Annotated in this window: 31 protein-coding genes and 1 other RNA gene (1 of these 32 cut by a window edge); 14 read left to right on the top strand and 18 right to left on the bottom strand. The window is 69.8% G+C overall.

Annotation, left to right across the window (positions count from 1 at the left end; genetic code table 11):
• From KIP79_RS26670 to KIP79_RS26645, 6 genes are all read left to right on the top strand, one after another.
• Nucleotides 1–895, top strand: an 895-nt coding sequence (locus tag KIP79_RS26670) for a TolB family protein (protein WP_214107661.1), incomplete at its 5' end; no start/stop codon positions are given.
• Nucleotides 896–901: 6 nt separating this feature from the next.
• Nucleotides 902–2,779, top strand: coding sequence for a serine/threonine-protein kinase (locus KIP79_RS26665; RefSeq protein WP_214107660.1), 1,878 nt, complete (start codon nt 902–904; stop codon nt 2,777–2,779).
• Nucleotides 2,776–4,563 (top strand): WD40 repeat domain-containing serine/threonine protein kinase, encoded by a 1,788-nt coding sequence (locus KIP79_RS26660; RefSeq protein WP_214107659.1) that lies wholly within the window; start codon nt 2,776–2,778, stop codon nt 4,561–4,563. The genes KIP79_RS26665 and KIP79_RS26660 overlap by 4 nt, the downstream gene beginning before the upstream one ends.
• 118 nt (nt 4,564–4,681) lie before the next feature.
• Entirely contained in the window at nt 4,682–6,160 is a 1,479-nt protein-coding gene (locus KIP79_RS26655) for a ricin-type beta-trefoil lectin domain protein (RefSeq protein WP_214107658.1), read from the top strand.
• Between the two features lie 144 nt (nt 6,161–6,304).
• Nucleotides 6,305–6,874: an RNA polymerase sigma factor gene (locus KIP79_RS26650; protein WP_214107657.1), complete on the top strand. Its 570-nt coding sequence runs from the start codon at nt 6,305–6,307 to the stop codon at nt 6,872–6,874.
• The gene (locus KIP79_RS26645; protein WP_214107656.1) at nt 6,867–8,012 is read left to right on the top strand and encodes a hypothetical protein; all 1,146 of its coding nucleotides are present in this window, start codon (nt 6,867–6,869) and stop codon (nt 8,010–8,012) included. Before KIP79_RS26650 ends, KIP79_RS26645 begins: the two co-directional genes overlap by 8 nt.
• Nucleotides 8,013–8,019: 7 nt before the next feature.
• On the opposite strand, the gene KIP79_RS26640 is transcribed toward KIP79_RS26645, so the two are convergent.
• From KIP79_RS26640 to KIP79_RS26595, 10 genes are all read right to left on the bottom strand, one after another.
• Nucleotides 8,020–9,138 (bottom strand): endonuclease/exonuclease/phosphatase family protein, encoded by a 1,119-nt coding sequence (locus KIP79_RS26640; RefSeq protein ID WP_214107655.1) that lies wholly within the window; start codon nt 9,136–9,138, stop codon nt 8,020–8,022.
• 4 nt (nt 9,139–9,142) lie between these two features.
• A complete protein-coding gene (locus tag KIP79_RS26635; RefSeq protein WP_214107654.1) occupies nt 9,143–10,153 on the bottom strand; it encodes a glycosyltransferase family 2 protein in 1,011 nt (336 codons plus the stop codon).
• A 6-nt stretch (nt 10,154–10,159) separates the two neighbouring features.
• Nucleotides 10,160–11,398 (bottom strand): exonuclease/endonuclease/phosphatase family protein, encoded by a 1,239-nt coding sequence (locus KIP79_RS26630; RefSeq protein WP_214107653.1) that lies wholly within the window; start codon nt 11,396–11,398, stop codon nt 10,160–10,162.
• The gene (locus KIP79_RS26625; RefSeq protein ID WP_214107652.1) at nt 11,395–12,372 is read right to left on the bottom strand and encodes a class I SAM-dependent methyltransferase; all 978 of its coding nucleotides are present in this window, start codon (nt 12,370–12,372) and stop codon (nt 11,395–11,397) included. The genes KIP79_RS26630 and KIP79_RS26625 overlap by 4 nt, the downstream gene beginning before the upstream one ends.
• Nucleotides 12,369–13,313 carry a lysylphosphatidylglycerol synthase domain-containing protein gene (locus KIP79_RS26620; RefSeq protein WP_214107651.1) on the bottom strand — a complete coding sequence of 315 codons (945 nt, stop codon included), beginning with the start codon at nt 13,311–13,313 and terminating at the stop codon, nt 12,369–12,371. The genes KIP79_RS26625 and KIP79_RS26620 overlap by 4 nt, the downstream gene beginning before the upstream one ends.
• A 125-nt stretch (nt 13,314–13,438) precedes the next feature.
• Nucleotides 13,439–14,443 (bottom strand): glycosyltransferase family 2 protein, encoded by a 1,005-nt coding sequence (locus KIP79_RS26615; protein ID WP_214107650.1) that lies wholly within the window; start codon nt 14,441–14,443, stop codon nt 13,439–13,441.
• Complete coding sequence (locus tag KIP79_RS26610; protein WP_250213872.1) at nt 14,440–15,438, bottom strand: glycosyltransferase family 2 protein; 999 nt, start codon at nt 15,436–15,438, stop codon at nt 14,440–14,442. The genes KIP79_RS26615 and KIP79_RS26610 overlap by 4 nt, the downstream gene beginning before the upstream one ends.
• Nucleotides 15,435–16,391: a UbiA prenyltransferase family protein gene (locus KIP79_RS26605; RefSeq protein ID WP_214107649.1), complete on the bottom strand. Its 957-nt coding sequence runs from the start codon at nt 16,389–16,391 to the stop codon at nt 15,435–15,437. The genes KIP79_RS26610 and KIP79_RS26605 overlap by 4 nt, the downstream gene beginning before the upstream one ends.
• Nucleotides 16,392–16,408: 17 nt before the next feature.
• Nucleotides 16,409–17,428 (bottom strand): NAD-dependent epimerase/dehydratase family protein, encoded by a 1,020-nt coding sequence (locus KIP79_RS26600; RefSeq protein ID WP_214107648.1) that lies wholly within the window; start codon nt 17,426–17,428, stop codon nt 16,409–16,411.
• Entirely contained in the window at nt 17,410–18,849 is a 1,440-nt protein-coding gene (locus KIP79_RS26595) for an aspartate aminotransferase family protein (RefSeq protein ID WP_214107647.1), read from the bottom strand. Before KIP79_RS26595 ends, KIP79_RS26600 begins: the two co-directional genes overlap by 19 nt.
• Before the next feature lie 321 nt (nt 18,850–19,170).
• Here KIP79_RS26595 and KIP79_RS48585 point away from each other — a divergent pair, with 321 nt between their 5' ends.
• From KIP79_RS48585 to KIP79_RS26575, 4 genes are all read left to right on the top strand, one after another.
• Nucleotides 19,171–21,342 (top strand): AfsR/SARP family transcriptional regulator, encoded by a 2,172-nt coding sequence (locus KIP79_RS48585; protein ID WP_214107646.1) that lies wholly within the window; start codon nt 19,171–19,173, stop codon nt 21,340–21,342.
• Between the two features lie 396 nt (nt 21,343–21,738).
• Nucleotides 21,739–24,117, top strand: coding sequence for a M14 family zinc carboxypeptidase (locus tag KIP79_RS26585; protein ID WP_214107645.1), 2,379 nt, complete (start codon nt 21,739–21,741; stop codon nt 24,115–24,117).
• Between the two features lie 216 nt (nt 24,118–24,333).
• Nucleotides 24,334–25,902, top strand: a complete 1,569-nt coding sequence (locus KIP79_RS26580; RefSeq protein WP_214107644.1) for a P-loop ATPase, Sll1717 family — start codon at nt 24,334–24,336, stop codon at nt 25,900–25,902.
• A complete protein-coding gene (locus KIP79_RS26575) occupies nt 25,899–27,836 on the top strand; it encodes a hypothetical protein (protein WP_214107643.1) in 1,938 nt (645 codons plus the stop codon). Before KIP79_RS26580 ends, KIP79_RS26575 begins: the two co-directional genes overlap by 4 nt.
• Nucleotide 27,837: 1 nt before the next feature.
• Here the strand turns inward: KIP79_RS26575 and KIP79_RS26570 are convergent, their stop codons facing one another.
• Nucleotides 27,838–28,413: a GNAT family N-acetyltransferase gene (locus KIP79_RS26570; protein ID WP_214107642.1), complete on the bottom strand. Its 576-nt coding sequence runs from the start codon at nt 28,411–28,413 to the stop codon at nt 27,838–27,840.
• 131 nt (nt 28,414–28,544) lie between these two features.
• Between KIP79_RS26570 and KIP79_RS26565 the strand changes: the two genes are divergently transcribed.
• Nucleotides 28,545–29,354 carry a hypothetical protein gene (locus KIP79_RS26565; protein WP_214107641.1) on the top strand — a complete coding sequence of 270 codons (810 nt, stop codon included), beginning with the start codon at nt 28,545–28,547 and terminating at the stop codon, nt 29,352–29,354.
• Nucleotides 29,355–30,759: 1,405 nt separating this feature from the next.
• Entirely contained in the window at nt 30,760–33,267 is a 2,508-nt protein-coding gene (locus KIP79_RS49660; protein ID WP_308169904.1) for an RICIN domain-containing protein, read from the top strand.
• Between the two features lie 434 nt (nt 33,268–33,701).
• Here the strand turns inward: KIP79_RS49660 and ssrA are convergent.
• The 5 genes from ssrA to ftsE form a co-directional block, all read right to left on the bottom strand.
• Nucleotides 33,702–34,091, bottom strand: a transfer-messenger RNA (tmRNA) gene (ssrA, locus tag KIP79_RS26555).
• 296 nt (nt 34,092–34,387) lie between these two features.
• The gene (locus tag KIP79_RS26550; RefSeq protein ID WP_308169903.1) at nt 34,388–36,238 is read right to left on the bottom strand and encodes a penicillin-binding transpeptidase domain-containing protein; all 1,851 of its coding nucleotides are present in this window, start codon (nt 36,236–36,238) and stop codon (nt 34,388–34,390) included.
• 87 nt (nt 36,239–36,325) lie between these two features.
• Nucleotides 36,326–36,808: an SsrA-binding protein SmpB gene (gene smpB / locus KIP79_RS26545; protein ID WP_214107640.1), complete on the bottom strand. Its 483-nt coding sequence runs from the start codon at nt 36,806–36,808 to the stop codon at nt 36,326–36,328.
• Between the two features lie 23 nt (nt 36,809–36,831).
• The gene (ftsX, locus tag KIP79_RS26540) at nt 36,832–37,731 is read right to left on the bottom strand and encodes a permease-like cell division protein FtsX (RefSeq protein ID WP_214107639.1); all 900 of its coding nucleotides are present in this window, start codon (nt 37,729–37,731) and stop codon (nt 36,832–36,834) included.
• Nucleotides 37,732–37,743: 12 nt separating this feature from the next.
• Nucleotides 37,744–38,433, bottom strand: coding sequence for a cell division ATP-binding protein FtsE (ftsE, locus tag KIP79_RS26535; RefSeq protein ID WP_214107638.1), 690 nt, complete (start codon nt 38,431–38,433; stop codon nt 37,744–37,746).
• A gap of 155 nt (nt 38,434–38,588) precedes the next feature.
• Here ftsE and KIP79_RS26530 point away from each other — a divergent pair, with 155 nt between their 5' ends.
• Complete coding sequence (locus KIP79_RS26530) at nt 38,589–38,789, top strand: hypothetical protein (RefSeq protein WP_308169902.1); 201 nt, start codon at nt 38,589–38,591, stop codon at nt 38,787–38,789.
• On the opposite strand, the gene prfB is transcribed toward KIP79_RS26530, so the two are convergent.
• The gene (prfB, locus tag KIP79_RS26525; RefSeq protein ID WP_214107637.1) at nt 38,777–39,895 is read right to left on the bottom strand and encodes a peptide chain release factor 2; all 1,119 of its coding nucleotides are present in this window, start codon (nt 39,893–39,895) and stop codon (nt 38,777–38,779) included. The genes KIP79_RS26530 and prfB overlap by 13 nt on opposite strands.
• Nucleotides 39,896–39,984: 89 nt before the next feature.
• Here prfB and KIP79_RS26520 point away from each other — a divergent pair, with 89 nt between their 5' ends.
• A complete protein-coding gene (locus tag KIP79_RS26520; protein WP_214107636.1) occupies nt 39,985–40,992 on the top strand; it encodes a DUF8094 domain-containing protein in 1,008 nt (335 codons plus the stop codon).
• Here KIP79_RS26520 and KIP79_RS26515 read toward each other — a convergent pair.
• Nucleotides 40,989–41,676 carry the 3' end of an NAD-glutamate dehydrogenase gene (locus KIP79_RS26515; protein WP_214107635.1) on the bottom strand. The gene runs 4,178 nt beyond the window's last position, so the window shows 688 of its 4,866 coding nt (coding positions 4,179–4,866); its start codon lies off the right edge, out of view — the gene reads right to left on this strand; its stop codon occupies nt 40,989–40,991. The two genes, KIP79_RS26520 and KIP79_RS26515, sit on opposite strands and share 4 nt — an antisense overlap.

The raw sequence follows: 41,676 nt of genomic DNA, 5'->3' as shown, positions 1-41,676 counted from the left end.
GGCGAGCACGGCCACGGCGGCGGGGGTGAGCACGGTCGCCGCCTCGGCGGAGCCGCCGCCCCCCGCGCCGCCGACCTCCCGGGTCGAGGTGCCCGGGCTGGACATGACGCTGCTGGAGAACCCCGCCGACCCGACCAGGCTCACCGCCTACCGGGTCGGCGCGGACACCTACGTCCGGGACGGCGCCGAGTTCACCAAGTTATCGATCAAGAACGCCGAACCCGCGCTCTCCCCCGACGGCCGGACCCTGGCGCTGTTCACCCCGGCGGCGCTGGTGGTCGGCGATTACGCGGTGGACCTGACCCCCTACGGCGGCGTCCTGCGCCCGACCTGGTCCCGGGACGGGAAACAGCTGCTGCTGACCGCGGTGACCAAGGACGAGACGCCGAGCGGCTTCCTGCTGGTGGATCCGGTCGCCAGGAAGACCACCCATGTGGACACCGACGACGAGACCACCGAGGGCGAGGGCCACTACGCCTGGCTGCCCGACGGGTCCGGCGTGGTGATCGGCTACCGCGCCGGGAAGCGCCACGGGCTGCGCGTACGCGGCCTGGACGGGTCCGGGCAGAAACTGCTGCACTGGGTCGGCGAGACCTACGGCCGCCGCATGTACTCCCCGTCCGGACAGCGGTTCGTGACGTTCTGCCCCAGCGGCGGAAGTTTCTGCGCGTGGGACACCGCCACCGGGGTCCGCCAAGCCTCCGTCGCCGTCTTCTACCAGAACGCCCTGCTCTACGGCTGGTACGACGACGCGCACCTGATCGTCGCCGACCCGCGCGAGAAGACCCACAAGATCGTGGCCATGGACCTCCGCGGCCGCCCCCAGCGCGTCCTGGCCGAGATCGCGGCCAAGGACGACACCGACGATCTGCTGCTGTACTACACCAGGAGCTGACCCGCGATGCCCCCCGTCCTCCCTCTGGAACCCCAGGATCCGGAGCGCCTCGGGCCGTACCCGCTACTCGGCCGGCTGCCCGGGGTCTACCTGGCCGAGTCGCCCACCGGCGAGCGGGTCACGCTGCGGCGGCTGGCCAAGCCGCTGGACAGCCGCGCCCGGGACGCGGTGGCCCGGATCTGGGAGACCGCCGCCGTCGGCACCGCGCACATCCTGGACGTCGGCCGCGACTACGTGGTCAGCGAGTACGTGGCGGGCCCGACCCTGGCGGAGGAGGTGGCCGAGCGCGGCCCGCTCGCCGGGACCGCGCTGCACCGGCTGGCCATCGCCACCGCCACCGCGCTCGCCGCGCTGCACCGCGCCAACCTGCACCACGGCCGGGTACGGCCCGCCAAGGTGGTGCTCGGCCCGGACGGCCCCCGGCTGCTCAACCCCGACCGGACCCGGCCGGTCACCGCGTTCGACGAGGACGTCTGGCGGCGGCCGGAGGAGGAAGAGGGCCCCGCCGCGGACGTGTTCGCCTGGGCCGCCATGATGGTCTTCGCCGCCACCGGGACGGCGCCCTTCGACGCCGAGCACGATCGGCGGCTCTCCTACGGCGCCGCCGACCTCGGCTCGCTGACCGGGCCGCTCCGCGACCTGGTGGCCGACTGCCTGGCCCCCGACCCGGCCGAGCGGCCGACCGCGGAGGAGGCCCTGCTCCGGCTGCTGGGCCACTCCGGCACGCTGGACACCGCGCTGCCCGAGCCCACCGCCCCGACGCCGTCACCGCCGCCGAAACGCCGCTCCCGCGTGGGCCTGCTGGTGGCGGCCGGAATAGGGCTGGCCCTGGTGGCGGGGGCGGGCGGCTACCTGCTCACGCCGCCGCCGACCGCACCCGCGGCGGCCACCGCCGCGCCGAGCAGCCCCGCCGCCGCCCCGGTGGCCACCTCCTCGGTGGTGCCGACCACGGGGCTGACGGAGGTCGCGCTCCCGGACTCCGGCGGCACCCTGTACCAGCATCCGGACGATCCCCTCCGGCTCAGCTCCTACCGGCTGACCCAGGCCGACGGTCAGACCATCCCGTACGTCCTGAACGGCGCCACGTACACGCGGGCGGGCAAGGACCACGACGTGGCGGTCGCCTCCCCGGACGGGCGGTGGCTGGCCACCCTCAACGAGTTCTACCTGGCCGAACGGGACCGCCTGGACGTGGTCTTCACCGACAGGACCAGCGGCGCCACCTTCAGCGTGCCGACCGTGAACTCCCCGGTCACCGCGCACTACCCGCTCTGGTCCCCCGACGGCCGCACCCTGCTGCTCACCCTCTGGCACAGCGAGACCGCGCAGCGGACGTACCCGCTCGGCTTCATGACCGTCGACCCGGTCGCCCGCAAGGCCACCGTGGTGGAGACCGCCAACCCCGAGGACATCGCCCAGTTCCTGGCGCTGCCGGAGGAGATGCGCCTGGCGTCCATGCCGGCCGTCGGCTGGACACCCGACGGCAAGGGCGTGGCCTCGTTGTACATCACCCCCGAGGAGCGGTACGGCCTCAGCCTCCGCGACCTGTCCGGCCGGCTCACCTGGTCGATGCACTGGGTGGGCAAGGTGACCGGCTGGGACTGGTACTCCCCCTCCGGCCGCACCCTGATGACCAGCGGCTGCGAGGAGACCTTGGCCGCCTGCCTCTGGGACGCGGCCACCGGTGAACGGCGCGGCACGGTGCCCGGCAGGAAGGGCGGGCTGATCGGCTGGTACGACGAGACCCACCTGATCATCGGCCACCAGGACGGGGGCGTCTACACGGTGGAGGTCATCGACCTGACCGGCAAGCCCGTCCGCGTGCTGGCCGAACTGAACAACTCCCCGGACGGGTTCACCCAGCTGTTCTTCACCAGGAAATGAGGATCGGGTCGTACACCGTCATCCGCCGGCTGGGCGCCGGCGGGCAGGGCGTCGTGTACCTGGCCGAGAGCGAGTCCGGCCGCCAGGTGGCGGTCAAGGTGCTGCACGCGGTGGCCGACGAGGGCTCGGTCACCCGCTTCCTGCGCGAAGCCGAGGTGCTGCCGGACGTGGCGTCCTTCTGCACCGCGCAGGTCCTGGAGTCGGGTACGGCCGACGGGGTGCCGTACATCGTCAGCGAGTACGTGGCGGGGCCGACCCTGCTGGAGGCGGTCCGGGAGCGAGGCCCCCTGCGCGGGGCCGAGTTGCGGCGGCTGGCGGCCGGGACGGTGACCGCGCTGGCCGCCATCCACCAGGCGGGGGTGGTGCACCGGGACTTCAAACCGGCCAACGTGCTGCTCAGCCGGGACGGGCCGCGGGTGATCGACTTCGGGATCGCCCGGGTGGTGAACGCGGAGGCGACCTCCGAGGGGCCGCTGGGGACACCCGCCTACATGGCGCCGGAGCAACTGCGCGAGACGCCGCCCGGGCCCGCGGCGGACATGTTCGCCTGGGGGTCGACGATGGTGTTCGCGGCGTCGGGGTATCCGGCGTTCGGGGCGGATGCCGTACCGGCCGTGTTGAACCGCATTCTTCGCGGGGAACCCGATCTGGGGGATCTGGACGGGGATCTCCGGGAGCTGGTGGCCGCGTGCCTGAACAAGGATCCGGCGGCGCGGCCCCGGGCCGGTGACGTGCTGCTCCGGCTGCTCGGGTCGGAGGCCGCCCAACCGGCCGAGCCGCCACGACGGCGGCGCCGGCGGGCGGCGGTGGCCGTGGCCCTCGGGGCTGTGGCGATCACCGCCACCACCGTCGTGTTGCTGACCCGGCCGCCTCCGCCGGTCGAGTTGCGGTTGTCCGGCCCGCCCGCCCAGGACACCCGGGCAGTCGAGGTCCCGGCGTTGCGGGCCGTCTTCCACGAGCATGCGAGCGACCCCGTCAAGCTGACGACGTTCCTGGTGCGGGAGACGCAGTTGCGGGTGCCCACGTACATCCGGGTGCCGGGGACCGACACCTTCGAGCGGCAGGCGGACTTCCGCGATCCGGTGGTCTCCCCGGACGGTACGACGATCGCCGCCGTCTACCGCAATCCGGGCTCGGTCGGGGACGGCAACGTACTCCAGATCACCGACCGGGCAAGCGGCGCGAAGCACACCATCCCGACCGTGGACCTCCCGCTGCTGGTCCGCACGCCGGCCTGGTCCCGCGACGGCGAGCGGGTGCTGCTCACCCTCTACGAGAGCGAGAACAACCAGGTCAGAGGCTTCGCGGTGGTCGAGGTGGACACCCGCGCGACGACCGTCACCACCCTCGACGACACCAAGGACCTCGGCGACTTCCAGTGGACCCCCGACGGGTCGGTCCTGTCGGCCGCCCCGGACGGCCTGCGCGTGTACGCCCCGGACGGCACCGTCCGGCGTACCTTGACCGACCTGCGCCACGCCGACGCCTCCGACGTCGACTTCTCCCCTTCCGGCCGCCTGCTGGCGGCACTCTGCGCCCGCCCCGCCACCTCCGTCTGCGTGGTGGACGCCGCCACCGGCGCGACCAGGGCCACGTTCCCGCTGCCCACCGGAGCGCACACGTGGGGCTGGTTCAACGAGGACCACCTGCTCGTCTACAACACCACCCCGCAGCCCTGGACGGTCACGATCGTCGACCTCCGCGGCCGATCCGTCCGCCCGTTCGCCGAAATATCCGGCGACAAGGACACCTGGTGGCTGCTGCACTGGGGACGGCACGGCTGAACCAATCTGTCACATTCCCTGACAGGGCGTATTGACTTCGCTCGCGCTAAATGAAAAGTTTCTTTACTGAGAGCGCTCTCACGCACCGTCCACCCCCCGAGCGATCAAGGACCCTGCCGTGAGATTAACCGTCCTGACCAGCGCGGCGTTACTCGCCGTGGCGTTCGCCCTGCCCGCCTTACCCGCCGCCGCCGCACCCAGCCCCAGCCCCGACCAGGCACTCCAGCGCGACCTCGGCCTGACCCCGACCGAGGCCCGGATCCGCCAAGCCCACGAGGCTGCGGCCGCCGTCGTGGAAGGCCAGATCCGCACCCGCCTCGGCGACCGGTTCGCCGGCGCCTGGTACACCCCCGCCGAGGGACGCCTGACCGTGGGCGTCCTCAACGACGCCGACGCGGCCCTGGTCCGCGCCGCCGGGGCCACCCCGGCCCTCGTCACCCGCAGCGAGAAGCAGCTGACCGCCCTCAAGTCCACCCTCGACCGCACCGCCCCCGGCACGGACGTCCACCACTGGTACGTGGACGCGGCCACCAACACCGTCGTGGTCGGCGCCACCGACCGCGCCGCCGCCGACCGATTCATCCAGTCCGGCGCCGTCGACCCCGCCGCCGTCCGCGTCATCACCGCCCAGCCCGCCAAGATCCTGTACGACATCCGCGGCGGCGACCAGTACGTCATCAACGGCAACACGCTCTGCTCGGTCGGCTTCGCCGTCAACAACGGCGGCTTCGTCACCGCCGGGCACTGCGGCCGTGCCGGCAACCCCACCCTCGGCTACAACAACGTGGCCCAGGGCACCTTCGCCGGTTCCTCCTTCCCAGGCAACGACTACGCCTGGGTGCGCACCAACAGCAACTGGACCCCGCGCCCGTGGGTGAACAACTACAGCGGCGGCAACGTCTCGGTGACCGGTTCCACCGAGGCCGCCACCGGCTCCTCCATCTGCCGATCCGGCCGTACCACCGGCTGGCGCTGCGGCGTCATCCAGGCCAAGAACGTCACCGTCAACTACTCCGGCTCCCTGGTGTACGGCCTCACCCAGACCACCGCCTGCGCCGAGGGCGGCGACTCCGGCGGCGCCTGGATCAGCGGCAACCAGGCCCAGGGCGTCACCTCCGGCGGCTCAGGCAACTGCTCCACCGGCGGCACCACGTTCTACCAGCCGGTAAATGAGATCCTCGGCGCGTACGGCCTGAGCCTGACCACCACCGGCGGCGGCAACGTCAGCCGCATCATCGGCTGGCAGGACAAGTGCATCGACGTCCCCAACTCCAACGGCGCCGACGGCCAGCGCCTCCAGATCTGGAACTGCAACAACACCAACGCCCAGAACTGGACCTTCCCCGGCGACGGCACCATCCGCGCCTTCGGCCTCTGCATGGACGTAGCCTGGGGCTCCACCGCCAACGGCGCAGCCATCCAACTCGCCCACTGCAGCGGCAACCCCGCCCAGCAGTTCGTCCTGTCCGGCGCAGGCGACCTGGTCAACCCCCAGGCCAACAAGTGCGTGGACGTCACCGGCTTCGGCGGCACCGGCACCCCCCTCCAACTCTGGCAGTGCAACGGCGGCGCCAACCAGAAGTGGCGCCGCGGCTGACCGGCCTTTGAAGGTTTCCACTGTCGTCCCCAACGCTCCCGGCCCGGCAACATCGCTCGGCCGGGAGCGCCATCAGTCAATCCCGTGAAGACGAATCTGCCCTTCGACGGAGTACAGGGTGTAACCCAACAGATGGGACACCGCATGACAGCACTCTCCGACGTGGGCGATCCACTAACGAAGCTGGATCCGGACGGATTCGCGGCGCTCTACGACCGGCACTTCGCCGAGATCTACGGGTACGTGGCCGCCCGGCTGGGCCGCCAGGTCGCCGACGAGGTCGCCGCTGACACCTTTCTGACCGCCTATCGCAAGCGTCACTCCTTCGACCCCGCCCGAGGCGAGGTCCGCCCCTGGCTGTACGGCATCGCCACCCGGCTGGTGTCGGACCACCGGCGGAGTGAGACGCGGCGGCTGCGGGCCCTGCTCCGGCTTCCGGCGGACGGTGAGGCCGAGAACGGCCACGAGGATCGGGTGGCGACGCGGGTGGACGCGGCGGGCGTGCAGGGCCGGCTCGCGGCGGCACTCGCCGAGCTTTCCGATGGGGACCGGGACGCTCTGCTGCTGGTCGCGCTGGCCGGTCTCACCCATGAGGAGACCGCTCGCGCGCTGGACATCCCCGCCGGGACCGTGGGGTCCCGGCTCAACCGCGCCCGCAGGAAAGTCCGTGCCGCGCTCGGCGGCAGCAACCCCTTGGAGGAGTCCAATGGATGACCTGACCGCCGTACGCGACCTGCTCGGCGCCCCCCGTCCGTCCGCCGAGGTGACCGCCGCCGGCCGGGACCGGCTGCTCGCCCTGGTGGCGGAACCCCCGGTGCGGCCTCTGCCGAAGGCCCGGCGCGCCGCCCGCCCCGCGCTGCGCGCGGCCCTGTGGTCGACGACCGCCCTGGTGCTCGCGGGGGCCGCCGCCACCACGGTCGTGATCGCTTCCGGCGGGGCGCCACGCGCGCCCGGCTTGGTGCCCGGGGTCACCGCACCGACCGAGGAGCCGTCGGCCCAGCGCATTCTGCTGGCCGCCGCCGCCTCGGCCGCCAAGTCGCCGTCCTCGGGAACGTACTGGGCGCGCCGCGTCACCACCGGCACGCAGCTGCTCGACCCGACCAACCAGTACGTCATCGAGCAGCGTTTCGCCAGTGAGGAGTGGCTCAGCCAGGTGCCCGGCAAGCAGAGCTGGTCGATCAGCCAGTACCTGGGCGCGGTCCCGGCCACCCCCGCCGACGAGGCGGCCTGGCGCGCCGCCGGGTCGCCCCGGCCGTGGGTGTGGCCGGGCCACGAGGACAACGGCCAGGTCTTCCCCGGCATGCGCGTCGAGGACCAACCCGGTCCGCGGGAGGTCAACCGGCGCACCGGCCGCGGCACGCGCCCGTTCCTGGTGAAGATGCCGCTCACCCAGGCCGAGCTGGACTCCCTGCCGACCGCCGCCGAACCGCTCCGCGCCTACCTGGAAGAGCGGATCACCGGGTTCGCCAAGAAGTGGCCGACCATCGACCTGAACGCGGAGATGGACGCCCGGGTGACCGCCGCCTGCTTCGAGATCATCGGCCACGTGCCCACCAGCCCGCAGGTCCGCTCCGCCACCTACCAGCTGCTGTCCACGCTGCCGGGCATCACGGCCACCGGAACGGTCACCACCCCGTCCGGCCAATCCGGCCAAGGGCTGGTCTACCGCAGGGCCGAGGCCGCCGAAATCGGCCTCGAAATCCACCTCACGATCGACCCGGAGACCGGCCTGCCGCTCGCCGAGCAGTCGACCAGCACCGAGCAGACCGCCTCCGGCGCGCCGGTGAAGCTCGTGTCCACCACCACGTACGACCAGATCGGCTTCACGGACGAGGCTCCGCGACTGAGCTGATCACCCGTCAGCCGGTTCCGGATATTTCCGGAACCGGCTGGATGAGCAGGGATTGGGCGCGGTGGTCGGACAGGCCCACGGGGTCGAGCAGGTCGTAGGCGTGGATCTTGATCGAGCGAGTGAAGGTCCAGTCGAGCTGCCACAGCGGGAGGATTCCGGCGTACCAGGAGGTCGGGTACAGCGAGGAGTTGACCTCGTTGGCGCTGGTGAGGTGGTCGGAAAGCCAGGTGAGTTCGCCCATGGCGGCGGTGGTGTTGAAGTCGCCGCTGACCAGGACGGGGTTGCGGTTGCGGTCGAGATCGGCTCTGAGGCCCTGGTACTGCGCGTCCCGCCGGGAGCTCCGGTCGCGTAGTTCGGTGTAGAACGAGGCGAGGAACGGATTCTCGTTCAGTACGGCCTGCGCGGGAATGTGCACGTTGTAGACCGAGAGCACCGATGACCCGACCCGAAGGTCGGTACGGAGGGTCTTGGCCAGATCGAACGTGGTCCGCCACGGGGAACCGGGGGTCAGGGCGGCCGCCAGGCCCACAGGTGGGGTGGCGATGATCGGGAAGCGGGACAGGGTGAGCTGTTCACCCGCCACGGCCAGGTGGTAGCCGGGGAACTCCCGGCGGAGGCGGGTCAGGTCGTTCATCTGGCGGGGCTGGTCGTCGACCCAGCCCAGGTACTCCTGGAGCAGGTAGATGTCGGCTCGCTGGTCCTTGAGGAAGCGGTAGAAGCGGTCGGGGTCGTCGTCCTGGTGCCAGTAGAGGGTGTTCCAGGAGAACACCCTCAATGCTCCGGGCGGCGGTGTCCCCGGGTCGCCGGGCAGGTTGAGGCCGCTGTGGCCGATGCCGAGGAGCAGGGACGCCGTCAGAAGAAGCGCGCAGCGGCGGCGTAACCGCCCGGCCAGGGGTGTGAGGGCGAACAGGAGCAGCGGCGCGGCCACATAGAAGATCGGTGGCACCAGGTCGGGCAGGAGCCAGAGCCAGAAGCGGCCGGTGAGCAGGCGGTGCAGGGCCACGAAGGTCAGCCAGGTCGCGCAGGCGATCAGTAGCAGGCGGCCGGGCCACCGTCGTTGTCTTGCCTGCGGTGAGCGGACCGAGACCGGGGCCGGGTTCTCGACGGGCGGCGCCGCGTTCTCCACTCGGTCAGCTCCTCACGGGCAGGGGCGCTTCATAAAGATCGCGGAACTGGCCGGAGGTCAGCCACTGGACGGCTCCGGCGGCGACTCCCGCGATGATCACGAGGCTTACCAGATAGTGCACGGCGACGAAGAACGCCCCGAAGAGCGGGCACTTTCTGGAGAATACGAAACGGAACATGCCCGCGTCACCGGCCACCCAGGCGGCCAGGAAGATCGCGGGGACGAGGGCGGCGAGCGGGCCCGCAACCAGCGGCAGGGGCAGTGTCAGGAGCACCAGCACCGCCGCCAGCGACCCCCAGGCCCGGGAGGCCGTCTCGTAGCCCTGGGCGAACCGGCGCCGGCGCGCGTAGAGCGGCACCCGTAGACGTCCCCGGTGGAACAGCTTCCGCAGCAGGACGGTGAGTTCGCGGTCGTGGCCCATGCGGCCGTGGATGGCCCTGGTGATGCGGACCCGGTAGCGCTCGCTGAGCCGCCGCCCGTAGTCCACCTCCTCGGTGTAGCGGAGGGCGGGGTTGAAGGGCCCGGTTTCGCGGAACACGTCGGCGCGGATGGCGAAAATGGCCGACCAGAGGAACGAGACGTCGCCCTCGGCGGCGATCGACCAGTAGTGGTGCTGGTGGGCGCGGTAGTCCTCGGTGCGGGTGGAGCGGATGAGCGGGTCGGGGTCCTCGATGCCGCAGACCGCGCCGAGTTCAGGGTCGGCGGCGAGCAGCGCCACCCCGGTGGCCACCGCGTCGGGGGCGAGGGCGACGTCGGAGTCCACGAAGAACAGGATCTCGCCGCTGGCCCAGGCGGCACCGAGGTTGCGGGCGACGGCGGGCCCGCTGTTGCCGGGCGTGCGGATCACGTGTACGCCCATGGCCTCCGCGATGGCGGCCGACTCGTCGGTGCTGCAGTCGTCCACCACCACGACCTCCAGCGGCGTGTGGCTCTGCTCCTGGATGGCCTGCAGGCACAGCGGGAGGAAGCGGGCGTGGTTGTAGGTCGGGACGATGACGGTGACCAGGGGGCCCATCGGGCATCACACCTTCGTGTCCGAGGATCTGAGCGAAATGTGCAGGTCTTGGAGGTGGTGGGTGGACATGCCCTCCGGGGAGCGCAGCTCGTACCGGTGGACGGCCACGCCGGGCGAGGTGAAGGTCCAGTCCATGCGCCACAGGCGGAGCCCGCCGAAGGAGAGGGTGGCCGGGTAGAGGGGGCCGTCGACGGGGTCGAGCCCGTCCAGCCGGTCCAGCTGGCCCATGCCGGGCAGCGCGTTGAAGTTGCCGGAGGCGAGGACCGGGTTCGGGTTGCCGTCCAGGTCGGCGGCGAGCGCGTCGAACTGGCGGCCACGCGCGCCGTCCAGGTCGCGGATGGCCTGGTAGAAGGCCGGGGAGAGCGGGCTGGCGGTGAGGTAGAGCATGTCGAACAGGTGCACGTTGTAGACCGAGAGCGGTTGCCCGCCGACCCGCAGGTCGGTCCGCAGAGCCGCGTGCCGCCAACTGGGCGCGTACGGGTTGGCATGCGCCCCCACCGCGACCTGCCGCTCCACGGGGAACCGGGAGATGGTGAGCAGCCCGTCAAGCGCCGCGATCTGGTAGCCGGGGAACTCCCGCCGCAGCTCCCCGTCGTCATCAATGAGCGTGGGCGCGCCGGGCCCGCAGCCCGAATGCTCCTGGAGCAGATAGAGGTCGGCCGACCATTTCCGTAAGTACCGGAAGAACCGGACCGGGTCGTCCGTCGTGTTCCAGCAGTAGGTGTCCCAGGAGATCACGTGCAGCGCGTCCGCAGGCGGCGGGCTCCCGGTTCGCGGGAGGGCAACCCCGGCCTGGCCCGCCCCGAGCGCCAGCGCCGCCGCCGCGCACCCCGCCGTCCACCACCGCCCCATACGCGCCAGCGGTACGGCGGCCAGCAGCACCACCGGCACCGCGAGGAAGAGCACCGGCGGCACCACCAGATCGGGCACCACCCAGAGCCAGCTCCGCCCGCTGAGCACCCGCCGGGCCACGATGAGCGCCAGCGCCGCCACCGCCAGGCTGAGCAGCGCCCGGTCCCGGCGGGCGGGCACCCACCGGGCGAGCAGCAGCATCGGGACGGCCGCCACCAGCAGCAGCGGCACGAGGAAGAAGAGCGCCAAGGGCGCTCCCCCGCCCCACCACCAGAACCTGCCGGTGAACAGCCAGGTGACCACGGCGACGACCAGCCAGGCCACCGGCAGACCGATCGCGGCCCAGCGCAGCACCATGCCTGCGCGCCGAACGGCCACATCCCGGGCGGTCATGTCCCCAGCCGGAACCAGAACGAGGCGGGCCGGTAGGTGTGGGTGACCGAGAGCCGCTCCCACAGCGGACGCAGCACGGCGCTCAGTGCGGGGTCGGCGTGGATGAAGGCGTTGGGCAGCTCCACGTCGTACCGGTCCGGGTCGCCGAGCAGGAAGGCGGCCAGCAGGTACTGCTCGGAGTAGTGCCGCCACCGCCATTCCGGCGGGTAGTCGTCGGGCAGCATGATGTCGTGCAGGTGCACCAGCACGCCGGGCGGCAGCAGGGGCAGCACCTCGAAGAAGAAGACGGTCACGTCCGAGCCCATGAGCACCCGGTGGGAGCCGTCCAGGAACACGATGTCCCCCGCCTGGAGACCTTCGAAGACGCTCAGGTCGGCGCGCTCCAGCGGGCTGCGGACGACCACGTCGCAGAGGCCGTCGACGTGGGCGCGGGGCGCGGGGTCGATGGAGGTGATGTGGGTGGGCAGGGCGTGGTCGCGGATGGCCCGGCGGGCGAACTTGGTGGAGTTGCCCGAGCCGATCTCCACGTACCGGCGGGGGCGGGTCTCGGCCAGCAGCCCGTACAGGCCGAGCGCGTCCAGTGGCGGCAGCCAGCCGTTGTCCCAGTACGGCGTGGTGCCCTTGGGGCGGTCCCTGAGCGGGATCTCGGCCAGGCTGGGGGCCAGCGCGGCGAACCTGGCCAGCCGGTCGGCGTACCGGGTGCGGTTCCGTTCCACCAGCGCGGTGATCTCGGCATGGCCGGGCCGGCCGTGGCCGAACCGGGGGTGCGGGTCGACGGGGTGGTCGATGAAGATCGGCCGCCGCAGCCCGAACGCCGACAGCACCAGACCGTGTACGGCCGGATGCCGCTCCAGCCAGGCGAACGGCCGGTCAGCGAAGGGCAGCGCGGCCAGCGCCCGCATCAGCGCGCCGGACACCGGCCCGGCGGGCACCTGCTGGGCGAGATGCCGGACCTGGCCCTGAGTTACGGTCATGACGAAGCTCCTTCGGTCAGCGGTACGGAACGACGGGTCCAGGTCAGCACCCCGAGTACGACGGCGGTCGACACCAGGTCGGCCACGGTGATCAGCACCCGGCTGAGGGCGACCAGCGTGATCAAGCCGGGCCCAGTGAGCAGGGGGGCCAGGGTGAGCCCAAGCACGGCCTCCCGAGGCCCCAGCCCGGACGGCATCACCAGCGTGAAGATCCCGGCCACCGTGGACAGTGCGAATCCCCCGATGCCCACCGAGAGCGCCCCGGCGGGCGAGGCCCCTAGCGCGACCACGAGCACGGAGACGTGCACGCCGCTGATCAGCCAGCCAAGGGTCATCAGCCCGGTGACCGCGAGCAGGGTCCGCCGGTCCGGCAGCGCGACCGGGGAGCCCTCGCCTCGGCGCAGGATCCGCTGGGCCACCCCGAGCAAGCGGCCGAGCAACCCGGGTGCGGCCAGCGGAAGCACGGCGGCGCCCAGCAGCGGCAGCAGCGCCCACCAGAGCGGGTCGGCGGCCACCAGCCAGGGCAGCGCGATCAGCCCTACCGCGAGACCGGCCACCACCCCGAGCCCCTGGCTGGCCACGAAGGCCCCGGCCAGCCGGGCGGCCGGTGCGCCAAGGGGGCGGGCCAGCGCGGCGTGCGCAACGGCCGGCCAGATACCGCCTGGCAGGTAGCGGGTGATCCCGGCCAGGAAGAACACCCTGGCCGCCACGGGAAGGGAAAGCCGGGTGCCCAGTCCGGCCAGCAGCAGCCGCCAGCCGAAGAACCCGGGCACCCCGCCGACGGCAGCCAGCGCGGCCGCCAGCAGCGCGTTGGACCAGCCGACCAGGCGGAGACTGTCGGCCACGCCGTGCCGTACCCGCCAGAGCTGGTAGCCGAGGAAGCCGAGCACGAACAGGACGGCGGCCCACCTCAGCACAGCGAAGATCCGGCGTCTGGTCATGCGGGGGCCTTGCTCTACAGATAAGGGATCAGCCACGGGAGGATGCCGAAGCGCAGCGAAGACCCCGCGCCTGGCCATGCCGGGGGCCTCGGCGCTTCGGTCGGCCGATCCTGGGCGAGGCTTGTTCATGCGGGGGCCTTGACGTAGAGGCGGCGGAAGGAGCGGGAGGTCAGCCACTGGAGGATGCCGATGCCCGCCCCGGCGGCGATGGTCAGGTTGACCAGGTAGTGCATGACGACGAAGTACACGCCGAAGGCCACGCCCCGGCTGGCGAAGACGAACCGGTACATGCGCCGGTCGATGCCCAGCCAGGCCAGGAAGAAGAGCAGCGGCACCGCCCACGTCCAGGCCAGGCCGGTGAGCAGGGGCAGCGGCAGCGCGGCGGCCGACAGCGCGGCGGACAGGCTGGCCCCCGACTCCGGCGAGCCGACCACCCCGGCCGCGTACCGGCGTTGCAGGAAGAACGGCACGTGCAGGCGGGTGCGGGTGAACACCTTGCGCAGCGCCACCCGCGCGGTCGCGTCGTCGTCGTGGCGGCCCCGCACTGCCGAGGTGAGGATCACCTGGTACCGGTCGGTGAGCCGCTCGCCGATGTCGGCGCCCTCGGACTGGAGCAGCGTCTCCGACCAGGGCCCGACCTCCGCCCAGACGCGGGCGGGGATGGCGATGATGGCGACCGGCAGGAAGCCCTTGATCGGGCCTTCGGCCACCAGGTACCAGTAGTGCCGGTAGAGGTTGCGGTACTCCCGGACCAGGCTGACCCGGTTGAGCGGGACGGCCTCGTAGTTGCCGCAGACCGCGCCGATCCGGGGGTCGGAGGCGAGCATCGTCACCGCCTCGGCGACCGCGTCCGGGGCCAGGGCCACATCGGAGTCGAGGAAGAACAGGATCTCGCCCCTGGCGTGCTCGACGCCGAGGTTGCGCGCGACGGAGACGCCCCCGTTGCGGGGGGTGCGCAGCACCGGCACCCCCAGTGCCTCGGCGACGGCGACCGAGTCGTCGGTGCTGCAGTCGTCCACCAGGATGATCTCCAGCGGCGCGTAGGTCTGCGCCTTGACCGCCTCCAGGCACTGCCCGAGCACGTACCCGTAGTTGTAGTTGGGGATGATCACGGAGACCAGCGGATTCATCGGTTCACCACGCTTTCCGGACGGCGCGTCGGCCCGAACGAGGAGTCGAAGGTGGCGCGCAGCCAGCCGACGGCGGCCCCCGAGAGCAGGGCCGTGTGGGCGAGGAAGTGCACGCCGATGAAGTAGGGCAGGAAGCCGGGACCCCGCTCCCTGAGCATGAACCTGGTCAGCGCCGAGTCGGCCGCCGCGAAGGCGGCCAGCCCGGCCGCGCCCAGCGCGAGCGCGGGCGGCCAGAGCAGCGCCGCCGGGAGCGTGGCCAGGGTGAACGCGGCGGCGAGCACCCCGCCCAGGCGGTTGACCTTGAGCGCCCCCGGCCGCATGCGGTTGCGCGCCGAGAACCGGAGGAACTGCGCCCGCCGGTACTGCTCGGCCAGCAGCGGCAGCAGCCGGTCCGCCTCGTCGTGCCGCCCGGACACCTCGGCGGAGAGCCGGATGCGGTGGGCGGCCAGCAGGCGTTCGCTGTACTCGTCGTCCTCGGCGCTGCGGAGCTTGGCGTCGAAGGGACCGACCTCCTGGAACACCTGCCGGGGCATCGCCGCCAGCGCGAAGACCGCCGTGCTGGTCAGGCCGGCGCCCTGGCTGAGGGCGTGGTGCAGGTGGAGGGTGCGGTAGACCTCCACGCGGCCGTCGTCGATCAGCGGCTCCTTGGCGTACACGCCGTAGACGCAGCCCAGGCCCGGGTCGGCGGCCAGCAGGCGCACGGCGGCGGCCACCGCGTCCGGCGCCAGGCCCACGTCGGAGTCCAGGAAGAACAGGACCTCGCCCGTGCTCGCCGCCGCGCCCGCGTTCCGCGCCGCCGACACGCCCTGGTTGTACGGCTGGGCGAGGACGGTGCACGGGTACGCGGCGGCGATCGCCCGGGTGTCGTCGGTGCTGGCGTCGTCCACGACGATCACCTCGACCGGCCGGTGGGTCTGGGCCAGCGCCGACTCCAGGCAGAGGCGCAGGGTCTTGGCGGCGTTGTGCGCCGGGATGACGATCGAGACCAGGGTCATCTCGCTCCCCCCAGGAGGGTCGCGGCCAGGGACGGGTGGTTGGCCAGCAGGAGGGTGACCCCGAGCACGACGGCCAGGCCCAGACCGGTCACGGCCAGCCCCCGGTCCCGGAGCACCCCCCGTACGGGATCGCCCCCGCCGCCGTCCACCAGCACCACCTGGAGGTACCGGAAGAGGGCGAAGAGCGCGAACGGGGTGGAGAGCAACATGGCCGCCAGCCCGTACGGCCCCAGGGGCGCCTCGCTGCGCAGGTAGATCAGCCCGGACACGGCGGCCAGCACGCTGGTGATCTGGAGCAGGTGCCCGGTCAGCTCCACCGAGTAGCCGCGCAGCGCCGGCCGGTGCTCAGGCCCGCTCTCCAGCAGCTCCCGGCGGCGTTTCCCGATGACCAGCAGGAGCGAGAGCGAGAAGACGGTCACCACCAGCCACCCGGAGATGGGTTCCCCGATCGCCGCGTACCCCTGCACCACCCGCAGGGCGAACCCGAGCGCGACCGTGCCCACGTCGACCAGCGGCACGTGTTTGAGCGCCCGGCTGTAGGCCACGTTCAGCGCCAGGTAGGCCAGCAGCGGCCAGTACGGCCGCCCGGGACCCACCGCGACCAGCACGGCCAGCAGCGCGAGCAGCCCCGCCCGGTACAGATAGGCGGCCCGGACCGAGACGCCTCCGGCGGCGATCGGCCGGTGCCGTTTGACCGGGTGCAGCCGGTCCCGGTCCCGGTCGAGGAGATCGTTGCCGATGTACACGCAGGCCCCGGCCAGCAGGAACCCGGCCACCGCCCAGGCCACCTGGCCGAGCGCGGTCAGCGTCCACTGCCCGGTGTCCAGCAGGGCCAGCGGCACCAGGAGCACGCTCTTGGCCGCGTGCAGGGGCCGTACCAGGGCGATCAGGTCCCGGAGCGGGGAGGTCCCGCTCCGCTCCGCCACCGGCGGGACGGGCTCGATGACACGCATGGGCACCTCCGGCCGGTTCAGAAGAAGACCTTGGCGAACGAGAGCGCGCCCTGCTTCCAGGCGTCCCGGCTGGTCCTGCCGCCGGGCGCGGGCGGCCCCGCGTGCTCCCGCCACCAGGCGTAGGCGGCCAGGATGGCGTCCCGATTGGACAGCTGAGGCTGGAAGCCCAGCCGTTCCCTGGCTTTGTCGATGCTCACGTAGGAGTCGGCGAGCAGCTTGTAGAGCAGGCGGTCGTACACCGGGGACAGGCCGGTGCGGCCCAGCAGCCGCAGCACGCCCAGGGCGGGCCTGGCCGGCAGCGAGCGCAGCCGTTTGCCGTGTCCCGCCGCGTCCAGCACCGCCTGGAAGTCCTCCCGGAGGGTGCCGAACTCGGCGGCGGCGATGTTGTAGGTGTCCCCCGCCACCGATTCAGGCGCGGCCAGCACGCACTCGATCGCCGCGACCAGGTCCTCGATGGCCAGCATCTGGATGCGGGCGCCCCCCTTGCCCAGCAGGGGGAAGCCGTGGCCCTGCTCGGCCCATTCGAAGAGCATCGCGAACAGGCCCATCCGCCCGGGTCCGAGGAAGGTCTTGGGGCGGATGATCGGCACGCAGAGACCGTCTGCCCGGAACTTCTCCGCGATCTCCTCAGCCGCCGTCTTGGCCCGGCCGTAGGCGTCGTACGGCTCCCGCAGGTGGTCCTCGGGGGTGGGGACCAGCTCGGGCAGGCCGTACACGGCGGTGGAGGAGATGTGCACCACGCGGGGCACGCCCGCCTGGCGGGCGGCGTCGAGCACGCTCCGGGTGCCGTTCACGATGACGTCGTGGATCTCCGGCTCGGGGTAGCTGGGCAGGGCGGAGGCGGTGTGCACCACGGCCGACGCGCCCGCCATCAGCTCGGCCATCCGGGGGGTGTCGCGAATGTCCCCGGCCGCGCCCTGGCCCTCGCGGGGGCGCAGGTCCACGCCGAGCACGTCCTGGCCGGTCTGGACGAGCCGCTGGACGAGGGTCGCGCCCAGCATGCCCGCGCTGCCGGTGACTACGATGCGGCCGGCCATCGCGGCGTCACCTTCTCCCGGACGAAGCGGGTCAGCAGCCGGACCATGCCCTGGGCCAGGGTCTGGTCCAGGCTGTCCAGGAAGTACTCCACGTCCTGCGGCTCCACCACCAGCGGGGGCGCGGCCACCAGGGGGTTGGCGCCGTTCAGGGTGTAGTAGGCGTAGATGCCGTGGTCGCGGTAGAGCGCGTCGATGACCGCGCAGGTGATGAGCTTGATCCGGAAATTGGGGTCGCGGGCCAGCCCGACCGGGGCGAGTTTGGCCGCCAGGTCGAGGATCTTCGGTCCGCCGTCCAGGAAGACGCCGTAGAGCGCCCCCGAGCCTCTGACCTCGGCCACCGTGCCCGGGTTGGCCTTGCGGACGCGGTCCAGACCGGGGGCGAGGATGCGTTCGATCTCCCGGGCCCGCCGGGGGTAGTCGTCCTCGACCGCGATGTTGACGGCCTCGATGGCGGTGGCGGTCTCCTCGCCGAAGCCGTAGTAGGTGGTGCTGGTGCTGTGCATCAGCGAGTCGGTGAGGTTGTCGTACGCCTTGCGGAAGACCGGTTCCCTGGCGATGTAGGCGGAGATGGAGGACTTGCCGCCGCCGAACGACTTGGAGGTGGTGACGATGTCGGGGATCAGGCCCGGATAGCGCATGAAGTAGAAGAGGCTGCCGGTCTTGCCCCACCCCGTGTAGATCTCGTCGAAGATCAGCACGATGTCGTGGGCGTCGCAGAGCTCCCGCAGGCCGCGCAGGAACTCCTCCGAGCAGGCGGTCATAGTGGAGGCGCTGAAGGGTTCGATGAGGATGGCGTACACGTCGCAGCCGCCCTTGGCGTTCCTGGCCGCGGCGACCGCTTTCCGTACGCCGTCCAGGTCGCCGTACGGGAAGACGCCGACCCCGGGAATCCCCGGGAACTGGAAGGTCTGCCGGGCCCCGGTCAGGCTGCCGGAGCCGAGCAGCTTGCCGTGGAAGGCGATGTCGGCGCGGAGCACGCGCTGCCGCCGGCCCTGGTGGTACTTGTAGGCCAGCTTGACCGCGCCCTCCACGGCCTCCGCCCCCGAGTTGGGGAAGAAGGACATGTTCAGGTCGCCGGGCAGCAGCTGGGCCAGGTTGTGGCCGAGGGCGGCGACGTACGGCGAGAAGTAGGTCTTGTGCACCTCCATCCGCTGCCGTTCCTGGAATCGCCGGCGGGCCGCCAGGATGCGCGGGTGGTTGTGGCCGTGGTTGAGCACGCCGACGCCCCCGGTGAAGTCGAGGATGCGGCGGCCGCTCCTGGTCCAGAGCCAGGCCCCTTCGGCGCGCTCGACCAGCTCCCGGCCGAAGCCGAAGGAGGTCATCAGCGAGACCTGGCTCCGGCTGACGTGCTTACGGTAGAGATCGTGGACGTGTTCGGTGGTGAGCTGCTCGCACTCGTCGATACTGATCAGCCCAGGCATGCGCACTCTCCCTTCTGGCCGGTCCTTCCGGTCCGGACCGGTTTCGAGAGTGCAACGAGCTCATCAAGCGCCGGTAAAGGCGCGGCTTAACATGAGACTTCCACACTTTCTCACATGCCGAGATAACCGGCTCTCAGGTTCATACAAGAAGCCATTTACGGCCATAGGCCCGAAACTGCCATTACATCTCACCACGAACGATGAAATTTCGAGATAAGGGCAGGTCAGCGAGGCGAGGTGTATCGAGAAAACGGCATAACCCGCGTGCGTCGATAAGTCAAGACATCCCTTTAAGTGAACATTGTGTGGTATTGCCGGTCCATGCGGTTTCGAGTACTTGGCACGCTTGAAGTCCGCTCCGACAGCCACCGTGTGGTCCGGCTTGGTGCGGCCAAGCAGCGCGTGCTGCTGGCCGTCCTGTTACTCAACGTGAACCGGCCCGTCCGGGTCGACCACATCGTGGACGCCCTCTGGCCGCAGCGCCCGCCGCGCACCGCCGCCGTCGCGCTCCGCACCTACGTCTCCGCCCTCCGCCAGGTCCTCGGCCTGGCGGGCAGGGTGGAGCCACCGCTGCTGTCCACCGTCCCCGGCGGGTACGAACTGCGCCTCACCCCCGCCGACCTGGACCTGCTGACCTTCGAGGAGCTGGCCGCCCAGGGGCAGCGCGCGCTCACCGAGGGCCAGCCGGTGGTGGCCGCGGAACGCCTGCGCGGCGCCCTCGGCCTCTGGCGCGGGCGCCCCTTCGAGGACGTCGCCCTCGACCCCAGCCTGGAGACCGAGGTGATCCGCCTGGAGGAACGGAAACTGGCCGCCCAGGAGACCTGGATCGAATCCCAGCTGACCCTCGGCCGCCACGTCGAACTGCTCGCCGAACTGGGCGCGCTGGTCGCGGAACAGCCCCTGCGGGAACGCCTCCAGGCCCAGTGGATGCTCGCGCTCTACCGCTCCGGACGCCAGGCCGAGGCCCTGCGCGCCTACCAGGACCTGCGCCACCGGCTGGTCCACGAGCTCGGCGTGGAACCCAGCCCGCCGCTGCGCCGGCTCCACCACCAGATCCTGGCCGGGCACTCCGCCCTGGCCCCGCCCTCCCCGCTCCCGCAGGCGGTCCCCCGGGAGCTCCCCCGCGACATCGGCAGCTTCACCGGCCGCGCCGCCGAACTGGCCTTCCTGCACGACCTGGCCGGTACGGGCGACCCCGGCGGGCCGGTGATCGCCGCCATCGACGGCATGGCCGGGGTGGGCAAGACCACGCTGGCCGTACACGCCGCCCACCAGTTGGCCGAGCGCTACCCGGACGGCCAGCTCTTCGTCGACCTGCGCGGCTTCACCCGGGGCGGCTCACCGGTGGACCCGGCCGACGCACTGGACCAGATGCTCCGCTCCCTGGGCGTGCCGGGCGAGCGCATCCCGCACAGCCCGGACGCCAGGGCCGCCCTCTACCGGACCGCGCTGGCCGGGCGGCGGATGCTCATCCTGCTGGACAACGTGGCCGAGGAGGCCCAGCTCCGCCCGCTGCTCCCCGGCTCCCCCCACTGCCTCATCCTGATCACCAGCCGCCGCCGGCTGGCCGGCCTGGAGGACGTGCGCCCGCTCTCCCTGGACGTCATGCCGCGCCGCGACGCCGTCACCCTGTTCACCCGTACGGCGGGCGAGCAGCGGGTCAGCGACGCGCCCCCGGACCTGCTCGACGAGATCGTGGAACTCTGCGGGCGCCTGCCGCTCGCCATCCGCATCGCCGCCGCCCGCCTGCGGGTCCGCCCCGGCTGGACGCCCGCCCACCTCGCCGACCGCATGCGCGACCACCAGAACCGGCTGGGCGAGCTGGAAGTCGGGCGGCTCAGCATCACCGCCGCCCTCGACCTGTCCTACCAGCACCTCACCCCCGGCCAGCAGGACATGTACCGCCTGCTCGGCCTGCACCCCGGCCCCGACATCGAACGCCACGCGGCCGCCGCCCTGGTCGGCACCACCCCCGACCACGCCGGCCGCCTGCTCGACGAACTCGTGGACGCCCATCTGCTCCAGGAGCCCACCCCCGGCCGCTACCGCTTCCACGACCTCCCCCGCGCCCACGCCACCGCCACCCTCGCCGACGAGGACACCGACCACGACCGCCGCGCCGCGCTGACCCGCCTCTTCGACCACTACATCCAGACCGCCACCCGCGCCATCACCACCGCCCACACCCCCCACCAGGACCCGGCACCCCGCACCCAGGCCCTCGACTGGCTCAACGCCGAACTCGTCAACCTCCTGTCCACGGCCATCCACGCCACCCGCCACAACTGGCCCACCCAGGCCCTGGCCCTGACCGCGCCCCTCCACTACCACGTCCGCGAACGGGCCCGCACCACCACAACCCGCTTCCACGAACTGGCCACCCTCTGCGCCCAGGCCCAAACCCACCTCACCCAGGGCCGCTACGCCCCCGCCACCACATACTTCGAACAGGCCCTCAAACTCGCCCACCCGATCGCTCCGCGCGACAGCTGACCGGTCACCACGCCTTCCTGGCCATGACGTACGCCTGCTGGAACCGCTCCGGCTCAGTGGGCGCACGCACCAGGCGGGCGACCTCCCGGGCCCTCTCCCTGAGGCGATCTCATGGGGCCGGGTTAGGCCTGACCTGTACCTGTACGGTCCGGGTGCTATATCCCGGAAGAGTCGTAGAGATGATTCTGTTACCGAAAAATCCCGAAATCGGTTGATTTGACGGCTTGACGGCGATCTTGTGATGGGCGAAGACTGCCTTCGACTTGCGTGCTCCCCCGCCAGGCTGAACCCCGACCTGGCCAGGCACGCCAGATGGAGGAATCTCACATGAGGAGCGCCCCCGGCAGAAGAGGCCGCCGTCTAGCGGTCACGCTCGCCTTACCCCTGGCGATAGCGTTGAGCCCGCTTCCGGTACTCGCCGACCCATCCCCTCCGGTCAGCGACGTCGCCGCCGATCGCCAGCCGTCCGACACTCAGAACGGCGTGGCCCTGATCCGGATCATCGTCCCGGACCAGGCAGGCGTGGACCGGCTGAACGACATGGGCGTCGACCTGGCCGAATACAAGAAGCCCGTGGACGACGGCATCGAGGTGCACGCCGTCCTCAGCCCGCAGGAAGCCCAGGACCTCCGTGACCTGGGATTCGACCTCCGCGGCGTCATCTCCGACCAGAGCGACTACGCCGAGAACGTGGCCGAGCGTCGCCAGGCCCTGGCGAGGGTCGCCGCGGCCCTGGCCGCGGACACCGACACGCTCACGGTGCTGCGCGCGGAGTGGTTCACCAGCCTGGACAACCAGCGCTTCCTGTCGGTCGAGGTGAAGTCGAGCGCGACCGACGCGCAGACGGTGCTCACCGCCACCTGGGACAGCGGCCCCGGCACCGCCCCCAACTCGGGCGGCACGGCCACCATGTCCCGCTTCACCGACGCCGGGCAGTACATGTACCACCGGTTCAGCTCGCCGCTGGCGATCACTGAGGCCCCCACCAAGGTCACGATCACCAGCAACCGCGGCGGCTCGGTGACGGCGGACGTGAGCAAGTGGCTGGGCACGCCGCGCAAGGCTCCCAGCCAGCACTACGTCTCCGACTTCGTCGACCACTACATGGACCCGACGGAGCTCACCGACCGCATCGTCGGCCTGGCCAAGGAGTTCCCGAAGACGGCGGAGATCGTCGACCTGCCGTACCAGACCAACGGCTACCGCCGGCTCGCCCAGGCGCAGTTCGGCACGGTCGCGGCCAGCACCCTCTACGTGAGCTCCAAGGTCTACGGCAACGAGGGCGGCAACGACATCAGCATGGCGCTGGTCAACCCGAACGCCGCCTCCGCCCCGCTGACCGTCACGGTCAACGGCAAGGACATCGTGGTCAGCCTGGCCACCAGCGGCACGGGCGCGATCAGCAGCACCGCCAAGCAGGTCGTGGACGCCGTCAACGCCAACCCGGCCGCCGCGGCCCTGGTGACCGCGAGCACCTACCGCGGCAACGCGGGCAGCGGCGTGGTGGCCGCGGCCGCGGCGACGAAGCTGACCGACTTCCTCAAGGCCCCGGCCACCGTCAAGCGCGGACCCTTCCAGATGAAGGCGCTGCGCATCGGCAAGAACCGGGACGGTTCCAAGGTCGGTGTGTTCCTGTACTGCCAGGAGCACGCCCGTGAGTGGGTGACCCCGCTGACCTGCGTGGAGACCGCCGAGCGCCTGCTGCGCAACTACGCCCACGACGGCGCCACCAAGCAGCTGGTCAACAACCTCGACATCTTCATCATGCCGACCGTCAACCCCGACGGCGCGCACTACTCGATGTACGACTACAACATGCAGCGCCGCAACATGACCAACCACTGCGCTGCCAACGCGGCCGACCCCGCCAACCGCAACGGCTGGGGCGTGGACCTCAACCGCAACTTCTCCGTCGGCTCCATCTTCGACGGGTACAGCGGCGCCTCCACGAGCTGCACCAGCGACACCTTCGCCGGACCCGCCGAGCTGTCGGAGCCGGAGGCCCGCAACGAGGTGTGGCTGACCACGCAGTTCCCCAACATCAAGTTCGCGATGAACACCCACTCCTACGGCGGCTACTTCATGTGGCCTCCGGGCGCCTACAAGTCCGCCGGCCGTGAGCTGCTGCCGCGGGTCGACTACGGCACGGAGAACTACTTCTGGTCCGCCTCCGACCACATCCTGTCCGCGGTGCAGACCTACCGCGGCACGGCGATCTGGCCCGGCCGCACCGGCCCGGTTCCGGACGTGCTGTACTCGGCGGCCGGCAACAGCGCCGACGAGCACTGGTTCAACCGCGGCATCATCGGCTGGGACTTCGAGGTCGGCGCCGATCTCTACAACCCCACCACCAAGCGGTTCACCGCGGTCGGCTTCCAGCCGGCCTTCAGCGAGGGCCACGAGGAGGCGATGGAGTTCGCCAACGGCCAGATCGCCATCCTGGAGGTCGCCAGCGCCTTCGCCAACGACAACCAGCGGCCCGACTCCGAGCTGAAGGTCACCGGTACGACCGACACCGCCACCACGTTCACCTTCACCACCAGCGAGCCGGCCAACGTCTACTACACCCTGGACGGCAGCCGCCCGACCCTGGACTCCCTCAAGCTGACCGCCTCGGGCATGCGCGAGGGAGCTCAGCAGATCACCGTCGACAAGACCGTCGAGGTCCACTGGTTCGCCGTGGACATCGCCGGCAACGTCGAGAAGAACTACAAGCCTGACGGCAACGGCAAGAACTACAACAAGACCACGGTGAAGGTCGGCACCGGCGGGTAACCCTCTGTTCCAACCCCTAGTGGGTGCGCCGCCGCAAAGCGGCGCACCCGGTGGCCGCCGGCCTCCCCTTCCCCGGCGGCCACCACCCCCTCCCCAGGCGCAGTGGAATTCAATTGAGACGTTTCCCGGTCTCGCGGCAGCAGGGTGGTCTGACACGCTGACAGAGCATGGTCAGTGCCAAGTCAACCCTTGACGTGCTGGGCTAGGGGGCCTCCGATGGTGGACGGGGACGGCATCGACTCCCTTTTCACCACGCAGCGTCCGCTCGGCCCCATCGCCATCTCCGACAGCGCGAGCACCTCGGTCCTGAGGGCGCTGTACGACACCCGGGTCAACCTGCACCTCCGGTCGGAGCACAACCCGCCCACCTTCATCGTGGGGCGCCGCGGCTCCGGCAAGACCGCGCTGCTGCTCTCCCGGGAGTTCGAGTCCCAGAACCTCTCGATACGGCTCAGCGCGCAGGGCGTCTTCTCCCGGGTGCAGTCCGCGACGGACCTGATCGGCTCCTCGATGGTCCTCACGGTGGAAGGCGTGGCCCAACTCTGGGAGATGCTCCTCTGGTCGCCGATCATCACCCGGCTGGTCCTGTCGCGGCAGAAGGAGGATCCCGAGCGCGCCCTCCAGATCCTGTGGGAAGAGACGGCGGGAGTGCGCCAGGAGATCACCAACTCCTCCAGCCCCGACGACGACGCGCTCGACTTCACCACGCTGCGGCTGATCGAACACGTCAGAGCCACCCCGAACGTCATCGGCATGGACAACCTCAAACGCGGCTTCCGGCTGGCCAACCGGCCGTGGGCCGAGGTGGTCGACGCGGCGAAGGAGGTGCTCGACGCCCGCGGCACGCCGGTCTTCGTACTGATCGACTCCCTGGAGAACATCGGCGACCACATCGACCGCATCAAGAGCATCCTCCAGGGCCTGTTCCACCTGGTCGGGGACATCGGGCTACGGACCGGCAAGCTCCATTTCCGCATCCAGTGCTGTTTCCCCAGCGAGCTCTGGCCCGTGCTGGACCAGGTCTCCGCCAACCCGATCAAGGACTTCAGCGGACGCATGGTGTTGCAGTGGCACTGGCAGGATCTGCTCAGGGCCGTCGGCACCCGGCTGCGGACGTTCCTGGCACGGCGGTACCCCGGGGAACTGCGGGGCATCCGCGACGACGACCACGAACGGCTCATCGACCACGTGCTCCCGCCGAGCCTCATCAACCACGCGGGCACCCCGGAGAGCACCATCGCCTACGTGCTCCGCCACACCCAGCTGCTCCCGCGCCAGGTGCTCTACATCTTCAACGAGGCCCTGCATCGGGCGATCGCCCTGACCGGGATCCCCCGCGTCTACACCGCGCAGATCCTGGACACCGTGGCCGACGCCGAGGCCACCCTCTGTCCGGAGGTCTTCTCCGCCAACCACTTCAGGTACCCGCAGGCGCATGCCGTGGCCCGCCGGCTCATCCCGTACCTGCCGTTCCGGTTCGACGACGGCTACCTGCACCGGATGTGCAACCGTGCCGCGATCAGGGCGGACTTCGGGCTCGACTACCGGGAGGTGCGCGAGATGTTCACCGACGTCGGCATCCTCGGCCGGTACACCCATGAGACCGAGCGCTATCTCCGCGCCGAGTTCGCCTACGCCACGGAGGGGCAGATGATCCTCTCCCCAGACGAGGAGTACTGCCTGCACCCGCTCTTCGTCCGCCAGTACAGCTCAAGGGACACCCGGCCGTCGTCTCCCCGCGCCAAACCGGTCTACCCCTCGGGGATCCCGGAGCTGTCGCCGTGAACCCGCCGTCCCCCTCCCGCTACCGGTACGTCGACACCACGAGCGGCCTGGACGAGATCGGCATCGCCCTTTCCGGCGGCGGCATCCGCGCCGCCTGCCTCAGCCTCGGCGCGCTCCAGGTCGCCGAGGAGTCGGGCGTGCTCGCCCGCTCCCGGTACGTGTCCGCCGTCTCCGGCGGCAGCTACACGGCGACCGCCTTCATCTCCGCGCGGGCCCTCGGGCGGCGCGCCGGTGCCACCCAGCCGGAGGGCCCGGTGCCGCCGTGGAGCCGGGGTTCGCCGGAGGAGGCCCACCTGCGCAGGAATCTCCGCTACCTCGGCGAGGACTCCTCCGACCTGCTCCTCAGCCTGTCCCGCTACGCGCTCACGCTGCTGGTGAACCTGGTCCCCTTCGCCGCGACGATAATCCTGGCCGGCTGCCTCGCCGGCGTCGTGTTCCAGGCCGCCCAGCTGCTGGTGCCCGAGTCCGAGTCGCTGTACGCGCGTTTCCCCGAGCCGCGCTGGGCTGCCGCGCTCATGATTACTGTCATGGCGGCGCTCCTTGAGGCGAAATTCGGGCGCTCGGAACGCGCCGCCAGGCGGGTGGTCCTCGGACTGGTCCTCGCGCTCCTGCTGCCCGACGCCGTCGCGCTCACCACGCACGTCCTCGACACGCGCGTGTTCGACGTCTCGTCGGGTACCCGCCTCGCCGCGCTCGCCGTACTGATGGTCGCCGTCGCGGTCGCCGTGTTCCGTACGCAGTGGAACTTCTCGGCCAGCCGGACCCGGCAACTGCTCCGCCACATCGCGCGGACGCTGTTCGCCGTGTCCATGGTCGCCGTGGTCGTGTTGCCCTTGCTGCTCTGGATCGGCCAGGCCAGCCAGATGGGGTACGCGGAAGCTGCCGCGGTGGCCGCCGCCGCGCTCGTGCTCCTGCTGGTCTTCGGGGTCGCGGTGCACGCCAACGAGACCTCGCTGCACCGCGTCTACTCCCGGCGGCTCGACCGCGCCTACGTCGTCAGAACCGCCGCTCCCCAGCGCCGCGCGGTCCGCCTGTCACAGGTGTCGATCAAGGACACCTACGCCGACGGGCTGCCGCAGCTGCTCGTGTGCGCCTCGGTCAACCTGCGCGCGGACGAGTCGGCGGAAGGGGAGGGCTGCGCGTCCTTCGTCTTCTCGGCGAACTACGTGGGCAGCGCCGCGATCGGGGAGGCCGCCTCGCCCTCGCTGGCCGCCACCCTCGACGCCGCGACACTCGTGGCCGCCTCGGGCGCCGTCATCGCGCCCAACATGGGCCGCTACACCAGCCGGGCGGGCCGGCTCGCCCTGGCGCTGATGAACCTGCGGCTGGGACTGTGGCTGCCGAACCCCCTGGTGGTGACCCCCGAGAAGCCGGCCAAGGGCTCGCTGTGGCAGCGGCTGGCGTACGGCTGGTACGAACCGGGTCCGCTGGCCACCTGGCGGGAGGCCCTGGGGGACCTGTCCGTACGGCACCGCCACGTGTTCGTCTCCGACGGGGGCCACTGGGACAACTCCGGCATCCTCGAACTCCTGCGCAGGCGCTGCCGCATGGTCTTCGCGGTCGACGCCTCAGTCGACGAGTTCCGTCTCGGGAACCTGCTCCGCCTGATCTCGCTCGCCCGCACCGAACTCGGCGTCGAGTTCCAGGCCGACGGCAGGCTCCTGCAGTCGCGCTCCCCCGTGGAGAAGATCCGGTTCACCTACCCCGACGACACGGCCGACAGCCCCTCCGCCTACCTCATCCTGCTGCGCACCCACATCACCCAGGAGATGCCCAGCGACCTCGTCGCCCTGGCCACGGGCAGCGCGGTCTTCCCCCGGCACTCGACGCTCAACCAGTTTCTCTCCGCCCGGGACGTCGACGCGTACATCGCCCTGGGGCGCTGGCTCTTCCACCGCGGGCTCGCCGCCGCCGACCTGCTTCCCGCCAGTTGACCTAAGGCGAGGAGAGCCACCTGTCCCTGGTGATCGCGTACTCGACCTCGCCCAGTTCGGAGCCGGGAAGCGGGTCTTCCCAGTCCAGGTTGAAGGAGCGCACGTACTCCAGGCCGACCGCGGCCATGGTCGCCCGGGACGCCTCGTTGACCGCCATCGTCTCGGCGAACACCCGGTCCAGGCCCAGTTCCTCGAAGCCGTACCGGAGCAGTTCGCGTGCGCCCTCGCTCGCCAGTCCCTTACGCCAGTGGCGGCGGAGCAGCCGGTAACCAAGCTCGGCCTGCCCCTGTACCGGGCCCTGATCGGCACGTTGCGGCGGCTCCAGGACCCACCAGCCGACGAATTCCCCGTCCGCGAACCCGGCCCAGAACCCCAGCCCCGGAACACGCTCGGCGGCCGCGAGACGCTTGGGGTGCAGGAGCTCCACCTCCTCCCTGGTACGGGCGCGCCCCGTCAGATGCCGCATCACTTCCGGGTCGGCATCCAGCTCAACTTCGTACTCCAGATGCTCGTCACGAAGCGGAACCAGCGTCAGCCGGCTGGTCCGCAGGGTCGCCTGGGACACGACAGAAGACATGACGGAATTGTCCCACCTGCCCCAACGCAGCGCCCCGCTCCAACGATCAGCAGAACGGGCAGAACGAGGAGTGCCGAACCCCTCCACACCGGAATCCGTTGTCCCGGTAGAGGCCCCGAACGGGAGACGTCATGCGCAGGTCCGTCCCGCTCCTCGCCATCGTCCTCACCGTCTCCGCGTGCATGCTCACCGTCTCCGCGTGCGTGCCGGGTCCTGTCACCCCACCCCAGGCCCCGGCCCCAGCCGTCGCCGACGTCTGGCGCGACTTCCCCGTCGCCTCCGCCCTCGAACGCCCTCTGATCGTCCTCGACGCCCTTCCTCTGACGGACGCGCAGAGCAAGGGCCGCATCCCCGCGGAAACAGCACTTCCCGCAGGACAGCCCCCATCGACCCATCTCACCCTCCAGGGCACATCCCGGCACGTCACCCTCATCAGCGCCCAGGAGGCCCTGACCGCCATCCGCGCCCAACGTGCCATCACCGACGCCCCGGAAGCCCACATCGCGGCCACGACCTTGATCGTCGCCCCGTTCATAACCGACCGTGGCACGCTCCCCCTCCCGGCCTGGGAATTCCGCCTCACCGAAGGCGGCACACTGAAATGGCCCGCCATGAGCACCGGCCACTTCTGGCGACTGGGATCGACCGCCCCTTCCACAATGGTTGTGGACCTGGCGGTCGACGGCCGCAACCTGACCGCGACCTTCATGGAGAGCTGGGGCACCCCCTGCCCGGGTGTATCCGCCCCCCAGGTCACCCCCGTAGCCGTCGAATTCCCGTCCTTCGTCTCAATCGGCCTCAAAGTCTCCACCACCGACCTCGGCGACTGCGCCCAGAGCCTGGCGGCCCGCCTGAGAGAAGCCTCACTCACCCTCAAGGAGCCCCTGGGCAACCGCGTCGTCGTCGACTTCTCCGGCCAGGTCGTCCCCACCACAACGTGACGACCGCACGAAGCCCCGAAAAACCCGCTCACGTCAGCGCCAGCCGACACATCCAGCCCAAAAGGATCACAGTCGACCAAATATGGATACGGTGGTCAGGTCGGAGCTAGGCACCCGACGTCATGAGACAACCCCCTTGCCGCTCACAGGGAGTAACAAATGGCAAACTCAGTGACTGCCACTTGGACAGGAGCCGTTCTTGCCGCACTCCTGTTAACCGGTTGCTCAGAGCAATTAGGCGACCGCGGCGGCCAAGAAAACGCCCCACCAGACAAAATCAGCGACGTCGACTACATCGAAGTCTTCCGCAACGCCGACAATTTCCCCAACATAGCCCGAATCTGCATCGAGGGCGTAGCCTTCGCCAGCACCTCCAGCGGCCTACGCGGCGAAAGCGCCGTAGCCAACCCAGCCCTCCTCCGAATCCCAGAGTGGGACACCAAGTGCACAGGCCACACAAAGACCCCCCAATCCCCCACCCCACGCTGACACGGCAACCTGCGACGAGGGGCGACGCCCCCACATCGGAGGGCTCGGGGGTCGTCCCCCGCACAACAACGGAAGCGCAAGTCCGGCGCCTCCGATCGTTCCGTGACGGGGATGGCTGAGTGAACTGGTGACCGTGATCGCATTCGTTTATGAAAGTTACATCAGCGAATGAGCTCCCCCCTTCCCCGCCTGCCCAGAACGCGGCTGATCCAGCGGGGATCCGTTGCGCCCAAGACGCCGAACAGGCGACTGCGCCGGGGCGCGGGAACCGATATGGCGACGTAGACAACGCCTTGTGACCTGGCAGATCGGGCCCGCGAGTCGTGAAATCACGCCGGGCGCATGACCGGCGGAATCTCCCCTTGTTTGTGGAAGAACACCCGGCGTCTGCGCTGGAGTGGGCGAAGGTGTGCCTGCTCCTTTCTGTTCACTGTTGTCAGACACCACTGTTAGTGCGACATTACCTCAGACATCAGTCGGCATACGTCATACGTGTTGGACGTGACGATGACCACACCCCGTCTGCCACGGATCCTCAGGGCGTCCCATGAGGAGACCGCTCCCTTGCGGTGGCGACCTTCATCAACGCGGCACGGGGGCGGACGACCCTCCGATCGATGTCCTCGGCTGCACGACAGGCGCCACGTCCGCGCAATCGCACCCCCGATGAGTTCCGCCACGGCCGACGTGTTAGCGCGAACATCCTGCCCGGAACCAGCGAAAGGAACAGAGCGTGAAGTCAGCCTTGTCCACCACCGGAAAGGCGTTAGCAGCGCTTACGGTCTTCGTCGCCACTGTGCTGCTGCCGATCTTCGCGGGTGGCTCAGCGGCCTCGGCGGGAACCCAGGCCACCTACTACGTCGCCCCCGACGGCAACGACGTCAACCCCGGAACGATCACGTCACCGTTCAAAACCGTGCAGCGCGCGCGGGACGTCGTCCGCACGATCAACTCCGGAATGACAGGCGACATCTACATCTATCTTCGCGGGGGCACTTATCCGGTCAGCAGCACGATCGACTTCACGCCGGCCGACTCCGGCACGAATGGTTTCCGGGTCATCTACTCCGCGTACCAGAACGAAACGCCGATCCTCAGCGGCGGCGTTCAGGTAACCGGATGGACGCAGCACAGCGGTAACATCTGGAAAGCCTCGCTGAATCGCAGCAACAAGCTCCGCGCGCTCTATGTCAACGACAAGCGAGCGTTCATGGCCTCGAAGACCATAAGCTCGGCGGGGTGCTATGGAACCTACAACATCACAGCGGGGCAGGCGTCGTGGGCGTGGGAATCGGGTTCGCAGTGCGCCGGATCGAAGTACAGCCTGAGTGACTTCCCGGCTGTCGCGAACAATCAGGACGACATCGAAATAGAAACAGGGACGACCTGGACCACGGCCATCGTGGGAGTCCGGCAGGTCACCTCTGACAGCTCGAACCGCATCGCGCTGTTCCAGCAGCCGGGAGCGGCCATCGCCCAGGGCGCCTTCAACGGGAACGCGCAGGTCGGCGGCACCCACAAGGTCATGAACGCCTACGAGTTCCTGGACACGCCGGGCGAATTCTTCTTCGACAAGACGAGCAAGACGCTGTATTACTACAAGGCGAGCTCCGAGAACATGTCGACGGCGGCCGTTTTCGCCCCGAACAACGTGTCCACCCTGCTGAAGGTCGCCGGCACCTCCACGAGCGCGCGCGCCCGGAACATCACTTTCTCGGGCCTCACGGTTCAGCACTCCGACTGGAACCTGTTCAACGTGGCCGGCTCGGTGCTCAAGCAGGCCCAGCAAGGCAACCTCGGCGCACTCGCCTATGCCAGGCAGAACTTCCACGTCTACTACTACCGCAATGTCGACACGGCGCCCGGCATCATCCAGATCGAGAACGCCGACGGGCTCGTCCTGCAGAACAACCGGGTCCAGCACACCGGCGTCGACGGAATCAACATGGTCAACGACGTGGTGAACACGCAGCTGATCGGAAACTACACGAACGACATCGCCGGATCCGCTATTACCGTGGGCCATCCGCAGCACGTCTACATCGGTGACCACACCTCGTCGAATCGCGAGAAGTATTCCGCTCAGGTCGAGGGAGCGCCAAAGAACATCGAGATCAAGAACAACTACATCTACGACAGTGCGGTGCTGTTCAACGGGCACAGCCCCATCTCGGCCTACTTCGCCGACAGCCTGTCCATTCAGCGCAATCGCATCGAGAAATCCCCGTGGTCCGGTGTGACGCTCGGCTGGGGATGGTGGAACTTCGACGGATCGTCAGGCTCGATCGCGCCCAACCGGCCGACCACCACGGCGAGGAACAACACCATCAGCTACAACCACTTCATCGACACGGTGCAGCGCCTGAGCGACACGGCTCCCGTCTACACGCTGGGCAACCAGCCGGGAACCACGATCACCAACAACTACATGCAGGGCGTCCCGTCCGGTCACAAGTACGGACTCCACCCGGACGAAGGCTCGGGCAACATGGTCTTCCGCGACAACGTCCTGAGCGTGGACAAGAACATCACGTGGCTCATCAACTCCGACGATTTCGGGCGCAAGCACGATCTGAGCATCACGCAGACATACGGGCCGATCAACAAGGTCTCCAACAAGAACCTGCCGAACAGCACGATCCAGGACATCCTCGTGTCTTCCGACTATGTCTGGCCGGCGCCGGCGTACGGCATCGCCGTGAACTCCGGACTTGAGGACGCGTACAGGAACATCATCCCGCAGAGCAATCTCTCTCTGCCGGACTACGTCCTGCCCGCCAGCACGTTCGTCAGCAGCGGTACGACCTCGATCCCCATCCGCAGCGCCGGCGACGCGGCCAAGACCGTCTGGCTGGCCCCTTCGGGTACGACGTCCTTCGCCGCCGGCAACACGATGACCAGGGCAGGCGGCACCGCGACCTCCATCGCCGTCCCGACGTCGAATGGTGAGTACCGGCTCTTCGTGGTGGACGCCCAGGGGAACCGCTCGGCCGAGTCGAAGTCGCTCGTCAGGCAGGGCGGCGGCAGCAGCGGAGGCGGCCAGCAGATCGTCGGCGGCCAGTCGAACCGATGCGTGGACATCACCGGCGGCTCGTCTGCCAACGGCACCCAGGCGCAACTGTGGGACTGCGGCAGCGGCACCAACCAGCGACTGACGTACACGTCCGGCAAGCAGCTGCAGGTGTTCGGCAACAAGTGCCTGGACGCCTACGGCCAGGGCACCTCGAACGGCACCCAGGTGATCATCTGGGACTGCAACGGACAGACCAACCAGCAGTGGAACGTCAACTCCAACGGCACCATCACCGGCGTGCAGTCCGGCCTGTGCCTGGACGCCTTCGGCGGCGGCACCGCCAACGGCACGAAGATTATTTTGTGGTCCTGCAACGGAGGCTCGAACCAGCAGTGGAGCCTGCGCAGCTGACATGAGGTCCTACCGGCCGCGGACGGTCACGCCTGCACCGTCCGCGGCCCACTCTCCCGGTGATCTTTGTTTCGGTAGCAGTGGCGGGAGCCAGGGTTGGAAATCATCTACGTCCGCAAGACCTCGCCGACGTGGCCGCCTTGGAGAAGCGCGTCTGATCGTCATGCCATCAAACAAAGCGATCCTTTCCGGCAAACGTCTCCACCTACACGCCCCATAGGGCAACGCGCGAACACCGGGAGCGTGGGGACAGCGACCCCCAGTCACGAGCGGAACCAATACTCGCCTACCCAACAACGGGCAAACACCATAACGACCTGGGGGCGTGGGGGGCGGCGCCCCCCCACATCGGGGGTTCGGGGGGTCGTCCCCCCGTGTAACAACCGAAACGACCCTGGGAAGGAAGCACAAGCTTCCGACCAGGGTCGTCCCATTCGTGGAGGTGGCGGGAATCGAACCCGCGTCCTTCGGCACCGAGCCAGGGCTTCTCCGGGCGCAGCCTGTTGCGATTTTCTCGGCCCCGGCGATCTCACAGGCGAGTCGCCGACAGGCCCAGTCGCTGTTTGGTTTCCCTGGCGGCCCCGCGACCGGGCCTACAGGTTGAGCCTCCTAGCGATGCCAGATCCCGGGCCGGAGGCGGTCCCGGGCTGACACGGTATTACTCGCTGCTATTAGGCGGCGAGGGCCAGCTGCTGCCGGCCAACCGAAGTGCTCTGAGTATTGGCACTTATTGTTTTGCGGTCACAGTGTTAACGAGGTTATGTCCGCAGTCCTCGGCCCGCTTCCCCTGCCTTGAAATGTCGAAGTCGAAACCGGTCACCCCCTGTTGAATTATCAAACCCCGGACCCCCGCAAGCGAGAGAACCGAGATCCCAACCTTACCCTGGGCAACGCCCCCGCGCGAACCGGTATTCCTCCGACCACGCCCGAAGCCCCCGGAAGCCACTGGAGCTCCCGGGGGCCGACCGGCAGGGTCGAGCCGGTCCGGACGGCAGGGCTCCCCCCGAGATGGAGCCCTAGCCTCATCACATTGACCGAGCCCGCAACCCCCCAAGCGGAGCCCGGTCACCTAGGAAGACGCCAGGCCACCCCCGGATGGTTGCTCGCCCCGGAGAATTTCTCAGAACTCCTTCTGGGTGCCGCTGAAGAAGGACCCGGCGATCGTGGCGGCCGCGGCCGGATCGGCGCTCTCCACCATGACGGCGACCGCGATGTCCCCCTGCCACCCCACGAACCAGGACAGCTGCCGCCGCTCCTTCTTCTCCACGTAGCTGACCATGGACGCCACGCCGTACACGGGATCGCCGGGAGCGGCGGCGGCGCGGGCCGAACCGGAGGTGACGCCGACCCGCATCAGGGCGCGGAGTTCGGCGGCGCGCCCGGCGTCCAGCGGGACGGCGTCGGGCGGCGACGGCGGCGGGTCGGAGTCGGTCACCGGGTCCGGCGCGGCGGGCGAGGTGACCAGGGTGGGCGGATGCCAGGTCCCCGACTGTACCGCCCCGGCCACCAGCGCCATGACCAGCGGGCTGACCCGCACGATGGACCCCGCGATGATCTTCGCCCGGGCCGCGTCGGAAGTCCCTCCGGGCGTCGACCCGCTGAAGCTGTTCAACGGCAGTCCCCACTTCGCCCCGATGCCGAACTGGGCGGCGCTCGCGGCCAGCGTGCGCTCGTCCACCCGGCGGGCCAGCGAGGCGAGCGCGGTCACGCAGCCGTGCGCGAAGTCGGCCTCGAAGGTGGGCGCCGAGGAGATCACCCCGGTCTGCTGGAAGCGGGCCCCGCCCACAGTCCTGTCCGCGGTGCAGGGGATCTTCTGCCCGACGTCAAGCCCGGACTTGAGCAGCGCGTCGGTGGCCACCACCGAGAACGTGGTGCCGGGCGGGAACTTCCCGGCCAGCGCGTCATTCTCCTGGTGCAGCGTCTTGGTGGCCACCGCCCTGATCTGCCCGGTGGGCGCGTCCACGGCGACCAGCGCGGCCGGCAGGTCGCCGTTCACCGCGTTGTCGGCGGCCTGCTGGAGCCCGGCGTCCAGCGTGGTCTGCACGGGCGTGTTGTTCCGGCCTGGCCAGGACTTGAGCTCCTTGACCGTATCGGCCGTTTTGGTGTCCAGCACGATCACCCGGGTCTCGGTGGAGCCGGTGAGCTGGTCCTGGTAGGCCCGCTGCAACCCGTCCCGGCCGACCGTGTCCCCGGCCCGCTGTGGCCCGCCCAGCTGCTGCTCGCTCTCCGCGGTGACCGCGGTCACCCGCCCCACGATCTGCACCGGCGACTTGGGCGCCACCGGCGGATGCACGATGGCGATCTTCAACCCCTCAATGCGGTTGAGCTGGGCCTGGATCTCGTCGAACTTGCGCCGCCCGAAGGTGGCCAGCGGCACCGCGTCGGTCGGCGGGGCCGACAGCACCCGGCTGAGCAGCCGGTCCTGGGCGAAGCCGGTGATCTTGGCGAGGTCCTGGCAGAGCCGGGCGGGGTCGGCCAGCTGGGCGGGGATCACCTGCGCCACGTACAGCGTGTCGGCGTCCTGCAGGGTGTCGCCGTTGCGGTCCACGATCGGCTGGCGGCCCTGCGGGTCCGCCTTGACCGCCAGCCGCTGGCCCTCGTGCAGGTCGGGGTGCATGACGGTGGGCGACCACCGCACCTTCCACCGGCCCTCCACCAGGTGCAGCGGCAGCACGCTGTCGTATGTCCAGAGCGGGGTGTTCTCGCCGAGGTCCACCTCGGCCTGGAAGGCCGCTTTGGCGTTCTCGCCGTCCACGGTGATCTGCCCGAGCTTGAAGCGGATCGAGGCGGCGTCCAGGTGCAGCCCGAAGTCGCCGAGCGCCTTGCGGACCCCGGCCTCCTCGGCGTCGGCACGGCGGGCGGCCATCGCGTAATCGCCGGTCTGCCAGCCGACCAGGAAGTCCCGGATGGCCTCGTGCGGCGCCGGCTCCTCGAAGCAGGCGGTCAGGCCCGGCGCGAGGAGGCCGAGCACGAGCGCGAGCCGTACCGGACGAAGCCCTGCGCGGGACCTGACATGAGGAGACACGGCGCGGGGCGCCGCACCACGGGGAGTCACGGCCTAGCGGCCCCCCTTGCGGCGGGCCGCGTTGGAGAAGGCGCGGGCCATCTCGCGGTTGTCCTGCTTCTCGCGAAGGGTCTGCCGCTTGTCGTAGTCCTTCTTACCGCGGGCGATCCCCACCTCAAGTTTGGCGCGGCCGTCCTTGAAGTAGAGGGAGAGCGGCACCAGGGTGAGCCCGCGCTCCTTCAGCACCGCGAGGATCTTGCCGATCTCTTTGCGGTGCAGCAGCAGCTTCCGCTTCCTGCGCGCGGCGTGGTTGGTCCAGGTGCCCTGGCTGTACTCGGGAATGTAGACGTTGTACAGCCACGTCTCGTCGTTCTCGACCGTCGCGTAACCGTCGGTCAGGTTGGCCTTGCCCGCCCGCAGGGACTTCACCTCGGTGCCGGTCAGCACCAGGCCGGCCTCGTAGGTGTCCTCGATGAAGTAGTCGTGCCGGGCACGCTTGTTCTGGGCGATGAGCTTGCGCCCGGTCTCACGTGGCATGGTAGAGAGCCTACCGGCGCTCGTCACACCCGCAGATAGCGGCGGAGCGTGATGAATGAGGCCAGGATGCAGATGAGCACGCCGACCGCCATGGTCCCGGTGATCACCGCGGCCACGGTGTCCCAGCCCAGCGGCGACGGCATGTACACCTGAATGCCCTCGAAAATCATGATCTTGGTGATGATCAGCAGCACCGCCGCGAACACGCCGCCGATCAGACCGGCGATCACGCCCTCCAGCACGAACGGCAGCTGGATGTAGACGTTGGAGGCGCCCACCAGCCGCATGATGCCGGTCTCCCGCCGCCGGTTGTACGCCGAGAGCCGGACCGTGTTGCCGATCAGCAGGGTGGCCGCGCAGACCATCAGGAACGCCACGCCGAGCGCCATGTACTGCAGCTTGCCCATGAAGCCGAAGTAGTTGTCCAGCAGGTCACGCTCGTTGATGATGTTGGAGACCCCGGCCTGGCCCTCGATGCGCTCGGTGACCGCGGCCGCCGTGTCCGGGTCCCTCAGCTTGACCCGGAACGACTCGGGCATGTCCTCGACCTTGACGATCGCGGCCAGCGTACGGTTGCTGTCGGAGGTGGTGAAGTTCTCGTACGCCTTGGCGGCGTCCTCGAACACCACGCTCTCCACCTCGGGCATCTCCCTGATGGTCCCCTCCAGGGCGACCTTCTGCTCTTGGCTGATCGCGCTCTTGTCGCGGCAGGCCTCGAACGGGGAGCCCTTCTTGCAGAGGTAGACCGACAGCTCGACCTTGTCGGTCCAGTAGCCGGTCATCGACGAGACCTGTGAATTGATCATCAGCCCGACGCCGAGCAGTGCCATTCCGACCGCCACGGTCACGATGACCGCGATGGTCATCGTGAGGTTGCGGCGCAGGCCGATCCAGACCTCGGAGAAGATGAAATTCGCCCGCATGCTTCCTTCTTCTTAATACGCCTGGCCGTAGACACCCCGCGACTGGTCGCGGACGATCTTGCCATCTTCCAGCTCCACCACACGCTTACGCATGGAGTCCACGATGGCCGCGTCGTGCGTGGCCATCAGGACGGTGGTGCCGGTCCGGTTGATGCGGTCGAGCACCTTCATGATGCCGATGCTCGTCGCGGGGTCGATGTTTCCGGTCGGCTCGTCGGCCAGCAGGATCATCGGTCGGTTGACGAAGGCGCGCGCCATGGCCACCCGCTGCTGCTCACCGCCGGAGAGCTCGTCGGGCATGCGGTGCGCCTTCCCCTCAAGGCCCACCAGCTCGATGACCTCGGGCACCACCTTGCGGATGAACCGCCGGGGCTTGCCGATGACCTCAAGCGCGAACGCGACGTTCTCGTAGACGTTCTTGTTCGGCAGCAGCCGGAAGTCCTGGAAAACGCAGCCGATACGGCGCCGCAGGTGCGGCACCTTGAAATTGGAGAGCCGGGCGAGATCCTTCCCGGCTACATGGATGGCGCCGGAGTTGGGACGCTCTTCCTTGAGCACGAGACGGAGGAACGTGGACTTCCCCGAACCGGAAGGCCCTACGAGAAAGACGAACTCACCCTTGTCCACGTCCACGGAGACATGGTCGAGGGCGGGGCGGTTCTGATTCGCGTAGACCTTGGTGACATTATCGAAATGGATCACGGGCGCATCACGGCATGCCAGTCTAGGGGGCGGGGGACATCCAGCCCGGGGGGCGCCGGTCTCTTTACGCTAGATCGACGTTCCGGTTGGCCAGAGCTCAGTCTAGGGGTAACACTGGCATGGAACGTCCATAACGGAAACAAAACGATTAGAGCATGGGTAAAGCTGCGATGAGCTGCGAACACTTGATCTGCGCCGCGTGCGCCGGCCCTGTTGTCGAGGGCCGCTGCCCTGCCTGCCGGGCAGCCAGGGAGAAGGTCCACCACCACGGGTTCCTGGGCCTGTCCCCCGTGCTGCTCGTCCTTGTCGTAGTGCTGCTGCTCGCGCTGGCGGCCCTGAAGGTCTACTCTTCCTGACCCGCCTCGGTGCGGCGCATCCACCGGATCTCGCCCTCGATGAACCCGTCGAGGTCGCCGTCCAGCACGGCCGACGGGTTCCCCGCCTCGACCCCCGTCCGCAGGTCCTTGACGATCTGGTACGGATGCAGCACGTAGTTGCGGATCTGCGTCCCCCACGACGTGGTGGACTCGCCCCGCAGCTCGCTCATGGCCGCCGCCTCCTCCTGCCGCTTGCGCTCCAGCAGCTTGGCCTGGAGCACGGCCATCGCCGAGGCCCGGTTCTGCAGCTGGGAACGCTCGTTCTGGCAGGAGACCACGATGCCGGTGGGCAGGTGGGTGATCCGGACGGCCGAGTCGGTGGTGTTGACGCCCTGGCCGCCCGGCCCGGAGGAGCGGTAGACGTCGATCCGCAGATCGTCCTCATTGATGTCGATGTGGTCGGTCTGCTCCACCACGGGCACCACGTCCACCCCCGCGAAGGAGGTCTGCCGGCGGCCCTGGTTGTCGAACGGGCTGATCCGGACCAGCCGGTGGGTGCCGTGCTCACCGCGGAGCGTGCCGTACGCGTACGGCGCCTTGACGGTGAAGGTGGCCGACTTGATGCCGGCCTCCTCGGCGTAGGAGGTGTCGTAGACCTCGGTGCCGTAGCCCTTGCGCTCGGCCCAGCGCAGATACATGCGCAGCAGCATCTGCGCCCAGTCGGCCGCGTCCACGCCGCCGGCCTGGGAGTTGATGGTGATCAGGGCCTCGCGGGAGTCGTACTCCCCCGACAGCAGGGTGCGCACCTCAAGGGCGCCGATGTCGGCGCGGAGGGCGGCCAGCTCGCGGTCGGCCTCGGCCAGGGTGTCCTCGTCGCCCTCCTCGGCGGCCAGCTGGTAGAGCACGCCCAGGTCCTCCAGCCGCCCGGTCAGGCCCTCCACCCTGTTCACCTCGCCCTGGAGGTGGGAGAGCTTGCTGGTGACCTTCTGCGCGGCCTCGGGGTCGTTCCACAGGTCGGGCGCGGCTGCCTGCTCGCCCAGCTCGACGATCTGCTTGCGCAGGGCGTCAAGGTTGAGCACGTCCTGGATGCTGTTCAGCGTGCCGGTAAGCTCGTGAATCTCTTCGGCTGGATCGATGGCTGCCACGCTTGATAAGCGTACGCGAACGTGGGACCCGTTCGGGTCGGCCGGGCTGGCTACGATGGTGCCCGGCATCCGGGGAATGGGGAGGTGGCGTGCGCCGAGCTTTACTCCCCGTGCTCCTGGTCTTCGTGTCGGCGTGCTCGGCCAGTTCGGCCGAGAAACCGGTCGCCCCGAGCCCGGTCGCGCACACCACGGCGGCCCCCTCCCCCAGCCCCGCGCCGCCCGCGCTCACCCTCGACGAGGCGGCACAGGCCTTCCGCGACCATCTGGCCGTCGACGACGTGGCCCGGGTCACCGGTGACGAACGCTGGGCGCTGGAACTGGCCAGGGACGGGCAGGACCTGATCACCATCGCCCAGTACCGGGGCAGCCGGTCCAAGCCGCCCCGCTACACCTGGGGCGAGCCCACGCTGATCGTCCCCCGGCAGAACGGCCGGGCGCCGCTCTGGTTCGCCGCGGTGGCCGAGCGCCGCGCCCCCGGCGAAGATCCCCGGCAGGCCCTGCTGGTCTTCGTCCAGCAGGGCGGGATCTGGCAGAACAGCTTCGAGTCGCTGCTCGAAACCGACCTGCCCGAGATCGAGCTGGACCCGGAGGGCTACGCCACCGCCCTGGACAGCCGGGACGAGAGCATCGCGATCAGCCCGCATCTGATGGGCCCGCTGCACGCCACCGTGGCCGAGGAGGGCAGCGGCGGTTACGCCTCGGCCCTGATCGAGCCCGGCCCCCACACCACCGGCTACCACGACGAGATCGCCAGCCTGGACAAGGAGTTCCGGAGGCGGGAGGTGGGCTATGACTCGATCTTCGCGCTGGCCGTCGGCTTCCCGGTGTTCGCCATCCGGACCGCCGACGGCGGCGGCCTGCTGCTCTACTCCCTGACCCGGACCACCACCTGGACCCCGGAGGGGACCGCCCAGGGCATGCACATGGAGATCCCGGAAGCGGCCCGCTGGACCATCTTCACCGAGGTCATCATCAAGGAACGCCGCATCCTGGAGACCCAGCAGTACGTGAGCAGGGTGCCGCCCCGGGACTCCACCGCGCCCGCCGCGATCATCGGATACGACGGGCTGGTGACGAGAGGCAGCGTCAGCAACTAGGCAGCCCCGCGGGGCAGACTGCTGCTGACCACGAGCGTGCGGATGGCGCGCAGCGCCACCGACAGGGTGGCCAGGTCGAAGTTGTCGCTCTCCCAGATTTCCAGCAGCGTCTGCCGGAACCGGGCCACCGCCGCCTCGTTGGCCCGCACCCAGAGGGCCAGCCGCTCCTCGGGGGCGAGCCCGGGGCTGCTGTGGATCAGCACGTCCCTGGTGAGGCTGGCGTGCGCCGAGTACAGGTCGTCCCGCAGGGCCAGCCTGGCCATGGTGTTCCACCGGCTGTCCCGGGGCAGCGCGATCACCCGCTCCCGCAGCCGGGCCAGCTGGATCCGGTCGGCCAGGTCGAAGTAGACCTCGGCCACCTCGTTGACCGGCCGCCCGGTGCTCGACGCGATCTCCACCAGGTCGAAGGTGGAGTAGGCGGGCACCATCGCCGCGGTCCGCTCGGCCAGTTCGGCCGGCACCCCCTGGGCCACGAAGGCGTCCCGCCGCTCCTCGTACGCGGTGCGGTCCAGCCCGGCCAGCATCTTCGGCAGTTGCGGCAGCAACCCGTTGGCGCCCTTGACGAAGTAGTCGGCGGCGGAGGCCAGGTCCAGCGGCGGGCGCCGGTTGCTCACCAGCCACCTTGTGCCGCGCTCGGAGAGCTTGCGCCCCTCCAGCAGCATGGTCAGCTGGGTGCCCACCGCC

This window comes from Acrocarpospora catenulata, from assembly GCF_018476525.1.
Classification (GTDB): Bacteria; Actinomycetota; Actinomycetes; order Streptosporangiales; family Streptosporangiaceae; genus Acrocarpospora; species Acrocarpospora catenulata.
This window is presented reverse-complemented; position numbering and strand designations above follow the sequence as displayed.

Excerpts from the sequence above, each read along its gene's own strand:
- KIP79_RS26600 (WP_214107648.1), bottom strand. The coding sequence starts at position 17,428 with ATGGCCGGCCGCATCGTAGTCACCGGCAGCGCGGGCATGCTGGGCGCG.
- KIP79_RS26635 (WP_214107654.1), bottom strand. The coding sequence starts at position 10,153 with ATGGGCCCCCTGGTCACCGTCATCGTCCCGACCTACAACCACGCCCGC.
- KIP79_RS48585 (WP_214107646.1), top strand. The coding sequence starts at position 19,171 with ATGCGGTTTCGAGTACTTGGCACGCTTGAAGTCCGCTCCGACAGCCAC.
- KIP79_RS26605 (WP_214107649.1), bottom strand. The coding sequence starts at position 16,391 with ATGCGTGTCATCGAGCCCGTCCCGCCGGTGGCGGAGCGGAGCGGGACC.
- KIP79_RS26610 (WP_250213872.1), bottom strand. The coding sequence starts at position 15,438 with ATGACCCTGGTCTCGATCGTCATCCCGGCGCACAACGCCGCCAAGACC.
- KIP79_RS26620 (WP_214107651.1), bottom strand. The coding sequence starts at position 13,313 with ATGACCAGACGCCGGATCTTCGCTGTGCTGAGGTGGGCCGCCGTCCTG.
- KIP79_RS26660 (WP_214107659.1), top strand. The coding sequence starts at position 2,776 with ATGAGGATCGGGTCGTACACCGTCATCCGCCGGCTGGGCGCCGGCGGG.
- KIP79_RS26645 (WP_214107656.1), top strand. The coding sequence starts at position 6,867 with ATGGATGACCTGACCGCCGTACGCGACCTGCTCGGCGCCCCCCGTCCG.
- KIP79_RS26530 (WP_308169902.1), top strand. The coding sequence starts at position 38,589 with ATGGGTAAAGCTGCGATGAGCTGCGAACACTTGATCTGCGCCGCGTGC.
- KIP79_RS26665 (WP_214107660.1), top strand. The coding sequence starts at position 902 with ATGCCCCCCGTCCTCCCTCTGGAACCCCAGGATCCGGAGCGCCTCGGG.
- KIP79_RS26580 (WP_214107644.1), top strand. The coding sequence starts at position 24,334 with ATGGTGGACGGGGACGGCATCGACTCCCTTTTCACCACGCAGCGTCCG.
- KIP79_RS26630 (WP_214107653.1), bottom strand. The coding sequence starts at position 11,398 with ATGACCGCCCGGGATGTGGCCGTTCGGCGCGCAGGCATGGTGCTGCGC.
- KIP79_RS26570 (WP_214107642.1), bottom strand. The coding sequence starts at position 28,413 with ATGTCTTCTGTCGTGTCCCAGGCGACCCTGCGGACCAGCCGGCTGACG.
- KIP79_RS26615 (WP_214107650.1), bottom strand. The coding sequence starts at position 14,443 with ATGAATCCGCTGGTCTCCGTGATCATCCCCAACTACAACTACGGGTAC.
- KIP79_RS26650 (WP_214107657.1), top strand. The coding sequence starts at position 6,305 with ATGACAGCACTCTCCGACGTGGGCGATCCACTAACGAAGCTGGATCCG.
- KIP79_RS26595 (WP_214107647.1), bottom strand. The coding sequence starts at position 18,849 with ATGCCTGGGCTGATCAGTATCGACGAGTGCGAGCAGCTCACCACCGAA.
- KIP79_RS26625 (WP_214107652.1), bottom strand. The coding sequence starts at position 12,372 with ATGACCGTAACTCAGGGCCAGGTCCGGCATCTCGCCCAGCAGGTGCCC.
- smpB (WP_214107640.1), bottom strand. The coding sequence starts at position 36,808 with ATGCCACGTGAGACCGGGCGCAAGCTCATCGCCCAGAACAAGCGTGCC.
- ftsX (WP_214107639.1), bottom strand. The coding sequence starts at position 37,731 with ATGCGGGCGAATTTCATCTTCTCCGAGGTCTGGATCGGCCTGCGCCGC.
- KIP79_RS26565 (WP_214107641.1), top strand. The coding sequence starts at position 28,545 with ATGCGCAGGTCCGTCCCGCTCCTCGCCATCGTCCTCACCGTCTCCGCG.